This is a genomic window from Clostridium sp. CF012, assembly GCF_018861755.1.
In the GTDB taxonomy this organism is placed as follows: domain Bacteria; phylum Bacillota; class Clostridia; order Clostridiales; family Clostridiaceae; genus Clostridium_AD.
Genome location: NZ_JAHLEF010000011.1, coordinates 1 through 57671 on the forward strand (window position 1 = coordinate 1; position 57671 = coordinate 57671).

57 protein-coding genes, 1 rRNA gene, 1 riboswitch and 2 other annotated features (1 of these 61 running past the window's edge) are annotated in these 57671 nt (G+C 30.6%); of the genes, 45 read left to right on the plus strand and 13 right to left on the minus strand.

Annotated elements, in window-relative coordinates:
- Together KPL50_RS11865 and KPL50_RS11870 are read left to right on the plus strand one after the other, a co-directional pair.
- A 16S ribosomal RNA gene (locus KPL50_RS11865) occupies positions 1 to 176 on the plus strand; the annotation flags it as partial.
- Between the two features lie 276 nt (positions 177 to 452).
- On the plus strand, positions 453 to 812 hold the full coding sequence (locus KPL50_RS11870) for a dihydrofolate reductase (protein WP_309245175.1): 360 nt from the start codon (positions 453 to 455) through the stop codon (positions 810 to 812).
- A gap of 56 nt (positions 813 to 868) precedes the next feature.
- On the opposite strand, the gene KPL50_RS11875 is transcribed toward KPL50_RS11870, so the two are convergent.
- Entirely contained in the window at positions 869 to 1618 is a 750-nt protein-coding gene (locus tag KPL50_RS11875; protein WP_253200586.1) for a LysM peptidoglycan-binding domain-containing protein, read from the minus strand.
- A gap of 30 nt (positions 1619 to 1648) precedes the next feature.
- Positions 1649 to 1776: riboswitch (cyclic di-AMP (ydaO/yuaA leader) on the minus strand.
- A 246-nt stretch (positions 1777 to 2022) separates the two neighbouring features.
- Between KPL50_RS11875 and KPL50_RS11880 the strand changes: the two genes are divergently transcribed.
- The 4 genes from KPL50_RS11880 (at position 2023) to KPL50_RS11895 (ending at position 4691) form a co-directional block, all read left to right on the plus strand.
- Positions 2023 to 3411 (plus strand): NAD(P)/FAD-dependent oxidoreductase, encoded by a 1389-nt coding sequence (locus KPL50_RS11880; RefSeq protein WP_216298688.1) that lies wholly within the window; start codon positions 2023 to 2025, stop codon positions 3409 to 3411.
- 39 nt (positions 3412 to 3450) lie between these two features.
- Positions 3451 to 3900 carry a MarR family winged helix-turn-helix transcriptional regulator gene (locus KPL50_RS11885; protein ID WP_216298689.1) on the plus strand — a complete coding sequence of 150 codons (450 nt, stop codon included), beginning with the start codon at positions 3451 to 3453 and terminating at the stop codon, positions 3898 to 3900.
- Positions 3901 to 3992: 92 nt separating this feature from the next.
- Positions 3993 to 4439, plus strand: coding sequence for a DUF1499 domain-containing protein (locus KPL50_RS11890; RefSeq protein WP_216298690.1), 447 nt, complete (start codon positions 3993 to 3995; stop codon positions 4437 to 4439).
- Positions 4440 to 4550: 111 nt separating this feature from the next.
- Positions 4551 to 4691: a hypothetical protein gene (locus KPL50_RS11895; protein WP_216298691.1), complete on the plus strand. Its 141-nt coding sequence runs from the start codon at positions 4551 to 4553 to the stop codon at positions 4689 to 4691.
- Between the two features lie 91 nt (positions 4692 to 4782).
- Here KPL50_RS11895 and KPL50_RS11900 read toward each other — a convergent pair whose 3' ends face one another.
- Positions 4783 to 5295, minus strand: coding sequence for a tryptophan transporter (locus KPL50_RS11900; RefSeq protein WP_216298692.1), 513 nt, complete (start codon positions 5293 to 5295; stop codon positions 4783 to 4785).
- A 134-nt stretch (positions 5296 to 5429) separates the two neighbouring features.
- Positions 5430 to 5679: a binding site (T-box leader), on the minus strand.
- 49 nt (positions 5680 to 5728) lie between these two features.
- Positions 5729 to 6499 (minus strand): hypothetical protein, encoded by a 771-nt coding sequence (locus KPL50_RS11905; RefSeq protein WP_216298693.1) that lies wholly within the window; start codon positions 6497 to 6499, stop codon positions 5729 to 5731.
- Between the two features lie 319 nt (positions 6500 to 6818).
- Here KPL50_RS11905 and KPL50_RS11910 point away from each other — a divergent pair, with 319 nt between their 5' ends.
- The 12 genes from KPL50_RS11910 to mgrA all read left to right on the plus strand — a co-directional run bounded on the left by KPL50_RS11910 (position 6819) and on the right by mgrA (position 21424).
- Entirely contained in the window at positions 6819 to 7961 is a 1143-nt protein-coding gene (locus tag KPL50_RS11910; protein ID WP_253200594.1) for an alanine dehydrogenase, read from the plus strand.
- Positions 7962 to 8039: 78 nt separating this feature from the next.
- Positions 8040 to 8468, plus strand: a complete 429-nt coding sequence (locus tag KPL50_RS11915) for a hypothetical protein (protein WP_216298695.1) — start codon at positions 8040 to 8042, stop codon at positions 8466 to 8468.
- Between the two features lie 124 nt (positions 8469 to 8592).
- Positions 8593 to 9279, plus strand: a complete 687-nt coding sequence (locus KPL50_RS11920; RefSeq protein ID WP_216298696.1) for a DUF554 domain-containing protein — start codon at positions 8593 to 8595, stop codon at positions 9277 to 9279.
- 99 nt (positions 9280 to 9378) lie between these two features.
- Positions 9379 to 9658: a binding site (T-box leader), on the plus strand.
- A 60-nt stretch (positions 9659 to 9718) separates the two neighbouring features.
- Positions 9719 to 10942 carry a tyrosine--tRNA ligase gene (gene tyrS, locus KPL50_RS11925; RefSeq protein ID WP_216298697.1) on the plus strand — a complete coding sequence of 408 codons (1224 nt, stop codon included), beginning with the start codon at positions 9719 to 9721 and terminating at the stop codon, positions 10940 to 10942.
- Between the two features lie 146 nt (positions 10943 to 11088).
- Complete coding sequence (locus tag KPL50_RS11930; protein WP_216298698.1) at positions 11089 to 12891, plus strand: sensor histidine kinase; 1803 nt, start codon at positions 11089 to 11091, stop codon at positions 12889 to 12891.
- Positions 12878 to 13678, plus strand: coding sequence for a response regulator (locus KPL50_RS11935; RefSeq protein ID WP_216298699.1), 801 nt, complete (start codon positions 12878 to 12880; stop codon positions 13676 to 13678). The genes KPL50_RS11930 and KPL50_RS11935 overlap by 14 nt, the downstream gene beginning before the upstream one ends.
- A 149-nt stretch (positions 13679 to 13827) precedes the next feature.
- Positions 13828 to 15135: an ABC transporter substrate-binding protein gene (locus tag KPL50_RS11940; protein ID WP_216298700.1), complete on the plus strand. Its 1308-nt coding sequence runs from the start codon at positions 13828 to 13830 to the stop codon at positions 15133 to 15135.
- 115 nt (positions 15136 to 15250) lie between these two features.
- Positions 15251 to 16132 (plus strand): carbohydrate ABC transporter permease, encoded by an 882-nt coding sequence (locus KPL50_RS11945; protein WP_253200587.1) that lies wholly within the window; start codon positions 15251 to 15253, stop codon positions 16130 to 16132.
- A 16-nt stretch (positions 16133 to 16148) separates the two neighbouring features.
- A complete protein-coding gene (locus KPL50_RS11950; protein WP_216298702.1) occupies positions 16149 to 16988 on the plus strand; it encodes a carbohydrate ABC transporter permease in 840 nt (279 codons plus the stop codon).
- Positions 16989 to 17033: 45 nt separating this feature from the next.
- The gene (locus KPL50_RS11955) at positions 17034 to 19772 is read left to right on the plus strand and encodes a GH36-type glycosyl hydrolase domain-containing protein (protein WP_216298703.1); all 2739 of its coding nucleotides are present in this window, start codon (positions 17034 to 17036) and stop codon (positions 19770 to 19772) included.
- An 81-nt stretch (positions 19773 to 19853) separates the two neighbouring features.
- Positions 19854 to 20279: a hypothetical protein gene (locus KPL50_RS11960; RefSeq protein ID WP_253200588.1), complete on the plus strand. Its 426-nt coding sequence runs from the start codon at positions 19854 to 19856 to the stop codon at positions 20277 to 20279.
- Between the two features lie 155 nt (positions 20280 to 20434).
- Positions 20435 to 21424, plus strand: a complete 990-nt coding sequence (mgrA, locus tag KPL50_RS11965) for an L-glyceraldehyde 3-phosphate reductase (protein ID WP_216298704.1) — start codon at positions 20435 to 20437, stop codon at positions 21422 to 21424.
- 57 nt (positions 21425 to 21481) lie between these two features.
- On the opposite strand, the gene uvsE is transcribed toward mgrA, so the two are convergent.
- Positions 21482 to 22444: a UV DNA damage repair endonuclease UvsE gene (gene uvsE, locus KPL50_RS11970; protein WP_216298705.1), complete on the minus strand. Its 963-nt coding sequence runs from the start codon at positions 22442 to 22444 to the stop codon at positions 21482 to 21484.
- A 715-nt stretch (positions 22445 to 23159) separates the two neighbouring features.
- Between uvsE and KPL50_RS11975 the strand changes: the two genes are divergently transcribed.
- Both KPL50_RS11975 and adhE read left to right on the plus strand, forming a co-directional pair.
- Positions 23160 to 23381 carry a YdbC family protein gene (locus KPL50_RS11975; protein ID WP_216298706.1) on the plus strand — a complete coding sequence of 74 codons (222 nt, stop codon included), beginning with the start codon at positions 23160 to 23162 and terminating at the stop codon, positions 23379 to 23381.
- Between the two features lie 455 nt (positions 23382 to 23836).
- A complete protein-coding gene (gene adhE / locus KPL50_RS11980; RefSeq protein ID WP_216298707.1) occupies positions 23837 to 26419 on the plus strand; it encodes a bifunctional acetaldehyde-CoA/alcohol dehydrogenase in 2583 nt (860 codons plus the stop codon).
- Between the two features lie 100 nt (positions 26420 to 26519).
- Here adhE and KPL50_RS11985 read toward each other — a convergent pair whose 3' ends face one another.
- From KPL50_RS11985 to KPL50_RS12000, 4 genes are all read right to left on the minus strand, one after another.
- Positions 26520 to 27812, minus strand: coding sequence for a HAMP domain-containing sensor histidine kinase (locus KPL50_RS11985; RefSeq protein WP_253200589.1), 1293 nt, complete (start codon positions 27810 to 27812; stop codon positions 26520 to 26522).
- A gap of 181 nt (positions 27813 to 27993) precedes the next feature.
- Positions 27994 to 28677: a response regulator transcription factor gene (locus KPL50_RS11990; protein ID WP_216298709.1), complete on the minus strand. Its 684-nt coding sequence runs from the start codon at positions 28675 to 28677 to the stop codon at positions 27994 to 27996.
- Between the two features lie 212 nt (positions 28678 to 28889).
- Positions 28890 to 29351: a DUF4342 domain-containing protein gene (locus KPL50_RS11995; RefSeq protein ID WP_216298710.1), complete on the minus strand. Its 462-nt coding sequence runs from the start codon at positions 29349 to 29351 to the stop codon at positions 28890 to 28892.
- Positions 29352 to 29583: 232 nt separating this feature from the next.
- On the minus strand, positions 29584 to 30159 hold the full coding sequence (locus KPL50_RS12000) for a DNA-3-methyladenine glycosylase I (protein WP_216298711.1): 576 nt from the start codon (positions 30157 to 30159) through the stop codon (positions 29584 to 29586).
- Between the two features lie 313 nt (positions 30160 to 30472).
- Between KPL50_RS12000 and KPL50_RS12005 the strand changes: the two genes are divergently transcribed.
- The 8 genes from KPL50_RS12005 to KPL50_RS12040 all read left to right on the plus strand — a co-directional run bounded on the left by KPL50_RS12005 (position 30473) and on the right by KPL50_RS12040 (position 38571).
- Positions 30473 to 30853: a hypothetical protein gene (locus KPL50_RS12005; RefSeq protein WP_216298712.1), complete on the plus strand. Its 381-nt coding sequence runs from the start codon at positions 30473 to 30475 to the stop codon at positions 30851 to 30853.
- Between the two features lie 210 nt (positions 30854 to 31063).
- Positions 31064 to 32509, plus strand: a complete 1446-nt coding sequence (locus KPL50_RS12010) for a DEAD/DEAH box helicase (RefSeq protein WP_216298713.1) — start codon at positions 31064 to 31066, stop codon at positions 32507 to 32509.
- Between the two features lie 228 nt (positions 32510 to 32737).
- Positions 32738 to 33529, plus strand: a complete 792-nt coding sequence (locus KPL50_RS12015; RefSeq protein ID WP_216298714.1) for a methyl-accepting chemotaxis protein — start codon at positions 32738 to 32740, stop codon at positions 33527 to 33529.
- A gap of 156 nt (positions 33530 to 33685) precedes the next feature.
- Positions 33686 to 34675 (plus strand): hypothetical protein, encoded by a 990-nt coding sequence (locus KPL50_RS12020; RefSeq protein WP_216298715.1) that lies wholly within the window; start codon positions 33686 to 33688, stop codon positions 34673 to 34675.
- Positions 34644 to 35315 carry a hypothetical protein gene (locus KPL50_RS12025; protein ID WP_216298716.1) on the plus strand — a complete coding sequence of 224 codons (672 nt, stop codon included), beginning with the start codon at positions 34644 to 34646 and terminating at the stop codon, positions 35313 to 35315. The genes KPL50_RS12020 and KPL50_RS12025 overlap by 32 nt, the downstream gene beginning before the upstream one ends.
- The gene (locus tag KPL50_RS12030; protein WP_216298717.1) at positions 35299 to 36315 is read left to right on the plus strand and encodes a DUF4350 domain-containing protein; all 1017 of its coding nucleotides are present in this window, start codon (positions 35299 to 35301) and stop codon (positions 36313 to 36315) included. The genes KPL50_RS12025 and KPL50_RS12030 overlap by 17 nt, the downstream gene beginning before the upstream one ends.
- A complete protein-coding gene (locus tag KPL50_RS12035) occupies positions 36276 to 37241 on the plus strand; it encodes a MoxR family ATPase (RefSeq protein ID WP_216298718.1) in 966 nt (321 codons plus the stop codon). Before KPL50_RS12030 ends, KPL50_RS12035 begins: the two co-directional genes overlap by 40 nt.
- 16 nt (positions 37242 to 37257) lie before the next feature.
- The gene (locus KPL50_RS12040; RefSeq protein WP_216298719.1) at positions 37258 to 38571 is read left to right on the plus strand and encodes a DUF58 domain-containing protein; all 1314 of its coding nucleotides are present in this window, start codon (positions 37258 to 37260) and stop codon (positions 38569 to 38571) included.
- 35 nt (positions 38572 to 38606) lie between these two features.
- Here the strand turns inward: KPL50_RS12040 and KPL50_RS12045 are convergent, their stop codons facing one another.
- The gene (locus tag KPL50_RS12045; RefSeq protein WP_216298720.1) at positions 38607 to 39560 is read right to left on the minus strand and encodes a stage II sporulation protein M; all 954 of its coding nucleotides are present in this window, start codon (positions 39558 to 39560) and stop codon (positions 38607 to 38609) included.
- Positions 39561 to 39652: 92 nt separating this feature from the next.
- Here KPL50_RS12045 and KPL50_RS12050 point away from each other — a divergent pair, with 92 nt between their 5' ends.
- The gene (locus KPL50_RS12050) at positions 39653 to 40345 is read left to right on the plus strand and encodes an RDD family protein (protein ID WP_216298721.1); all 693 of its coding nucleotides are present in this window, start codon (positions 39653 to 39655) and stop codon (positions 40343 to 40345) included.
- Between the two features lie 119 nt (positions 40346 to 40464).
- On the opposite strand, the gene KPL50_RS12055 is transcribed toward KPL50_RS12050, so the two are convergent.
- Positions 40465 to 41094, minus strand: coding sequence for a DUF975 family protein (locus KPL50_RS12055; RefSeq protein WP_216298722.1), 630 nt, complete (start codon positions 41092 to 41094; stop codon positions 40465 to 40467).
- Positions 41095 to 41487: 393 nt separating this feature from the next.
- Here KPL50_RS12055 and KPL50_RS12060 point away from each other — a divergent pair, with 393 nt between their 5' ends.
- A complete protein-coding gene (locus KPL50_RS12060; RefSeq protein WP_216298723.1) occupies positions 41488 to 41814 on the plus strand; it encodes a hypothetical protein in 327 nt (108 codons plus the stop codon).
- A 74-nt stretch (positions 41815 to 41888) separates the two neighbouring features.
- On the opposite strand, the gene KPL50_RS12065 is transcribed toward KPL50_RS12060, so the two are convergent.
- On the minus strand, positions 41889 to 42587 hold the full coding sequence (locus tag KPL50_RS12065; RefSeq protein ID WP_216298724.1) for a cyclic nucleotide-binding domain-containing protein: 699 nt from the start codon (positions 42585 to 42587) through the stop codon (positions 41889 to 41891).
- Between the two features lie 194 nt (positions 42588 to 42781).
- Between KPL50_RS12065 and KPL50_RS12070 the strand changes: the two genes are divergently transcribed.
- Both KPL50_RS12070 and KPL50_RS12075 read left to right on the plus strand, forming a co-directional pair.
- Positions 42782 to 43204 carry a DMT family transporter gene (locus KPL50_RS12070; RefSeq protein ID WP_216298725.1) on the plus strand — a complete coding sequence of 141 codons (423 nt, stop codon included), beginning with the start codon at positions 42782 to 42784 and terminating at the stop codon, positions 43202 to 43204.
- Between the two features lie 16 nt (positions 43205 to 43220).
- Positions 43221 to 43667 (plus strand): DMT family transporter, encoded by a 447-nt coding sequence (locus KPL50_RS12075; protein WP_216298726.1) that lies wholly within the window; start codon positions 43221 to 43223, stop codon positions 43665 to 43667.
- A gap of 33 nt (positions 43668 to 43700) precedes the next feature.
- Here KPL50_RS12075 and KPL50_RS12080 read toward each other — a convergent pair whose 3' ends face one another.
- Positions 43701 to 45170, minus strand: coding sequence for a UDP-N-acetylmuramoyl-L-alanyl-D-glutamate--2,6-diaminopimelate ligase (locus KPL50_RS12080; protein ID WP_216298727.1), 1470 nt, complete (start codon positions 45168 to 45170; stop codon positions 43701 to 43703).
- Positions 45171 to 45370: 200 nt separating this feature from the next.
- Between KPL50_RS12080 and KPL50_RS12085 the strand changes: the two genes are divergently transcribed.
- From KPL50_RS12085 to KPL50_RS12125, 9 genes are all read left to right on the plus strand, one after another.
- Entirely contained in the window at positions 45371 to 46252 is an 882-nt protein-coding gene (locus tag KPL50_RS12085; RefSeq protein WP_253200590.1) for an AraC family transcriptional regulator, read from the plus strand.
- 111 nt (positions 46253 to 46363) lie between these two features.
- Positions 46364 to 47566, plus strand: a complete 1203-nt coding sequence (locus tag KPL50_RS12090) for a methyltransferase domain-containing protein (RefSeq protein ID WP_375372921.1) — start codon at positions 46364 to 46366, stop codon at positions 47564 to 47566.
- Between the two features lie 128 nt (positions 47567 to 47694).
- Positions 47695 to 48873: a DegT/DnrJ/EryC1/StrS aminotransferase family protein gene (locus tag KPL50_RS12095; RefSeq protein WP_216298805.1), complete on the plus strand. Its 1179-nt coding sequence runs from the start codon at positions 47695 to 47697 to the stop codon at positions 48871 to 48873.
- A gap of 32 nt (positions 48874 to 48905) precedes the next feature.
- On the plus strand, positions 48906 to 50027 hold the full coding sequence (locus KPL50_RS12100; RefSeq protein WP_216298729.1) for a DegT/DnrJ/EryC1/StrS aminotransferase family protein: 1122 nt from the start codon (positions 48906 to 48908) through the stop codon (positions 50025 to 50027).
- A 320-nt stretch (positions 50028 to 50347) separates the two neighbouring features.
- Entirely contained in the window at positions 50348 to 51577 is a 1230-nt protein-coding gene (gene wecB, locus KPL50_RS12105; RefSeq protein WP_309245173.1) for a non-hydrolyzing UDP-N-acetylglucosamine 2-epimerase, read from the plus strand.
- An 88-nt stretch (positions 51578 to 51665) separates the two neighbouring features.
- Positions 51666 to 52370, plus strand: a complete 705-nt coding sequence (locus KPL50_RS12110; protein WP_216298730.1) for a 4Fe-4S double cluster binding domain-containing protein — start codon at positions 51666 to 51668, stop codon at positions 52368 to 52370.
- Between the two features lie 116 nt (positions 52371 to 52486).
- Positions 52487 to 52693, plus strand: a complete 207-nt coding sequence (locus KPL50_RS12115; RefSeq protein ID WP_164946396.1) for a hypothetical protein — start codon at positions 52487 to 52489, stop codon at positions 52691 to 52693.
- A 345-nt stretch (positions 52694 to 53038) separates the two neighbouring features.
- The gene (locus tag KPL50_RS12120; protein ID WP_216298731.1) at positions 53039 to 53317 is read left to right on the plus strand and encodes a CD3324 family protein; all 279 of its coding nucleotides are present in this window, start codon (positions 53039 to 53041) and stop codon (positions 53315 to 53317) included.
- 293 nt (positions 53318 to 53610) lie between these two features.
- Positions 53611 to 54846 carry an alpha/beta hydrolase-fold protein gene (locus tag KPL50_RS12125; RefSeq protein ID WP_216298732.1) on the plus strand — a complete coding sequence of 412 codons (1236 nt, stop codon included), beginning with the start codon at positions 53611 to 53613 and terminating at the stop codon, positions 54844 to 54846.
- Positions 54847 to 54892: 46 nt separating this feature from the next.
- Here the strand turns inward: KPL50_RS12125 and KPL50_RS12130 are convergent, their stop codons facing one another.
- Positions 54893 to 55066 (minus strand): hypothetical protein, encoded by a 174-nt coding sequence (locus KPL50_RS12130; protein WP_216298733.1) that lies wholly within the window; start codon positions 55064 to 55066, stop codon positions 54893 to 54895.
- 343 nt (positions 55067 to 55409) lie between these two features.
- On the opposite strand from KPL50_RS12130, the gene KPL50_RS12135 reads away from it, so the two are divergent.
- The 4 genes from KPL50_RS12135 to KPL50_RS12150 all read left to right on the plus strand — a co-directional run.
- Entirely contained in the window at positions 55410 to 55721 is a 312-nt protein-coding gene (locus tag KPL50_RS12135; RefSeq protein ID WP_216298734.1) for a PadR family transcriptional regulator, read from the plus strand.
- 16 nt (positions 55722 to 55737) lie between these two features.
- Complete coding sequence (locus KPL50_RS12140; RefSeq protein WP_216298735.1) at positions 55738 to 56331, plus strand: HAAS domain-containing protein; 594 nt, start codon at positions 55738 to 55740, stop codon at positions 56329 to 56331.
- Positions 56318 to 57274 carry a DUF4097 family beta strand repeat-containing protein gene (locus KPL50_RS12145; protein WP_216298736.1) on the plus strand — a complete coding sequence of 319 codons (957 nt, stop codon included), beginning with the start codon at positions 56318 to 56320 and terminating at the stop codon, positions 57272 to 57274. Before KPL50_RS12140 ends, KPL50_RS12145 begins: the two co-directional genes overlap by 14 nt.
- Before the next feature lie 154 nt (positions 57275 to 57428).
- Positions 57429 to 57671: the 5' portion of a hypothetical protein gene (locus KPL50_RS12150; protein ID WP_216298737.1), read on the plus strand. It continues 1278 nt past the right edge of the window; 243 of the gene's 1521 nt are visible here — the first part of the coding sequence; the start codon lies at positions 57429 to 57431; the stop codon falls past the right edge of the window.

Sequence of the window (57671 nt, forward strand, 5' to 3'; positions counted from 1 at the left end):
CGCGGTGAATACGTTCCCGGGCCTTGTACACACCGCCCGTCACACCATGAGAGTTGGTAACACCCGAAGTCCGTGAGGTAACCGTAAGGAGCCAGCGGCCGAAGGTGGGATTGATGATTGGGGTGAAGTCGTAACAAGGTAGCCGTAGGAGAACCTGCGGCTGGATCACCTCCTTTCTAGGGAGTAGATGCAAAGACTTCGGTCAATGCAAAACATCTACTGTAATTACTCGTAACCTATTCTCTGTTTAATTTTGAGAGACTAATAGTCTGAAAATGTAACAAGCAATTTTAAGCACTACTTAGTGTTTAAAGTTGTTTGTTTTATTTTTTTTGGAATTTTTATGATAATTTGATATAATAATTATAAATTATAGGTAAATTGTAAAGGCCACATCGCCTCCGCAAGTGTTTTTTTAGGGATTTTAAATATAGGAAAGTAATAAAAAAAATATTAATAAAAAACCGTTAAATCAAAGAATTAATATAGTGCTTACCGGAAACAAAAATTATAAATGTGAAGGTGTGATTTTATGCTATTCATTGGAGGAACTTTTTAAACAACTAAAAAAATATAAGGATGAAGACATATTCGTAATAGGCGGTGGATCAATTTATTCTCAACTAATGTCACGATGTAATAAGGCATACATAACTAAAATATACAAAGAGTATGTGCATGATAGTGTATTAGTGAATTTAGAGAATAATAAGCAATGGGAAAAAGTTTCAACTAGTGAAAAGCGAGAATTTAAACAGGAAATATACTACTCCTTTAATATTTATATAAAAAAAGAGAGTATAACAATATAAAAAACTTCCACTATACTGTGGAAGTTTTTTATATTGCTATATTCAAAATTCATGCATTAATAAGCGAATGTATGGTTGCCTATAATAACAGCTACCTTCTTTGAAGTTAACCATTTGTTTGTTATAGTATTTTCAAAAAAGTACGAAGCGCCATTAGTTGGGTCTGTTCCTTTTAAAGATTCGTATGCTGCTTTAGTTGCCTCTGTACTTGCAACTTTATTAATATTACCATCCAATACTGGTGAAAATTGATAGTAGCCATTGCTTTTTTCGTTAATTACTTTGTTAATATTATCTGGAAACAGTGAGCTTTGAACTCTGTTCACTACCACAGCTCCTACAGCGAGCATACCAGTATAGCTTTCGCCACCGGCCTCAGCAGTTATTAATCTAGCTAATAAATCTACGTCACTATTGGAGTAGGAAATAACTTTAGATGTTGTCAGTGGAGTAGCTTGTTTATTTGTGGTTGTAGTTGTGACAACTGGAATTTTAAAGACATCTCCAGGGTAAATAGTATCACTCCACTTATCATTAGCAGCTCTTAACTTATCCAAAGGCATATTATACTTTTTAGCTATGAAATATAAGGTGTCACCGCTAACTACATTATAAGTATTAGTTGGAACATCTAGTACTTGTCCAGAATATATGTTGTAGTTTGATAATCCATTGTTTTTCATTAAATAATTAGTAGTTGTGTTATAAGCTTTGCTGATACCACCTAATGTATCACCTGATTTAACTTTATATGTGGCAGCATATACAGAGCTGCTACTAACTAAAGCTAAGGTTAATGCTAACAAAGTAGTTTTTAAATTTAATTTAATAATAACGAGTCCTCCTTTATAAGCCTGCGAGGTTAGTTGACGGATTCGGGTTAAAGGAACCCTACTCTAGATAAGAGATTCACCCCATAAGATATCCCCCGTTCTCCATTTAAGAGATTCGGCAATGCAATGTGTATATTATAACATAAATCGACAAATTAATCTATGCTAAAAAATAGTATTATTGGAAATATATGAATAGAAATTTAGTAAAAGCATATTTTAAAAAGACTAAGACCTATTTAATAAGGAAAATTGGATTTAATAATTATAATTGACAAATATATTATATATTATATAATAATCTTATAAAATTAATCGGATACGATTTACTTTTTATAGTAAATTAACATAAATAGATTATTTAATGGAGGCGTAGAATGAAAGCATATGATGTTGCTATAATAGGAGCAGGTTCGGGAGGATTAACTGCTGCGTATACTGCAAAAGGATTTTCAAAAAAAGTTATTTTAATTGATAAGAATAAACCTGGTGGAGAATGCACTTGGAGTGGATGTATCCCCAGCAAGGCCTTAATAAATATTGCAAATGAAATACATGTAGCAAGGAAATATTCGGATTTTTCGGTTGATACTGGTGAGGTTTTAGAAAAAGTTAGAAAAGTAATTAATAATGTTTATAAAGAAGAAAGCCCCGAAGTTTTGAAAAGAGATGGTATCGATTATGTTAATGGATTTGCAAAATTTATTGATAAAAACACGTTAAGTGTCAATGGAGAAGAAATTAAAGCTAAGAAAATATTCATTTCTACAGGTTCTTCACCAATGGTTCCACCTATTGATGGTTTAAAGGATATAAATTATCTTACAAATGAAAATATTTTTTCAGAGGAAAAACTTCCAGAGAGTATAATTGTTTTAGGTGGAGGTGCTATAGGTGTAGAATTATCTCAGGCTATGAATAGATTAGGTGTTAAAGTATCATTAGTAGAAATGATGGATACTATTTTAAGTAGAGAAGAACCAAAATTGGTATCTATATTAGAGAGGAAACTCAGGTCGGAAGGAGTTAAAATATATACTTCCTGCACAGCAGAAAAGGCTTCAGAAGAAAAGGGTAAGGTAGCATTCTCTATAGTTAAAGATGGAATTGCGGAAATTATAACTGCAGACAAAATATTAGTTGCCCTTGGTAGAGTTCCGAATATAAAGGGTTTAGACTTAGATAAAATTAGTGTTAAATATAACAAAAAAGCAATAGAGGTTAACGAGCATTTAGAAACCACTACAAAAGGTATATTTGCAATAGGCGATGTGACCGGTCCTTATCTTTTCTCACATATGGCAAATGTGCAGGGAATTACAGCTGTGAAAAATGCCTTGTTACCTATAAAGAAAAAGATTGATTACTCCCATGTAGCTTGGTGCACATTTTCACAGCCGGAACTTGCAAGAGCTGGATTTACAGAGCAGGAAGCTAGAGAAAAGTATGGCGATTCAATTAGGGTGTATGAGCAGGATTATAAAAGTTTGGATAGAGCAAAAACAAAAGAAAATGATGAGGGTATTGTTAAAATAATATGTGATAAAAAAGGGAAAGTATTAGGAACTAGTGTTTTGGGAGATAGAGCGGGGGAGATGATTTCTGAAATACAAGTAGTGAAGACCTTGGGAATAAATTTCGCTAAATTAACAAAGGTTATACATCCATACCCTACATATGGAGAGATACTGCTTAAGATAAGTAAGAAGGTTTACCTAGATAACATTTTAAATAATTCAGTTGTAAAATTATTCAGAAAAAAATAATTATAAACTACAATATTAAGATGTGAAGGACGGATATAAATGGAGAAGGATGATTTAAAATTAAGTAATCAGCTTTGTTTTAAAATTTACTCTGCGTCCAAGGCTATGACTAGATTATATAAACCAATACTCCAGAGTTTAAATTTAACTTATCCACAATATTTAGTTATGCTGATTTTATGGGAGCATGAAAGGATATCATTTAAGGATATGAGCAATAATTTAAAAATGAAAACTGGAACTTTGACACCAATACTTAATAACTTAGAAAGTCAGGGTCGGTTATGCAGAATGAAGGATGAAAAGGATGATAGGAGGGTTTATATTCATATTACATCAAAAGGTAAGATACTTAAGGAAGAAGCTTCTAAGATTCCTAGTGAAATAGGTTGTACAGTAAAGCTTTCAACTGATGAGTATTTAAAGTATATGGAGGAATTTGATGGGTTGCTAAAAAGAATAGATAAAATTGAGAACTATAAATACTAGTTAGGTAATGAAGTTGGAAATCATTAAATTTAGTATAAGGCATTTGAAATAAATATCGAATTAAAAATACTTAATATAAAGGGGATGTTAATATGAAGATTTTAACTGGAGTACTTGGCGTAATGGGAGCCATTGTAATTTATATGTTGGTAAAAAACAATTTAACTCCAAATAATTTAGGGGTTAATAATGGAAAGTTAGCCAAAATGCCAAACAAACCCAATGCAGTATCATCACAAACAGAAGAAAAAGATAAGAAAGTTGAAGCACTAGAGTTTAAGGGAAATTTAAAAAATTCCAAGGAGCAGGTAATTAAAGCAATTGAAGACTATGGTAATGATAAAATAATTAAAAATGAGGCGAATTATATATATGTAGTTTTTACAACTGGAATAATGAAATATCATGACGATGTAGAATTTTACTTTGATGAAAGCAAAAGGCTTATCCAAATTAGAGCAGCTTCAAGGATTGGATATTCTGATATGGGATTAAATAGAGAAAGATATAATAAGTTAAGAGAAGTTTATTATAAATAAAATTTCAAGAAGTATCTATATCTTTTCTATTATTGGAAATACTATTAGAGTAATAAGTTAAAGCATAGTATAGCTCCTTTGTAACAAGAGAAATTAATTGGAGGCGTTATTGTGGTTAATTATAATAATAGAGAAGTAAGGAAGGAAAAACAAAAGGTAGAGAAAAAAACTTTTATAAGTGAAGTTCAAGAATTTCAAAAGCCAGAAGGTTATGAAGATGCTTTTAAAAAATATTATCCACAGCAAAAATAAAGTAAGAATATTTAAGGTATAATAGAACAAGAAAATATTTTAAGTTAAAGAACCAATCTCTAAATGAGCTTGGTTCTTTAATATTTTTTTATTAATAATTTATAAAATTACGCTTAATAGCTGGGTTAGTTATGATGAGTTTATGCAGGAAAAACCCCAAAAGTGAATTAAGCACTGAAGTAGGAAGCACTATAGATACAAAGAGAATAAAAAATGGTGCTGGAAGTCCAAATAGAAGAAGGGCTGAACCTAGAAAAATGCTTCCACTTATTATAGTTCCTAAAAAATAAATACCGGTTAATTTAAGAGGAGAATCTGCATTTGAGTTTTTATATATGACATATACAATCATTGAGGTTATTATCTTATCTATAATATTAGGTAATTGCCCACCAGGAAATGAGGTTGATAAGGCACATAGAACACCTGCCACGATTCCTGTAATAAAGGCGATTTTAAAATCTTTGGTTAATATTATGGATAAAATCATAAATACTAATAAAAAATCTGGTTTTATTCCAAGAAATATACCTGGTGTAATTTGATGCAATATAAGACCTATTGCAAGGAATAGAGAAGTTATTACTATTTTATTTGTTTTCATAAAAATTAGCTCCTTTTCAATATAATTTAGATTGTTTTGTTTTGTTATTTTCCTAAGTGCATATATCTTTCAGCACATCAAATTCACCACCACCTTTCAATTTATCTTTTAAAATAAAAAAAACCCCCGCCCTGTATTAGGGCGAAGGATATTCGCTGTACCACCTAAATTATGCTACAAAAAAACCGTGCATATTTAATTTTCAAGCACTAAAATGCTCTAGCCCTTTTAACAGTGGGCGTCCGGTAACTACTACTCTCAGAATCTGATTTCGGGTTACTTCTAGCAGGTCCATTCACTAAAGTTATCAATACTGAGATCACACTATCCTCAGCTCTCTGAAATTGCATTGCTTTAACTACTCTTCCTGTTCTACGAATTTATAATATAAGAATGATTGTAGCATTAAAATAATTAAATGTAAATACTATTTTTATTTATATTTATTAATAATGTCAATTAAAATACTCATTCTCTCATGAATATCTAGCTTTATGTTATCACGTTTATAATGAAAGTCATTTGAATCTAATAAGTAACTATGGGTTATCCCAAAGAGTTTTTTATTTTCCAAAATTCCTTTTGTGAGCATTTCAGAAAGCTTTTCAATATTAAAATATTCCAATCTTAACTCCTCATTTTCATTTTTTGCGTAAACTGGTAAAGAAGTTAATACATTTTTGGTTACTTTGTACTGAGGTCTGTAAATATTATGAGATTCATACTTTATGGGAGTTAACCCTGCTAATATCTTTTCTGTATTATCGTCTATTGAAAAATATCCCCCTCGGAAGGCTTGAATTGGATCAATTCCTAATTTTGAAATATATTCGTAGCTGTGCTTTATTATAATTTTTTGTTCATCATAAGAGTAATTAGCTATTAGATCTTCATTTTTTTCTATGAATGGGCAAAGTTTTTCTATAGATTCTGGTAAATTATTTGGATGAATATGAAGCCCAAATATAACTTTATAATTTCTCTTTATCTTTTCTATTAAATTTAACTCCTTCATCATTTCGGCAAAATAAGGGGTAATAAATAAAAGAGTATATATATTGTTTTCGGAATTCAATTTTAGTAGTTTTTCTAAGTTTAGTACATTGCTTTTTAAGTTCTTATCAAAATTATATCCTTCACAATCAATAGTTAACATAAAATCAAAACTTGGTTTTTTAATATAATTATCTAAAAAATATTCCATAAATAACTCAACTCCTAATATAACATTGCTAATTTACAATTTGCATTGTATAATTAAATTGTAGTAAGTAACAACTTAATTATACAATGCAAATTGTTACTTGTCAAAAGTTGCTAATAATCAGTGTTTCGCTGATTCATAATAGAGTTTAAAGATAAATAATTTCAAGTTTTTAAGCACTTCAAAAAAATTCTTTTATTTTTACATCTAATTTTCAAACATTTAGAAAGCTTAAAATTAAATAACTTAAAGTAGTTATCAAGTTGATAACTATTTTGTACACGAAAAAAATATGGGGAGGATGATATTATTGAAAACTATGGGTTTTCCAAGAATGCACAAAGAAGTAAACGAGAGAAGAGATTTTTTGCCGTCTTTTTTTGATATGTTTAAAAATGAAAGAGTTCAAATATTTCTTGAACAAGGATATGGTTCTGCTTTAGGATATACAAAAGAAGATTATCTAAAAAATAATAATAAAATAATATTTGTAGCTAACAGAGAATGCTATGAAAAAGATATAGTTGTTGTTTTAAGGTCACCAGAGTTTGAAGAAATTGAATATATGAAAGAAGGCAGTACACTACTTAGTATGCTTCATTATGCAACTAGAGCCACTAGAGTTGAAAAGCTTAAAGAAAAAGGTATATTTGCTGTTTCTATGGATTCTATTAGAAATGATTTTCTTGAAAGAATGGTTGTAAATTATGAGGGAACTTCAGAAAATGGAATTAATGTAGCATTTACTGAGCTGACTAAAAATTATGAGAATATCTGTATTGAAGAAAGAAAACCTGTAATTGTGAGTATAATGGGGATGGGACGAGTTGGTTTAACAGCAGCAAGAATGGCAGGCAAATACGGCAATAACAAAGTAAATGAAGATATACTTCAAGAGAAAACTAGTGGGGTAATTGTTAAGATGCTACCCAGAAATATAACCCATGATAAAAAACAGATGATAAAAATTCTGAAAAAGACAGACATTTTAGTAGATGCAACTACTAGAGGTGATGCAACAAAATATGTTGTCAGCAATGAATTATTAGGATATTTAAAAGAGCATTCTATAATTTTAGATTTAACAGCAGATCCATATTTAATTGGTGAAGATTCTGATCAAATAAAGGCAATAGAGGGTATACCACATGGAACATTAGATAAAAAGGTTATATACCCAGGTGATGATGAATATAGCACTGTACCAAAGTGTTTAAATTCAAACAATCAAAGAACAGTAGTAAGTTGTAATGCTTGGCCGGGAGTTAAACCAGAGGCTTGCATGGATTTATACGGCAAACAACTTATATATATTGTACAAAACCTTATAGGATATTCTGCTGGAGATTTTGATTTATGTAATAGTGATTATTTTAATAGAGCAATATACCGAGGTACAATTGAATGTTTTGAAAAAATTACAGATGACTATGGTAATGAAATGGTAAATGTGGTAATCTAAGATAGAATAGTGAATGCGTGTTAGCAATATAAGGAAAAAATGTATACGTGTATTCCATCTTTTAAAAGAGGTGTTTCTATGTTAAAATTCACAATTATAATAATTTTAGGAATAATTCTAGCAATAATAAGTGCTATATTTGTTATTAAAAACTTTTTAGTAAGCTATAAGGGAAGCGAAAGTGGATTTAAAAATGTATGCGATATACTTTTAATAGTTGTTTCCTTATTTTCTTCACTAATAAGCGTGTGGGGAGGCTTTAGTTTAAGAGAACTATCTCTTAGATTACAAAATCCATCTGATTTATCAAATTTATCAGAAGTGATGATACAAGTGTTGAAAAAAACATTAGTGCAACAATCAAGAGAAGTTACTATAGCAATTATACTGGGATATTCTTGTTTTATATTGGCATATTTAATATTTAAAACTATTGAAAAAGAAATACAACGAGAAATTGATAGGCCAAAAAGAAAATGGGATTGGAATAAAATCGATAAAAATTAAAAACATAAAATACTATACACTAGTTTATTAGAAATTTTTCGATAAACTGGTGTTTTTTAGTGTAAAAGAATAATTTTTACGTTTATAATTAAATAAATGTTATGGAATTAAGGGGGGGATATTTATGTTGGGTACAATTGTGAACTCGTTATCAATATTAATTGGGGGACTAGTAGGATCACTATTTAAGAATAAAATTTCCAATGCATATAATGAGACAATTATGAAGGCGTTAGGGCTGTCTGTAATTCTTATTGGATTAAAAAGTGCACTTCAAGTGAATAACATTCTTCTATTAATTATTTGCCTTACATTAGGAACTCTAATAGGAGAAATAGTGAAAATTGAAAAGGGTATAGAAAATATTGGAGCCTTTTTAGAGGGAAAATTTCCAAAGCAAAAGGGTTTAGCAAATGGATTCGTAACAGCTAGCCTGGTTTATTGTGTAGGAGCAATGGCCATAATGGGTTCCTTAGAAAGTGGTCTTACTAATAATCATAGTATACTTTACGCAAAATCACTACTAGATGGTATATCTGCAATTATTTTTTCATCTTCTTTAGGAATAGGAGTATGTTTTTCGGCTATTTCAGTTTTTATATACCAAGGTATAATAACGTTAACAGCTTCTCTTATGAAACAATTTTTAATAGCCTCTGTAGTAAATGAAATGTCTGCTATTGGGGGATTACTTATTGTAGCAATTGGTGCAAATATGCTGGATATCAAAAGAATAAAGGTTGGCAACATGCTTCCGGCTATTTTCATGCCTCTTTTATATTACATAGTTAAAACCATTATTGGATTTTAGTAAAATACTAAAAACGATTGCTTTTTATGGAAATTAGTATTATACTTTTTATTAACATTAGAATGATAGGATCATATCCTGTACTAAACAATTAAAATAATAAAAGCTGTGATGAGAACCAGTAGTAAAACAGTTTCTTTTACAGAGAGCTCCCCTAGCTGAGAAGGAGCAAAGAAAAGCATTATGAATACATCTCTGAGCTGCACACCAAATCCACTGAAGATATATCTTTATGTTGGTAGTAGGCTGTTGCCGGAATCCTTGCATCCGTTAAAATGCTACAGTATAAGCGCATAGTTGTGCCGTACTTTATGAGGTTAATATGGCAACATATTAATAAATTGGGGTGGTAACACGGGATTTTACTCTCGTCCTCTAGATTTTCTAGAGGATGAGAGTTTTTTGTTTTTTGAAATTATAAAAAATAGGAGGAATTAAAATGATTAATATTGATGAGCAAATTAAAATTATATCTAAAGGCACAACTGAAATAATTGACCAGGAGGAGTTAAGGCAAAAACTTATTAAAGCAGAGGAAAATAATAAACAGCTTATAGTTAAGCTAGGACTAGACCCCACAGCACCAGATATTCATTTAGGGCATACGGTAGTTTTAAGAAAAGCGAGACAAATACAGGATTTAGGTCATAAGGTTATTATAATCATTGGAGATTTTACTGGAATGATAGGAGATCCTTCAGGAAGATCAAAAACAAGAAAAGAGTTAACCCGCGAAGAAGTATTGATAAATGCGGAAACTTATAAAAAACAAATGTTTAAAATACTTGACCCAGATAAAACAGAGGTTAAATTTAATAGTGAGTGGCTTTCAGAATTGAATTTTAAAGAAGTTATTGAGCTAGCTTCAAAATACACAGTAACCAGGATGTTAGAAAGGGAGGATTTTAAAAATCGATTCAAAGCACAGCAGTCAATTGCAATTCATGAGTTTATGTACCCCTTGATGCAAGGATATGATTCCATAGCAATAAAAGCAGATATTGAACTTGGTGGAACAGACCAACGGTTTAATATTTTAATGGGAAGGACCCTTCAAAAGGAATATGGTGAAGATAAGCAAATTTCAATATTCATGCCTCTTTTAGAAGGGACAGATGGGATAGACAAGATGAGTAAAAGTCTTGGAAACTATATTGGAATAGATGAGAACTACAATGATATGTATAGCAAAGTTATGTCCATTCCAGATGAATTGATTATAAAATACTACAATTTAGTAACTGATATTCATCCAGATGAAATACAAGAAATTGTGAGGCAACTAGAAGGTGGAAAAATCAATCCAAGGGATATAAAGATGAAACTTTCTAAGGAGATTGTTAAATTATATCATGGAAAAGTAGCGTCTGAGGAGGCAGAGGAATATTTTAAAACAGTTTTTCAAAAGAAGGATATTCCAAATTATATTAAAGAAATAGAGATTATTAAGAACTCTGTGATGAATGAACAATCTACTATTTTCAAAATAATAACTGATATGAAATTTGCTAAAAGCAATAGGGAAGCAAGACGTCTAGTTGAGCAAGGAGCAGTTAAAATAAATGGAGAAAAAATACTCATAGATAATTTATTTAATTTAAAAGATGGAGACGTAATTCAATGTGGTAAAAGAAAATTTGTGAAAATTATTATAGTGAAGTAAGGGCCGCCAATGATGGTGGCCCTTACCTTTTAAGAAGTATAAATTTTAAACATTCTCTATTCTACAAAAAATATTAATTTGACGAAATGCTATTTTATCATATACTAAAACTAGGGATTATTTTACAGTAAGGGGTGGTATGGATTTTGAATATAATTAGAAAGTTAGCAACTAGGGTACATAAACGTTTTCTAAAGTTCAAAATAAGAACAAAGATAAATACGATATATCTGGTAATTCTGCTATTTTCTCTTTCAATAAGCTATGTATTGTATAATGCAATAAATAATAGAATTGTGGAAAATAATATTAGCAGAACTTCATTACAGACCTTAAACGCATTGGATAAGAATCTAGAGTTTATATTAGGAAACGTTTCTCAATTTTCAAATTTAATATTTTTTGATAAAGGTGTTCAAGACGCCTTAAGGCGCTCAAAATCTGAGGGTATAGAGTATAATATCCAAAGCATTTTAAACAAATATCTTGCAAATATGCTGTTGTCCGGAGAGTATATATCATCTGTATATGTTTTTGATAATTACGATAATAAATATTCCATGGGTAAATATGTGCTAAAGCCTATGGTTGTTGACAAAATCGAAAATGCACCTTGGTACAATGAGATCATAAATTTACAAGGAGATATGAAATGGATTGTAAATGCTGGTGGAGCATTAGCCACGGATCCTAATCATAATTATATATCTTTAATTAGAGTCATAAATGACATTAATACTATGAAGAAATTAGCTACATTAATAGTTAATGTAGATGAGGACACTATTCAAAAGAGCTTTGAGGACATAGGGAATAAATATAAATCTCAATTTTTTATAATGGATGAAAAAGGACAGTATATTACTACCCCACCCATTGAGGATAAGTCTTTTGAGAAAGAGTTAATTCCAAAGCTTGTGGAAAAACAAGGCTACACTGTTGAAAAATTAGGAGACAGCAAAAATATAATATGTTTTACCACATCAAAATTCTCTAATTGGAAAATTGTTGGTATCATGCCTATAAGTGAATTATCTAAGGATATTAGTACAATGAGAATTATTTCAATAATTATACTTATTGTTAATAGTTTGTTTATCTCACTTGGAGCTGTATACATTACAAAGCTTGTTACGAGGCCTCTTATTAAAATGCAACACTATATGGGAAAGGCTCAGCAAGGTGATTTTACAACTATGGTAATAGATATAGATAGAGAGGATGAAATAGTTCAATTAAAAAGGGGCTTTAATACCATGATTATTGAGATAGAGGAATTAATAAATAAAGTTAAATTGGAACAGATAGTAATAAGAAAAAATGAATTGAATTTAATTAGAGCTCAAGTTAATCCTCATTTTTTATATAATACATTAGATGCAATTAGTGCTCTATCATTATTAAAAGATAATGAAAGTGCTTTTAAAATAACTCAATCTTTAGGCGAATTCTACCGTATAAGTTTAAGCAGTGGTAAAGAAATCATAAGGGTGGAAGAAGAAATAAATTGTATAAAAAATTATCTTACAATACTTGATATAAGATATAAAGGGAAATTTTCTGTCACCTATGAAATAGAAGAAGAAATGTATAACCTTAAAATACTTAAGCTTATTTTACAACCCTTTGTAGAGAATGCAATACATCATGGATTAAGAAATAAACATGGAAAGGGCAAACTAGAAATTAAAGCATACATAGAAGAGGGAATGCTAGTTTTTATAGTGAAAGATGATGGTATTGGTATGAGTTCTGATAAGATATTGGAAATATTAAGTCGAAGATCACAAGTTAATAAAAATGGATTTGGTATTTACAGTTCTGTACAGAGAATTTCCATTTTTTATAATGTAGAAAACCCTTTGAGTATAACTAGCGTAATAAATGAAAGGACGGAGATAACCATAAAAGTTCCTATGGTAGAGGAGGAAACAAATGGAGACTATTAAAGTGTTAATAGTAGATGATGAATATTTAGAGAGAACCTTAATAAAACTTAGCGTAGATTGGGTAACTAATGATTTCGAAATAATTGGAGAAGCTAATTCAGGTGAAGCAGCCTTAAGGCTTATGGAAAAAAATCCACCAGATATTTTAATAACAGATATTTGTATGCCCTTTATGGATGGGCTTCAGCTATGCAAAAAAGTACGTGAAAAATATGAGCATATAAAAATTATAATTATTACAGGACATAGAGAATTTGAATATGCAAAAACAGCTATAAAGCTAGGCGTTACGGATTTTCTTTTAAAACCAATTAATAGTGAGGAAGTACTTAAAATTGCATTGAAATTAAAAGGTGAAATTAAAGATCAACGTAAATATTTCAATGAATATAATGCCATGAAAAAACAATTAAGTGGCGGGTTAGACTTTATAAAAATAAATAACAACAAAAAAATTAGTGAGCCAGTGGAAAAAATCATAGCATATATTGAAGAAAATTTTACTAACAGTGAATTGTCATTAAGTATAATATCCAATAGTTTATTTATGAATTATAGTTATCTAAGTAGAGTATTTAAACAGGAAATGGAAGAAAGTATTACAGAGTATATAACAAAACTCAGGATAAACAAGAGCATCTTATATATTAATAATACAAATTTAAAGGCCTACGAAATAGCAGGAAAAGTAGGAATTAATGATGCCCATTATTTTAGTATTTGTTTTAAAAAACACACAGGAAAATCAATCAATGAATATAAAAATACAAATCAAAAAGTAAAATAATTAACTGTTTATATAGAAATTTTGAATTTAACAGAAGGTTAATATATTATATAATTTAATTAAGGAGTCCCATAAGATGCTTTTATAAGTTTACTGAAAACGTTTTTACGGGATACCAATTTGTGAACGAATTAAAAGGGGGACTATTAATGAATAAGCTACTTAAAAGAACTCTTACGGGATTATTAACAGCTTCATTACTTGTGACTTTAGTAGGATGTGGGAAATCAAATTCAAAACCAACTAAGGATGCCACTGTGGCAAAGGATTCACAGATAACACTAAATGTATGGCACCAATGGAGCAATGATTCAAATGACTTAAAGAAAATATACGATGCAGCAGTTTTGAAATATCAGGCGGAACATAAAAATGTAACTATAAAAACAGATACTTTAGATACAGAGGCATATAAAACTAAGATAAATACAGCATTTGCAGGCAATACATCAGCAGTAGATGTTTTTTATTACTGGGGTGGAGGAAAAGCAAGAAAATTAGCAGAATCAGGTAAATTACTACCACTAGATGAATATGTAAAAGATGGAACATTAGATAAAATTATCCCAGGTTCAACAACAGCATTTCAATATAATCAAAAGACTTATTCACTACCAATGTTTTCATGGAACATGGTTTTATATTGTAACAAAGAATTGTTTGATAAAAATGGCGTAAAAATTCCTACAACTTACGATGAGCTACTAGATGCAAGTAAAAAATTATCAGCAAAGGGAGTGCTTCCTTTTGTAGTTGGTGCTAAAGATGGATGGAATGCTGCGTTTGTTTACGAAGCGTTAGCATTAAGAGAAGTAGGAGCTGAAAAGATAAATGCAGTTTTAAGTGGTAGTGCAGCTTTCGATGATCCAGGCTTTGCAGAAGCAGCTAGAAAATTAAGTGCATTAAGTGCAGCTGGAGCTTTTGGGAAAAGCCCACTGGCTACATCACACGATGAAGCAGATGCTACCTTTATTGCAGGTAAAGCAGCTATGAGACTCATGGGAAGTTGGCTTGCAGGTAATGTGTATACTAATAAAGATACTGCTGTTAAAGATAAGATTGTTGCAGCTAAAATTCCTATGTCAACAGGAAAAGGTAATACAGATGAATTTGCAGGTGGATTTATAGAATCCTTCTGGGTAAATGCAAACACAAAATATAAAGATGAGTCAGTACAGTTTACAAAATATATAAATGAAGCTATGGGTAAAGGTGCTGCAGAAAATAGTCTTGGTTTCTCAGGATGGAAAGGTGAAACGGACAACAGTAAATTAAATCCTCTAACAATCCAAATAGCTGAGCAAGTTAAAACTTCAAAGGCAAGTGTTCTAGCTTGGGATACTTCACTTGATGAAGCGCCAACTACTGCTCACTTAGAAGCAGTTCAAGCGCTATTTAATAGTAAGATCACTCCTGAAGAGTTCATGAAAATTCATCAAGAGGCATTACAGAAATAAAATAGTATATTAATCTACAATTTTAATTTAGGCTGCCACCTTAAAATACATAAAATAGGGGGCAGCCTATATTAATAAAAATTTTATGGGTTGAGGTGATATTTTGAATAAGCTAATGTATAATAAAAAAGCTATAGCAGTATTTTTAGTTCCAACATTTATCATATATTTTTTAGTAGTGCTATTACCTATAGTTATAACTGCCTATTATGGTTTGTTTAAATATAATGGTATGGGTAGCATGGAATTTATAGGACTTCAAAATTATAGTAAATTAGTTTTATCTGATCCAGTATTTCTAAAATCCATTATTAATTCATTAAAACTTGTAGCTGCATCACTATTTATTCAGCTACCAATTGCGTTGATACTGGCAATGATACTTGCAAGGGGAGTAAAATTTGAAGAGTTTTTTAGAACAGTTTATTTTATTCCCGTAGTTATTTCTAGTATGGTTATTGGACAATTATGGATGAAGATTTTCAACGGGGACCATGGATTACTAAATGAATTTCTAAGGTCAATTGGTCTTGGAAAGTATGCTTTAGCTTGGCTAGGAAGAGAGGATACTTCATTTTTAGCAACCGTGATTCCAGGAGTATGGCAATATATAGGATATCACATGCTAATATTATATGCAGGCATAAAATCCATTTCAGAGGATGTTTATGAGGCTGCGAGGATTGATGGAGCAAATGCAATACAGACTGCCTTTAAAATAACTTTGCCATTGCTTATGCCTATAATAAAGGTTTGTGTAACCTTTTCAGCCATAGGTTCGCTTAAAGCTTTTGATTTAGTTTATATTATGACTGGTGGAGGACCATTCCATTCAAGTGAAGTGCCAAGCACAGTTATGTATGCAAACTTATTTAAAAAAGGTGCCTATGGATATGGTAGTGCACAAGCATTTTTTATTATACTTGAGTGTTTGATTATGAGTCTTGTGGTGCAAGCTATATTTAAAAAGTCAGAAGATTCAGCGTCAGTACTATAAGGTAGGAGGTTTGAAAATGAAGCAGAAAATAAAGTGGAAATTATCTACAATTATTTTGATGATTATATTGTTTGGAATTGCGATTATTCAACTATATCCACTATTATGGATGATTATGTTTTCGCTAAAGGACAATACTGAAATTTTTTATACTAATATAGCGGGGATTCCAAAAATATTTAGATGGGAAAATTATAGCGGTGCTCTTATTAATGGGGGACTATTGAAATACTTTTTAAATAGTGTGTTCTATACTGTAGTTACTGTAGTGGTTTCAGGACTTTTAAGCTCCATGGCGGCCTATGCTATAGCTAGAATGAAGTGGAAATATAATAATATAGTAATGTCCCTTTTTCTTTTAGGAATTATGGTGCCTATTCATGCAGCTCTACTACCACTATTTATAGTGCTTACTAAGTTAAATATTTTAGATTCATATTTAGCATTACTAATTCCATATATTGCATTCGCACTACCAATGAGTATTTTAATATTGGTAAGTTTCTATAAATCAATACCAAAGGAATTAGAAGAGGCAGCATACATTGATGGGTGCAATGTTTATATGGCATTCTTTAGAGTTATTTTCCCTGTAGTAAAACCTGCTCTTGCCACTATTTCAATATTCACCTTTTTAGGTACTTGGAATGAATTAATGTTCGCAAATACCTTTGTTAACAGTGGCAAATATAGAACCTTAACAGTTGGAATAATGTCTTTAGCTGGTCAATATGCCACAGATTGGGGGGTGATTGGCGCAGGTATGGTAATTGCAACTCTTCCAACAGTTATAATATATATACTTTTAAGTAGACAAGTTCAGGAAAGTCTTATATCTGGTGCTATAAAGGGTTAATATTACAGCACCTAAGGGAATTATCTAAGGAAGGGGCGGATAGGTATGTGGAATAGTAATAGGAGTGACTTTCAATTTACTTCAGAAGAAGGAGAATTCAAATTAGTAAAGGCGGATAACACAAGTTATTTGTATTTCCCATTAACTAATGAGGGGGGCATGATGTCCTCAATTACTCCACTATTACAGGGAGATATTAAAACAAACCAAAATACTTTTTTAATGACTCCAGTTTCTTCAGAGGACCTTCATAATTCAAGATCCGGTAGAAACTTTTGGATATTTATAGAGCGATATGGACCCTGGTCATTAATGGGTAGTTCACCAAATCAGATCTCAAAGCACTTCCAAGATGAAAGTGAAGAAACTGTTATTGTAGAAGCTGGATTTTTATGGCATAGAGTTATAAGAGAAAATTCGAAGATTGGTATAAAGGCAGAAATAACTAGTTTTGTGCCACAAGGGCTAGATAAAGTGGAGCTAATGAAAGTAACAATTACAAATACCGGAGATAAAACTGTAGAATTTACTCCTACAGTAGCAATGCCTATATTTGGACGTTCAGCGGATAATATAAGGGATCATAGACATGTGACTTCCCTTTTACAGCGAACTTATACTAGCGATTATGGGGTTACGGTAAGGCCAACTTTGTCCTTTGATGAAAGAGGTCATAAATTAAACAATGTTGTATATTCGGTACAAGGAGTAGAGGATTATGGAGATGCACCAATAGGCTTTTTTCCGGAAATCGAAGGATATATTGGTGAGGGTGGTAACTTAGAATGGCCTGAGGCTATTGTGAGGAACAGTGAGAATTATTACAAGGCTAATGAAATATTAGAGGGATACGAGGCTATAGGGGGGTTACGATTTAAGAATATAATACTTCAAAAAGGTCATTCAAAGACATATATAATGTCAATGTCTATTAGTGAAGATGAAGTTGAGGCACTAAATTACAGAAAGAAATATTGTAATTTATCTGCTTTTGATTTGGCTTCCCATGAAAATAAGAAACATTGGCAAGATAAAATAAATAAACTTTGCTTCAAATCTGGAGATGATATTTTTGATATCTGGATGAAATGGGTTGCGCTTCAACCTATCTTAAGGCGGATTTATGGATGCTCATTTTTACCTCACCACGATTACGGAAGGGGAGGAAGAGGCTGGAGAGATCTTTGGCAAGATTGTCTTGCACTATTAATTATGGAACCAGAAGGAGTAAGATCTGTGCTACTTAACAACTATGCAGGGGTTAGAATAGATGGTAGCAATGCTACTATTATTGGTGCGGGTCCTGGAGAATTTATTGCTGATAGGAATAATATTGCAAGGATTTGGATGGATCATGGAGCATGGCCTTTCCTAACCACAAAGCTTTATATAGATCAAAGTGGAGATCTGGAATTCTTGCTTCAAGATCAAGTGTATTTTAAGGATAAACAAATTAAAAGATGCACTGATATTGATGAAAATTGGAATGATGAATATGGAAATAAACTTAAGAATATAAAGGGTGATATTTATAAAGGTACCATTCTAGAACATATATTAATTGAAAATTTAACCCCGTTTTTTAATGTAGGAATACATAACAATATTAAATTAGAGGGAGCAGATTGGAATGATGGATTAGATATGGCATCTGATAAGGGGGAAAGTGTTGCTTTTACAGCTTTTTATGGAAGTAATTTAATGGAGATAAGCAATGTACTAGAATCCTTAAAAAATAAAGCCTTAGTTTATTATATAGAAATAGCTTCTGAAATGGTAGAACTTTTCGATTCATTAGGTGAAAAGATAGATTATGAAGTTGTTCCTCAAAAGCTGGAGGTATTAAATAAATATTACAATAAATGCACTAATAATATCTCAGGAGATAAAACAAACCTTCATATAGATAATGTTATACGTGACCTACGACGAAAAGGAAATTGGATAATAAATCATGTAAGAAAAAATGAATGGATAAAAAATATAGAAGGTTATGCTTGGTTTAATGGATACTATGATAATGAAGGTGACAGAGTAGAGGGAGATAACGAACTAGGAGTAAGAATGATTTTAACTGGTCAAGTATTTACTATTATGGGTAATGTGGCTACAGATGAGCAGATAGATAAAATTATTGAAGCCAGTAATAGATATTTAAGAGATGAAGCGGTTGGAGGATATAGACTTAATACTAATTTTAATGAGGTTAAGTTAAATATGGGAAGACTTTTTGGATTCGCGTACGGTCACAAAGAAAATGGTGCAATGTTTAGCCATATGGCAATTATGTATGGTAATGCTCTTTATAAAAGGGGATACGTTAAGAGTGGATTTGAAGTTATAAAGTCTATATACAAGCATTGTGTAGATTTCGATAAAAGTAGGATATATCCTGGAGTACCTGAATATATAAACCAAAAGGGAAGAGGTATGTACAATTATTTAACGGGATCTGCTAGTTGGTTACTTTTAACCATGCTTAACGAAGTATATGGAGTAAAAGGCAGTATGGGAGACTTAGTAATCCAGCCTAAAATATTGAAGGAGCAGTTTAATAAAGCAGGTGAAGTTGAGGTTTTAACGACTTTTGCAGGAATTACATTAAATATTTGTTATAAAAACATTAATAATGTGGAATTCGGTGAATATAAAATAAGTAGGGTAAAAATTAATGACGAAAAGGTACAATGTGTAATTGAGGAGGGTAAAGCTATAATAAATAGAGCATTAATAAAAGCCTTGCCTAGTGACAAAACTCATAAGCTGACAGTTGAGTTATTATAGGGATTAAATCAAGATCTAGTTACTTCTTTTATATGAGGTAACATTTCTTTTATAGTGGATTAATAATTTGGAGGTGCTACCTTGGAGATAAATGAAAGACTTTTAGAAATAGTGGAGTATGTTGGTGATGGCTATATGCCTGTCATTGACTATGAAAATTGGAGAGTGGCTATCTTAAAATATTGCGATGAGCTGCTTCCAGAGAACATTACTAAGATGCAAAAGCATAACGAAACAGACGAAGTATTCGTAATTTTAAGGGGTAAATTCATACTTTATATTGGGGAAGGTGGTGATGTCATAGAAAATATATACGCCAAAGAACTAGAGCCTTTGAAAATATATAATGTAAAAAAAGCTACTTGGCACACACACAGTTTAAGTGAGGATGCAGTAGTACTAATTATAGAAAACCAAAATACAGAATTTAGTAATTCTCCAGAGATTGGATTAACCTTAGCACAAAGGGGACAAATAATAGAACTAAGTAATGTGAAAGAACAATAGAGAACCTTTTTCTATGGATGGTATAGATGGAAAGGTTAAAATAATTGACATCAAAAATTCAAAAAATATAAATATTATGAATACAGGATTTAAAGAGGTATAATATTATGAATAACATTTTATAATTAAAATTTAATGCAGAGGAGAGATAAGTTATGGGCTATGTGGCTTCAAACAGTAGATACGATAAAATGATATATAATAGATGTGGAAGCAGTGGGCTTAAATTACCTTCCATTTCACTGGGACTTTGGCATAATTTTGGTGATAACGACTCTTTTGAAAACAGTCGTCTTTTAGTTCAAAAGGCATTTGATTTAGGTATAACGCATTTTGACCTAGCTAATAATTATGGTCCTCCTGAGGGGGCAGCTGAAGAAAATTTCGGAAGAATTTTAAAAATGGATTTTGCACCATATAGAGATGAGATAATAGTCTCCACAAAAGCAGGCTACTATATGTGGCCAGGTCCTTATGGTGACTGGGGATCTAAAAAATATTTAACTGCTAGTTTAGATAAGAGTCTACAGCGCATGGGACTTGATTATGTAGACGTATTTTACCACCATAGACCGGATCCTAATACACCACTAGAAGAAACAATGAATACACTAGATTTAATGGTTAGACAAGGAAAGGCATTATATATTGGCTTATCTAATTATAAAGCAGAAGATACACAAAGGGCAGTGAGTATATTAAAAAGACTTGGAACTCCTTTTGTAATAAGTCAGGTATCTTATTCCTTACTTAATAGATGGATTGAAGAAAAACTTCAACAAGTACTAGATGCTGCAGGTATAGGCACCATTGCATTCGTTCCCTTAGCACAGGGATTACTTACAAATAAATATTTGAAAGGAATACCTTTAGACTCTAGAGCAGCTGGAAATTCTAAATTCCTTAGCTCAAAGGACATTACAGAAGAAAAGCTAAAAAAAATATATACTCTTAATGACATAGCAAAAGAAAGAGGACAAAGCTTAGCTCAAATGGGTTTATCTTGGGTATTAAGAGATGGGAAAGTTACATCTGCACTTATCGGTGCTAGTAAAGTAAGTCAACTTGAAGAAAATATTGCAGCCCTTGATAATATAGAATTTACAGTAGAAGAGCTTAAGAAAATAGAAGAGGCGTTAATATAAAGAAAAGGCTCCAAGAATTTTCATATTCTTGGAGCCTTTTCTTTATATTAATAAATTTTATTTAAATTCTAAAGTACTAGTATCAAGCCAGTTCCATTCAGGTTTAAAAGCTTTTATATCATCTACAAGTTGGAATAATGCCAAATCAGCTAGTTTTGCCTCTAGCATTATATCTAAGTCAACTCCTAGTGGAATACATTTTTCGATAAACTCGATGAAGGCAGCTGGATCGATGTTATCAGCATGTTTTTTATCTTTTTCACCAGTTTTAGGGCTGGAAAAATGTATTTTTACTGGTAGAAGTTCGTTTTCCCAAGTGGAAAATATTTCTGTTAACATAGGTTCTAGTTCATCTCCACCGTTGTTGCAGTTATGATGATGTACATCTAGTACCATAGGCACATTTATTTCTTTGCATATGTTTAATACTTCTTTTGTAGTAAAGCTTTTATCATCATTTTCAAATACTAATAATTTTGTTATTTCTTTTGGTAAGTTATTATAATTCTTAAAGAATCTTTCTGTAGCAGCTAGTTTACCGCCTTCTTTACCTCCAATGTGTAATATCATTTTTCCTAAGGGGTAACTAATATCCTGGAAAAGATTTGCATGGAACATAAGATTCTTTTCAGTAGCTTTTATTACTTCCTCTTTAGAACTATTTATAACATTAGATTCATCAGGATGCATATCAACCCTTAAACCATTATTGTTTATATAATTTCCAAGCCAATCAAAATCCATTTTTAATATTCTTCTGAACTCCCAATCTGTAACTTCAGGATGAGTTGCTAAAGGTATTAGTGCAGAAGTAATTCTATAAAAGTGAACATTGTTTTTTACAGTATATTCTAGAATTTTATACAAATCATTTACGTTTGATACTGCTACCTTTTGTAGTTTTTCAAGCTTATCTCTATCCGTGGATTGTTTAGTATATGTAGAAAAAGTTACTGTGCTAGCAGAAGTTATTTTTGCTGCTTTTAAAGCAGTAGCCACGTAGCCTAATCTTATTTTCATAATATCACTCCTCATATAATATAGTTATACCATTATAAAATAAATCATTACCTTCGCAGCTGTTTTTCATTTTCTAAGCTGCAATATTAACGACTTCAGAAGGGATAATATACTCCACCTGAAGTTTTCTCTTTGTTAGAGTTAGCTATCACTGGTTGAAGACAGGGGAGAAGCCCTTCTGAAATGTCGTTAAAACATTTCTACTAACTGATATTCTTTAATATATTCTAATTATTACTCAATCATATGGAAATCTATTCTGGAAATTAAAATATCCTTTTATATGTATATTTTATAATACTACCCATAATGGGGGTAACTTATAATATTGTAAAAAATATTTTAAGTCAGGGTATAAAATATACTAATAAAAGAGTTGCCTATAAATGCCCATATGATAAAAGCTATAACAATATTTAAAATGTTTGTTAAAAACATCTTATTAAATAAATATAATATTTGAATAGATGTTAGAATAAACCCTTGTTTAATCATATCACATAACTATAGTGTGTGTAAAATAATATACAAATAATCAAATAAATATTTGCATATTTTGAAGAGATTCATTATATAGAGATGAAAAATATAAATATAAAAGTCTTTATTACTATAAAATATCTAACTTATAGCTTTTTATGTGAAAATCATATAATATTAATTTGTCAGTAAAAATTATTAATATGTGGGTAAAATTATTAGTGGAGGTAAAAAGATGGCAGATATTAAATATGAAATAAAAGAAACACTAGGAGAACTATCAGAATCCGGTAAAACATGGAGAAAAGAGTTAAATCTTATAAGTTGGAATGATAAGGAAGCTAAATACGATATTAGAGATTGGTCTCCAGAACATGAGAAAATGGGAAAAGGGGTTACACTATCTAAAGAAGAACTTATAAAGCTTAAGGCATTGCTTAATGGGATAAATCTGTAACAAGTATATAAGGTACATAGAAACAAGGTGTGGTAATTTTACCATCCCTTGTTTTTTTTATATAGAAAATTGGAAGACCTAATTTGCAAATTAAATATGTGGATAAATAATTACATTGTTTAATAAATAACATACTTTTTTCCTTGTTTTATATTAAAAATGAAAAAAAGTAAATTTAAAAAATTGCACGAATAAGTCTGTGTTCGCCTTTATGAAAAGGTTTGCAAGTGTTTGGTGATTGCAAATGAATAATAAAATATGTTGAAATTCATTAAAAAACCCTTTGCAAATATAAATACATTGTGATATTATTAACACATAAGAAGGAGCAAATATCTAAAATGAAAACCTAATTTAAAGTAATTAATAAAAAATCACTTTAAATCAATAAATAAATTTTTTTTATGTAGAATAGACCATTAATGTAATCTATTATTTTGAAAGAGGTGTAGCATATGAAAGTAACAAACGTAGAAGAATTAATGATTAGAATAAAAGAAGTTAGAAGTGCTCAAAAGGAATTTTCTACTTTTACTCAAGAACAGGTAGATGAAATATTTAGACAATCTGCAATGGCTGCAAATAATTCGAGAATTGATCTAGCTAAGATGGCAGTGGAAGAAACCGGTATGGGAATTGTAGAAGATAAGGTTATAAAAAATCATTTTGCTTCAGAATATATATATAATCAATATAAAGATGAAAAAACCTGTGGAGTTATAGATGTTGATAAATCCTTTGGTATTACAAAGATTGCAGAGCCAATAGGAGTTGTAGCAGCAATTGTGCCAACTACAAATCCAACATCCACAGCTATATTTAAAGCGCTTATATCATTAAAAACTAGGAATGGTATTATTTTCTCCCCACATCCAAGGAGTAAAAAATCTACTATTGCAGCAGCTAAAATAATACTAGATGCAGCAGTTAAAGCAGGCGCACCAAAAGGAATAATAGCTTGGATAGATGAGCCTTCAGTAGAACTTTCACAGATTGTTATGAGAGAATCAGATATAATACTTGCAACAGGTGGACCAGGAATGGTTAAAGCAGCTTATTCTTCAGGAAAACCAGCTATTGGAGTTGGCGCAGGAAATACACCAGCAATTATTGATGAGACGGCTGAAATTAAAATGGCCGTAAACTCAATTCTTCTTTCTAAGAGTTTTGATAACGGAGTAATATGTGCTTCAGAACAATCAGTATTAGTTATGGAAGAAATATATGACGAAGTTAGGAAAGAGTTTTCTGAAAGGGGAGCCTATATTCTGAAAAAAGCGGAAATAGACAAAGTAAGAAAAATAATATTAACTAACGGATCATTAAATGCAAATATAGTAGGTCAATCTGCTTATAAAATAGCAGAAATGGCAGGAGTGAAAGTGCCTGAAGAAACAAAGATTATTATAGGCGAAGTTGAATCTGTAGAACTTGAAGAAGCATTTTCACATGAAAAATTATCTCCTGTACTAGCTATGTATAAGGTTAAAACCTTTGACGAAGCACTAAAAAAGGCAGAGAGACTTGTTGAACTTGGAGGCTTTGGTCATACATCATCATTGTATACTCACAGAACTAAGTCTGCAGATAGAATAGCTAAGTTTGGCGCAACAATGAAAACAGGAAGAGTTATAGTAAACATGCCAGCAGCTCAAGGCGCTATAGGTGATTTATACAACTTTAAGCTAGCTCCTTCATTAACACTAGGTTGTGGTTCATGGGGTGGAAACTCTGTATCAGAAAACGTTGGAGTTAAACATTTATTAAATGTGAAGAGTGTAGCAGAGAGGAGAGAAAATATGCTTTGGTTTAGAGTTCCAGAAAAAGTTTATTTCAAATACGGTAGCCTAGGGGTGGCTTTAAAAGAATTAAAGGATATGAACAAGAAGAAAGCATTTATAGTAACTGATAAGGTTCTTTATGATCTAGGATATGTAGATAAAGTTACGCGTGTTTTAGAAGAAATTGGAGTTGAGTTTAAGATATTCTATGACGTAGAACCAGACCCAACTCTTGCAATAGCAAAAAAAGGTGCTAGTGAAATGGAAATATTTAAGCCAGATACAATTATCGCACTTGGTGGTGGATCCCCAATGGATGCAGCTAAAATCATGTGGGTAATGTATGAGCATCCAGAAGTAAGATTTGAGGATTTAGCTATGAGATTTATGGATATTAGAAAGAGAGTTTATCCATTCCCTAAAATGGGAGAAAAAGCTATGATGGTTTCAATACCAACTTCAGCAGGTACAGGCTCAGAAGTCACTCCATTTGCAGTAATCACTGATGAAAAAACAGGAATTAAATATCCTTTAGCGGATTACGAGTTAACTCCAAATATGGCAATAGTAGATGCAGAACTTATGATGGGTATGCCAAAGGGATTAACCGCAGCTTCGGGTATAGATGCTTTAACTCATGCTATAGAGGCTTATGTGTCTGTTCTTGCTTCAGAATATACTAATGGACTTGCTTTAGAATCAATGAGATTAATATTCAAGTATTTACCACAAGCTTACAATGAGGGTATAACTAATATAAAAGCAAGAGAAAAAATGGCTAGTGCGTCAACAATGGCCGGTATGGCTTTTGCTAATGCTTTCCTAGGAGTATGTCATTCAATGGCACACAAATTAGGATCAGAGCATCATGTGCCACATGGCATTGCTAACGCATTATTAATAAATGAAGTTATAAGATTCAATGCGGTAGATAATCCAACAAAACAAGCAGCATTTCCACAATATAAATATCCAAATGCTAAGTGGAGGTATACAAGGATTGCTGACTATTTACAATTAGGTGGAACTACAGAAGATGAAAAGATAGAATTATTAATTAAGGCTATTGATGAATTAAAAGCTAAAATTAATATTCCTATGACAATAAGTGAAGCAGGAGTGTCTAAAGAAAAATTTTATGCTACCTTAGATCATATGAGTGAGCAGGCTTTTGATGACCAATGTACAGGTGCGAATCCAAGATATCCATTAATCAGTGAACTTAAGCAAATGTATATAAATGTCTTCGAAAAATAAATTTACTAATTTGATAAACTTTAAAAATTAATCTTCAAAGTTTATTCAGCTTATATACAAAAAAGCAGCACTGCATGAAACGGCAGTGCTGCTTTTTCAATTATCCGGTGTTTTTCATAGGAAGCCCAATTGTTATCTTTGTGCCAATTTCTGGTCTGCTTTCAACTATAATGGAGCCGTTATGCTTGCCAATAATCCATTTTGCTATAGATAAACCAAGTCCTGTTCCACCACTTTCTTTTGTTCTTGACTTATCACATCTATAAAATCTATTAAAAATATAGGGAAGATCTTCTTTAGAAATACCTATTCCTGTATCTGTAATTTCAATCATTAGATTCTTCTTTTTAATATAACTATTTAACACAATACTTCCACCCTTAGGCGTATACTTTATGCTATTATCTATGAAAACTCTCAGTGCTTGCTTAAGAAGTTTTTTATCAGCATAAATAGAAGCTTGCTGATTTAGAACAGTTTTAATTTCATGGGAAGTATCAATTAGTTTTGTTTCCTTTATAATTTCAGCTACTAGGTCATTAATATAAAAACTTGTTTTTTCGATTTTTTGTGTATTCTTATCACTTCTTGCAAGAAATAAAAGCTTTTCTACTAACTGTTGCATATCGCCCGCTTCGCTCTTAATAGCAGTTATAGATTCCTCTAATACTTCTTTATCATCTTTTCCCCAGCGGTACAACATATTTGCATAGCCTTGAATTACAGCTATTGGGGTTCGAAGCTCATGAGAAGCATCCGATACAAATTGGTTTTGCTGTTCATAGGAAGTTTGAATACCATCCAGCATTTTATTAATAGTTTCAGCTAAATCCTTTAGTTCATCATGGGAAATACTAACATTTAATCTAGTATCTAAGGCATTAATTGAAATAGCTTTTGTGATTTTTGTCATGTCTTTAATAGGTAGAAGCATTTTTTTACTGGCTTTAGATCCAGCACCTAATGTAACCATTAAAGAGAATATGTTTACAAAGAAAATAATTAAAGCAAAAATACCCCAATATTCATTTTCTTTTTTTAGGCTTTTAGAAAATTGAAGGAAAAAGGTTTTATTATTTTGGGTAAGCTTAGTACTAACAAAAATAAATTGCTGGTTTATTTCATTAATAACAGGATAAGTTGAGGTATCTTTATTAAAAGATACCTTTGTTTTATCCTTTTGGGTAGAATAAACTAGATTTTCACTTTTATCAAAAACACTTAAGGTCACATATTCTAAATTGGAAAAAATATTCACATTAAAATTCTGAATATCACCGTCTAATTTAGCATAATTAATAGCTACTGAACTATATCTAGTAAGTTCACCCCGAGCGTCGTTTAGTAGGAAAAAACGAAAACCTATAATTAAACCAACACTTAATAAAAACATTATAATAGAAAAAATCAGTGTATATACTGCAGTCATTTTAAAACTAATTGAAAATCTTAACCCTTTATGAATTGTGTTAGTTAGTTTCTTTAATAACTTTGGTATAAAAATAAGTGCTATTCTTATTGACCTTAAGAGAAATCGCAAATATTGCCATATAAGCTTAGAGATAAATTTAGAATTATTCATCTTTTAAAAGATATCCCACCCCTCGCAGCGTATAAATAAATTTCCTGTTGAATCTATCATCTATTTTACTTCTTAAATATCTAATGTAAACATCTACTACATTAGTATCACCCATATATTCATAGCCCCATACTACATCTATAATTTTATTTCTAGTAAGAACAATATTTTTATTTTCAATTAGGTATTTAAGTAGATCAAATTCTGTTTTAGTTAGTTCTATAGAGTTAGTTTTAAAGGTAACCATATGTCCATCTAAGTCTAAGGACAATTCTCCTACAGATAATATATTAGTGATTTCTTTAAATACAGGTGCTTTTTTTAAGGCTGTTCTTATTCTTGCTAGTAATTCCTCAATAGCAAAAGGCTTAGTCATATAGTCATCTGCACCTATGTCAAGACCCATAACTTTATCCATTATCTCATCTTTCGCGGTAAGCATTATAACTGGAACGGCAGACACTTGTCTTAGTCTTCTTAATACTTCGAGACCGTTTAGTGAAGGTAGCATAACATCAAGAATTATTATATCAAAAATCTCGTTAATGGCTCTATATAAACCCTCACGTCCGTCATGAGATTGATAAACGCTATACCCCTCATAGGTTAATTCCAATTCAAGAAATCGTGCTATTTTTATTTCATCCTCAATTATTAAAATTTTTTGTCCACTCATATATACATTAACCCCCAAAATATATTTTATCAACCACCCAACTCTCGCACATGATTTTTCTAAGCAGTACATAGGAAAAGTATGTGCGAAAGTTGGGTTAATAACCATAGGTTTATTATATATTATTTTATATATAATTGCAGACAATCCGCTTTATATTGTTACTGTTATAAAAAAACAACCTACATAGTTAAAATGTAGGTTACTAGGCATTATTCAGTTTTCATTTCTTCTGTAATTTTTGTAGTTACCTTATTTATAGCAACGGACATTTTATCGAAAATTTTGTTTACTTCTAGATCTTCACTATTTTTCTTTTGAATTCTTATTTTATGGTTAGTTGCTAGTGCAAGTATTATGGCTACAATTGCTAAGGGAGTAGCTGCTATAGATATTATAACACCTAGCGTTACAGAAATATTTAATACAACATTATCATCCTTTTTAACTATTAATTTTGTTTCGTTGCCTTTTTTAATAAGTTTTTTTACACTCTTAAAGAATTTACTCTCGCTAGAAGATAACTCCTCTGGTTTAATCTTGTTTTGTTTTTCAAGATATACTAGTGCTTCTATAAGGTTTCCTGCATTTTGTTCTAAGGCGTTTTTAGCATCCTCATAGCTTACATTAGCTCTTTTTCTTAACTCATCAATTTGTTCTAAATTTATTGACATTTAAATTCCTCCTAATTTTTATTTGGGTTGTATAAGAATTATTTGTTTTCTATGTTTTTATTATATAATGCACGTATTAAAGCATTATTAGTAGGAGATTAGAATTGCATTAGAAATTTCTTTACTCAAGTAATATAAACAAAAGAAAATAGTTCTTAATTTGATTTAATATCTCATTAAGAACTATTTTACTATTTTTGTTGAATGAAAGGGTTACTCATTTTCACCACAATTATTCACTCTTAACTGTCAAGTCATCAGTGTATCTAAAGCAGCTTGTAATATGGTCATTTATTATGCCTATAGCTTGGAGATGGGCGTACGTTATGGTTGAACCCAAGAACTTAAAACCACGTTTTTTTAAATCCTTGCTAACCTTATCCGACAATTCAGAGGTTGCGGGCACATTTGTAATACTATCCCAATGGTTAATTATAGGACTATTATTCACGAAACCCCATATGTAAGCGTCAAAGCTACCAAATTCCTCTTGAATTTTAATAAACCTTACAGCATTATTTATAGAAGCGGCTATTTTAAGTTTATTCCTAATAATGCCTTCATTTTGTAAAAGCTCTATTATTTTTTCACTATCGTATTGTGCTACTTTATTAAAATCAAAATCATCATAGGCTTTTCTATAGTTTTCTCTTTTTCTAAGTATGGTAATCCAGCTAAGTCCTGCCTGAGCAGATTCAAGGATAAGAAATTCAAAATGTTTTCTATCTTGATGAACGGGTACCCCCCATTCCTCATCATGGTATTTCATATAAAGTGGGTCAATTCCACACCAATCGCATCTATTCATTTTCTACACCCCTTTCAAATGTTTTTAAATTATTTACAATTATTATTAACAAATACCCTTACTATATAATATTATAATATATAATATAGATTATATTATATATTATAACCCATTTGTAAAACTAATTGTAAATTTATAATAAACACCATCTTAATTATGAATCTGATTTATTAGTACATATATCAACGTATAAACTTATATTCGCAATATATTCAAGTGATATATGTATCCTTAAAAGTCATAAATAACTTATAAATCAGTATTAGTGTGTATTGTTATGTTGTAAATTTATACAAAAAAGGAGTTTTATAAAATGAGTAAAGATGAAAAAGATAATAAACTAAATTGTTCAAGAAATAATAACAATGAATGTGATTGTGATTTATGCTCTACTGTTAATGTAGATCCAGTAGATATAGAAAAACATGGTGCCAAATTATTGACCACAAGAATACAAGTAAATAACGTATGTTTTGGAAAAACCGTATCAGTTGCATGCATTATATATGATAATTCTCATAGAATACTTGCTTTTAGAGGTTTTACTACCAGGCTATGCAAAGAAGATGCATGTGCTAATAATGCATGTGGTACTATTACTCGTAAACTAGTGTTTGTGCTACCGGCTGATATTGAAGACCCAGAAGATTTAGATATTCGTTGTGCTGCAAATTATATATATCCTTGTGAGTAAAATAAGTATTTACCTATAGAAAGGGATAATGAAGACATTCATTATTCCTTTCTTATTTAAATTAGGCACATGCAAATAAATAAATTTGTCCTATATTAAAATTTATAATAGAAATTATGTAATTAATCATGGTATAATATAAACTTATGAATTGAAAATATATTTAAGTTATGCTTAAAAATTATATATGAAACAAGAGAGGAAGTTAAAATGAGTAACGTAAAATTTGAGGAATTTAATATTAGTGAAGAGATAATAAAAGCAATTGTTAATTTAGGGTATATAAACCCTTCAGAGGTGCAAGCTGCAGTAATACCTATAGCTCTAAAAGGTAAAGATATCATAGTAAAATCACAAACAGGTAGTGGAAAAACAGCAGCTTTTGCTATTCCACTTTGTGAAAGTGCAGATATAGAGGAAACAGAGCCTCAAGCACTAATATTAACTCCTACTAGAGAACTTGCCCTTCAAGTAAGTCAGGATATAACACAAATCGGTAGGTATAAAAAGATTAGAGCTATAGCTGTTTTTGGAAAACAACCTATAGCAATGCAAGTAAAACAGTTAAAGCAAAGGGTGCACGTAGTAGTTGGTACGCCTGGAAGAACCTTAGATCATATCGAAAGAGGTACTATTAATCTAGCTAAGGTGAAATATTTAATATTAGACGAAGCAGATGAAATGCTTAGCATGGGATTTATAGAACAAGTAGAAGAGGTTATTAAGGCTGTTCCTAAAAATAGAGTTACTATGTTATTCTCAGCCACAATACCAGAATCTATTGAAGCAATTTGTATTAAATACATGGTGAATCCCGTTAAAATAGAAATAAACCCTGAGAATTTAACCGTTGATAAAATTGATCAAGTTTGCTATGAAGTAGAGGAAGATAAGAAATTCAGTGCGCTTAAAAGAATACTTTATATTGAAAGTCCAGATTCTTGCATAGTATTTTGTAGAACAAAAGAAAATGTTGATGCAATAACTGCTCAAATGAAAAATCGTTATTATTCATGTATTAAGATACATGGAGGAATGCTTCAAAATGATAGATTAGATGCAATGGAAAGATTTAAAAAAGGTGAATTTAGATTCTTAGTGGCTACAGATGTTGCTGCTAGAGGAATTGATGTGGAAAACATAACTCATATTATAAATTATGATTTACCACTAGAAATAGGTAATTACGTGCATAGAATCGGTAGAACAGGACGTGCCGGAAAAAAAGGAAAAGCTATAACCTTTGCCACTCATTATGAAAATAAATTTTTAAAAGCAATACAGCAGTATATTGGTATGGAGATACCTAAAGCGGTAGTTCCATCTAAGGAAGAATCAGAGCCGTACAGACAGGCATTTTACGAAAAACATGATACTAAGCCTATTCTTAAAAAGACTAAAGCATCTAATTTTAGCAGTGATATAATGAAATTGTATCTCAGTGCAGGTAAAAAGAAAAAGATAAGAACTGTAGATATTGTAGGAACTATTTGCAATATTGAGGGAGTAAGTGCTGAGGATATAGGAATTATAGATATTCAAGATAATTTCTCTCATGTAGATATTATGGGAGGAAAGGGCACGCTAGTATTAGAAACCCTTAAAAATGGGACAATAAAGGGAAAAGCTATTAGGGTAGAAAAAGCAAATAAATAGTAATTACTATCTACCTTTAGTGGATACATGTAATGAACGATAAGGCAGATAGGTATATTATCTGCCTTATCTATTGAAGAAAAATAACTAATGATTATTTGAAAAAATTAATATGGTTTATATTGAGAATAAAATGTTTACATGTTACAATAATATAAGATTTTACTAAAATTATATATAAAAAATTATGTTATTTTGTAAAAATTCGTTGAGAAAAGAGGGGTTCTTTTGAATATTGTAATCGTTGGCGCTGGCACAGGTGGGTGTGAAATATTAAGTTCACTAATTCATTTAGAAGATATAAAAATTGAAATGATTATTGACAAAAATTTAAATGCTCCAGGAGTGGAATTGGCTAAGACTTTGAAAATTGCTTTTTCGCAAAATGTAGAAGATATTAATGCAAACAAAACAGATATTATTATTGAAGTTACTGGTAATGAGAATTTAAGAAACATTTTAAAAGAAAAGTTCGAAAATAAATGCACAATAATTGATTCAAAATCAGCGCTTTTGTTGAGTATGCTAGTTAAAAAGGATGCACAGAGAGTTGAAAAAATAAATAAAGACATAAACATTATTAAAGGCACTTCAGAAATAATTCAAAGTGAATTAAATGATATATCTTCCTCGGTAAATAGTATTCACGATGTTAGTACTAATTTAATGAACTCAATAAATTTATCTAAACAACATATAGCAGAAAGCGATAAGATTATTAAGTATTTTAACGATATATCCAAACAAACAAAAATTTTAGGAATTAACGCATCTATTGAGTCAGCGAGAGCCGGAGAACATGGTAAAGGTTTCTCTGTGGTTGCTATGGAAGTCCAAAAATTAGCAAACAACAGTGGAGAATTTGCAAAAGAAATAAACGTTATATTGACAAAATTATCAAAGGAAATAACAAATATAAATAGTGAAATTAACAATATTGATAAGCAATCTGGTATCCAAATAGCAGCATCAAAAAAAGTTAATATTGCTGTGAATAAATTAGTAGATGAAACTGCTTAATGATAATCTATCTTCTAGTATATGGATACTAATAAATAGTAGGTCAAACCAAGTTGGACATGCTGAAAGGACAACTTGGTTTTTATTTTATGAATTAGAGGCTAATATTTCTAGTTTATCAAATTTGTAGTAAATATTTTTGAAAGGAGATGTGGCATGAGCACAATGAGTCTTACAGAAATAATGGATAAAGCTATAGAAGCTTTAAAAAAATACATAAAAACAATAATTACTTTTAATCTTGCCTACGGGGTGCTGTGTTTTATTGGAATCATTGGGGCAATTATTGTAGGAGGCGTTTTAGTAGCAATAGCTCTAGGACTTAATTTAAGCCCTGCACTACTTGTAATTCTTTCTTCAATAATAGGTATAGGAATTTTTACTTTTATAATGAGTTTTAAGATAGGATTAATTAAGATATCTAGTCAAGAATTCTTGGAGGTTAGAATTTATGCAAGTCAGGCTGTTGGTGCCTCTTTTAAAAATTTTTTTGCGGTTTTAGGAGTTATATTAATGGAAATGGTATTATTTCTTCCTATTCTTGGCGTTTTTGCTGCTATAGGCTACGTATTTTATAATAGATTACAGCAACCATTGCTATGGTTTGGAATGTATGATAACTATGGAATAAGTACAATAATTCTAATGATTATATTTGCATTACTTCTGATTATATCTGTTCTAGCTTATATCACTATATTCTCTTTTTCATTTCATGCAGTGGCTTTAGAAAACAAAGGAGTCTTTGCTGCATTAAAACGTAGTTATAATCTTATCAAAGGAGATTACTTTAAAATACTAGGATGTACTATCTTATTCAACTTAAGTGTATATGCAATTATATATTCCCTTCAAAGTTTTTTTGGAGTAGTGGCTAGCGTAGTTTTTATGATTTTAGAGTTCTTAAATATTCAACAGGATTTTATGAGCTTTGCTACTATGGCATATAATTATTCCTCATGGCCTATTAGCATTTTATCATGGCTAGTTATATCTCCCATAGGGACAATCATGTTAACCTACTTATATTATAACCAGAGATTTAAAAAAGAAGGCTATGATATTACACTAAGGCTTAATAAAATACAAAAGTGTGAAGAAAAGGAGCAGTTGTGTGAAAGTACTCAGTATAATGACTCCATCTAACAAAGAGTTTGATACAACCATTAATAATATACTTCAAGGCTCTGAATATAAACATTTAAAAAATAATTTATTAGATTTTATTACAAAAATTAAGGAGAGTGTAAGTCAGTGGATAGTTAAAATGATAAAAAAAACTATTTCAAACATATCATCTCCAGATTCTGTATCAAATAATTTAGCTAATATATTAACAATTATTGGATTATTATTGATTTTTATAATAGTGGTGATAATAATTGTAAAAGCATGCAAAACCTTTGAAAGAAAATCAAGAATTAAAGAGATTTTAGGAGAAAAAATCAGTAACAAAACCACTCCAAGCAGTTTAAGAAGTACAGCAAAGGAATTTGGAGAAAAGGGAGATTTTAGAGGAGCTATTAGATATGATTTTATTGCTATTCTGCTGCTCATGCATGAAAAGAATATTATCTACCTTGATGAAACTAAAACCAATGAAGAAATTTATCAATATTTAAAGAAAAATAAATTTACTATGTCCTTAATATTTGAGTATATAATAAATGACTTTAATTCATCCTGGTATGGGCATCAGGTTTATAATAGGGAAACTTATGATAAGGCTTTCCAAAACATTAATCTGATTTGGAATGAGGTGATAGCTTATGAAGAAAAAAACTAATAAGGATTTAATATTATTTATTTTAATTGTTCCTGTATTCCTTTTTTTAGCCTTTTATATCTCTTATAGAATGGAAAAAAGCCAGCCCTCATATTCTGTAGTAAATAAGTCTAAAATGGGATATAGTGTGTTTTATGAAGCCTTAAAGCAACTTGATTATCCAGTGGAAAAAGCATTAGTGACCCTGAATGAGTACCAAAACAATAGTATACAGATAATACCACCTGGAGGAAAATTTAATATAAATAACCAGGAGGTAAAGCAATGGGTAGAAAAGGGTGGAATATTGATTTATCTTACCCCAGAGAGCGAGCCAAACATTGGATACGCAGCGCCAGTAGAGACAAAAGGGAATATAAAACAATATATATATCATAAGGGTAGAATAATAAATGTTGATGCAGATTTTATGACAAATAAAACACTTATTAAAGATACTACTCCTGCATATGAACTACTTAAAGAAATAAGCAAATTATCCTATGAAAAAATATACTTTAACGAATCCTATTTGTTTTCAGCAGCTAGTACCAAATCACTGTGGGATGCAGCGCCTATAGAAATAAAATATATAATGTATCAAATAATTATAGCTTTAGCAGCATTCTTTTATTATAAGGGAAAAGGGTTTGGAAAAAACATACCACTATATGAAGAGGTAGAAAGAAGTGAAAATGAGTACCTGTATTCAGCTGCTTCTGTTTATAGGCAAGCTAAATGTTATGATTTAATAGTGGATAACTATTATAAGAACTTTTTAAAAGGATTTGCGGGTGTGGGGAGTAGTGAAGACTGGTTAGAGTATTGGGAAAAAGAGAAGATACCATCTCTAAATCAAGCTAGAAGTGTTTATGAATTTATGAAATATAAAAAAAACAAAATTAGGCCAAAAGAATACATTAAAATAGTAACTATGATAGAACATCTTAATAATATTTTGGATAAAAGGAGCGATACGAATTGGAAAACCTTGAAAAAGACACTACACGAAAACTTGTAGAAAAGATAAATTTAGAATTAAAGAAAGTTATAGTAGAGCAGGATGAACTAATTGAATACTCATTAATAAGCTTATTTTCTGGGGGCCATGTGCTACTAGAAGGATTTCCAGGTGTTGCAAAGACTTTGATGGTAAGAGCACTATCTAAGACACTCTCAGTGGATTTTAAAAGGATTCAGTTTACACCAGATTTAATGCCATCAGACGTAACAGGTACAAAGGTATTTAACATGCAAACAAGGGAATTTGAACTTAAAAAAGGTCCTATTTTTACAAACTTTATTTTAGCAGACGAAATTAATCGTACTCCTCCGAAAACACAGGCAGGATTACTTGAAGCAATGTCTGAGAGCACTGTTTCAATTGATGGAGAGATGTTTGCCCTAAAGGCACCTTTTATGATATTCGCAACGCAAAATCCACTAGAGTATGAAGGCACTTATTCACTGCCAGAAGCACTTGTAGATAGGTTTATGATGAAAATCATAATTGATTATCCTTCAACTGTTGCAGAAAAAGAAATTCTAAGGCGCCACAATGATGGATTTTCAAATATAGATTTAGATAAGTGTAATTTACAAAGGGTTTGTAATGCAGAAGATATATTAAAATGCAAAGACGAAATTCAAAAGGTTAAAGTAGATGAAGCTCTTATGGAATACATAGTGAATATTGTCTATGAAACTAGAAATAATCCTATTATTGAAATCGGAAGTTCCCCTAGAGGAAGTATTGCACTTCTTCAGTGTTCTAAAGCTTGTGCTGCTATTTGTGGTCGTGATTACGTAATTCCTGAGGATATAAAAAAAATGGCAATACCAACACTAATGCACCGTATAACTTTAAAGCCAGAATTAGAGCTTGAGGGGATTATGCCAAAACAGGTACTTATAGATATACTGTCTAAAGTAAAAGTACCTAGATAGAGAGTGGGGGATAGCATTGGGTATTACTAAGCAATTTGTATATTTGTTATGTGGTGGGATTGTGCTTCTTATATTAGCACTATTTTTAAAAAATTCCTTTACAATGCTAATAATTTATAATCTAATATGTGCGGCACTGCTAATAATTGATTACTTTATTTCCATAGATGAAAGGGATATAACACTTTTGCGGAACGGTGATGATAAGTTGTCAATATATGAAAGTGGAGCTATAAGTATTCAAGTTTTTAATAAGAGTAATTATGCACTTTATTTGGAGATTAAGGATGAAATTCCAGATTTTCATTTTGAAACTGAAACTGCTACAATGAAAGGTAGGGTTATGCCTAGGGAAAAGACTGATTTTAAATACATGGTATATCCTACTAAGCGTGGAGCCTTTACTTTTGAAAATATTCATGTTAAATGTGAAGGAAGATTGAAGCTTTGTACAAAGATTTTCAAGGTAGTGATCCCTGGGGATTATAAGGTTTACCCCAACATGGAAAACCTTCGCAAATACAGGCTTAACATGTGTAACAACAGATCCTTTAAGCAGGGTCAAAAGACATTAAAAACTATTGGGAAGGGTACATCCTTTGAAAGTTTAAGAGAATATGTAGCAGGTGATGAGTATAGAAAAATCAACTGGAAGGCAACGGCTAGAGGGGATAAACCAATATTAAATCAATATGAACCTGAAAAAGATCAGCATGTTCATATATTAATTGATACCGGGCGGGCTATGAGTTATAGCGTTAGAGGTTTTAGAAAGCTTGATTTAGTTGTTAATACAGCGCTAGTACTCTCAGATATAGTTAATCAAAATGGTGATAAGTCAGGACTCATGGTATTTAATACCAAAGTAGACAATATGATAATCCCTGGTAAAGGACCTGGACATAGAGGCAAAATCATGGAGGCTCTTTACCACATTGATAATACTAATCAAACTTCTAACTATGAGGTCGCTTTTTATTACTTAAAAAAGAAGGAGCGTCATAGAAGTATTGTATTCTTTTTTACAGATTTTAATACAGTAGAGGAAACAGAAAGTATACTTAAAGTTCTACCAGCTATTTCAAAGAATAATCTAGTGGTAATTATTCTTATAAAAAATGAAAGCATAGAATTAATAAGTTCATTAAAAATAAAAAACAAAGAGGATTTATTCAATAAAGGTGTTGCTCTAGAAATTATTGATGAAAGACGTAAGATAATAAACCTTTTAAATAGAAAAGGAATCCTTTGTATTGAATGTGCACCGGAAAAATTAGAATACACTGTGGTAAATAAATATATTCAAGTTAAAAACCGCACTTATTTATAAAAAATAGAGAAGTTTGTCCATAAATACAAACTTCTCTAGATATTATTTTTTATCAAGTAAGGAATAGAAAAATATAATATTAATAGTACACCAGATATAGCTGCAAAAATCAGTTTTGATATTTCAGAAATATTCAGTGGCGTAAAGAAACCTTCTATAATTCCTGCAATTACAAGCATAAAGATTACACCAATTATTAGAGAAATAGATTCTTTTGCACCCTTTATAAGTGAATGCCTTCTAGAATAATCGCCAGGAAGTAATATGCTTTTAGCAATTATAAGTCCTGCAGCACCTGAAATAAAGATAGCCGTGAGCTCAATTATTCCATGAGGAAGAATAAGAGACCAATAGTTCATAGGATTACCATAAGTATAAACTAAGGCTGTTAGGGCTCCAAGTAATGCACCGTTAAAAAACAGAACATAGATTGTTCCTATTCCAAGACTTATACCCATAACGAAAGCTTTTAAGGAAACTGAAATATTATTTACCATAATATAACTAGACATTAAGGGATAGTTCCACTGGCCACCTCCGGATTTTCCGCTTTTTATAGTTGCAATTAGATTTTCAGGAAGAAACATACTGGCATTATCAACGTTTACTAGAACTAATAGCATACTGAGTAGAAAACCAACAGCAAAGAAAGAAAAGGAACATATTATAAACCATCTATACTCCTTTAAAAGTCTTGGAAAATCTCGAGCAATGTATTTTAATAAAATGCCTGGGGGTATTTTTTTTACTGGATAAACATGGCTGTGGCATTTATTAATTAGTGAATTTAAATATGACACCACACTGCTACTCGGGTAATGGGTTCTAGCATAAGCTAAATGATGACTGCTTTGCCTAAAAATACTTAGAAATTTTTTTACATCTTTAGAGGGTAGAATTTTAAGGCCCTTTTTATTTATTATTGTGGAGAGTGTTTCAAGCTCTCTCCAAGTATCAGAATTTAATTTAATGAATTGTTCTTCTTTCAATATTTTCACCTCATACTTATTTTATCATATATTGTAAAAGGTGTAGATAATATTTTTTAAAAAGATAATAAAACAAAGGATTGGAGGGTACTATGCAAATAATTAAAATTACAACTCCAGAAAACATAGAAGTTGAATATACACTAGCGGGACTAGGTTCACGAACAGGCGCTGCACTTATTGATATGCTAGTTCAGGGCGGAATGCTGTTGATGCTGGGAATTGCACTACTACTCATAGGAAACTTCTCTCCAAATTTTTGGGAAGAATACTATGGCTGGATTATCGGTGGAACACTACTAGTTTTTGCATTAATAAGTTATGGCTATTTTATAGCAATGGAGCTAAGTATGAATGGCATGACACTGGGTAAAAAAGTTTTTAGAATAAGAACCATAAGAAACAATGGGCAACCTATAACACTTAAGCACTCTGCACTGAGAAATTTATTTAGAGTGTTCCTCGATATTTTTGGTGTAGGTGTGGTATTAATATTTTTTACAAAACAGCATAAGAGAGTTGGCGACTTTGTTGCATCCACTATTGTAGTTGTTGAGGAAAATAAAGCTCGCCCAATTACCTTAGAGGGTCTAAAGGTTATTAATGAGCAATACAGATATCTAATGTCCGCAGAAGAATATGAAATTCTAAGGGATTATGCTGCTCGTAAGAGTAGTATTGGAGATTGTGATTATTTGAAGGAAGAAATAAAAAAATATTTTATGAAAAAATTTGAAACTCAAGTAAGTTTAAATGAATTAGATACTTTTATTGACGGATTGTAAAACCTTCAAAGCTACCAAAAGAGACTTGATGTAGATTAGTATAAAATATTAATCTACATCAAGTCTTTTTTTATTATTGTGCAGGAAAGTATAAATTTATGATTGTATTAGATAAATTGTTAATACATTTCCTTTTGCTGAGTAGTTTTTAAGTTTTCATAGAAGTTTGCAGTAGCACCGTAGACATATGGTGTTAACCACAAATAACCTATTCCAAGTGTTAGTATTCCAAGTAATGCCCAACCTAGGAAAGTTAAATGTAGGCAAAATAGCTTCCATTTAAAGCCTAGCATCATTTCTTTGCTTTTGTTTAAAGCTTCCATTGCGCCTATTTGTGGGTTGTCACTTAATACATAAAATACCATAGAATACCTATAAGCTGCTATTATTCCTGGTATTAAAAGAAGTAATGACCAAAGTAAAACAAATATTGTTATTAATAATTGCGCAATAACAGAAGAAGAAAAGTTTTTGAAACCGTCAAATAAATTTTCAAACATAAAAGATTCATGTCTAACAAGCTTTAAGAAACATGTGTTAAGACCTAATGCTAGTGGGCCACCAATTATTATACCAAAAATCTGGCCAGCGTAAGGATTAAATTTAGAAAAGATAAGACCAGGAGAGCCACATATTATAGAGAATATAAGGCATAATAAAATAGCGGTACCCCAGTTTCCCTTAAGTTGTTCTCTTGCAGAGCGCCTAAGTTCAGAGTTTGTTTTGATAGTTACATTTTCGAATTGCATATGTTGCCCCCTTAAAATAGTAAGTAGTTATTCATTGTTTATTCTGTTAATAAGTAATTAAGACTATATTAAAAAAATAAAAATATATAAAATTTTACAATAAATAATACTTCAACAGATTCATTTTACCACATACAGTTCATATAAACCAGTGAAGTCCCATTATTGTAAGTATAAAACAATGGAATATTTGAATATATTTTACTGATTGTGAAATTATAAAATTTGTTTATAAACCTAATTTAAATATTCTTTAATATGTGTTAGAATATAAAAGTTGTAGGAAAGATTTATTTAAGAGTGACTTTCTTAAAACAAACAACTGGGCAATATTAAGTTATCAATGATAATATAATCAAACCATAATATTACCTGTTAAAAAGGAGAGCTAAAATGAAAACATTTCAGGATTTAGTTAATGAGACTTTAGAGGTCCAAGATTTAGAGGAATTAGAATCAGCAGCAGATTTATTTCAGTTTGGCATTGAAAAAGGACATTATAACAAACGTCAAGCAGATCAATTTAACATTACTTATTGGAAAATGAAAAATAAGTATTTAGCTTATGAAGTTGCCAAAGAAATAAAAGGAAACAAATTAGATATAATTAGCATGGTTACTAGCGCTCCAAACGAGATAAAAGGGAACCCAAAAGAACTTATCAATTATGTGAATGGGCGAGTTAAGGCACTAAAGGGTAAAATGAATGGTATGAAATAGCATTGCTATTTTAGAATAATAAAAAAATGGGTGCATATTGTTATAAGCGATAAGCTTATAACAATATGCACCCATTATTCATATAAATCACCTGCAAGCTCTTCCAAGGCAATTATATTTAGGATGACAATAGAATTTTTTTCTTTTCTTATTATGTTTTCATGGCATAGCTTATTTATGGTTCTAATTAAATGTCTATAGCTTGTTCCAAGCAAATCTGCCATTTCAGTAAATTTATCTGTTATAATGCCTCCATCTAAATTTGAATGTTGACTATTTTCAGGGGCTATTGCAAGAAGATAACTTGATAATCTATTTTCTAGAGGATAAAGGATATTTATCGATGAGGCGATGGAGGAGCTAATAAATTTCTTACCAAGGCTTGTGCACATACATTTTAGAAAAGTTGGGTCATTAATAGCGTATTTTCTTAGATTTTTCATTGATATTCCAATACACAAACATTCGCTAATTGCTTCAATGTTTGAATTAGCTGTGTCACAATTTATAAACTCAACATCTCCAATTATGTTTAGAGGTTTATATAATCTGAAAAGCAAAGATTTTCCGTTTTTCAGAACAGTATAAACCTTTACTTTTCCTTCAACAAAAAAATAAAGATAATCTATGGGTTCGTTAGTTTTTACAATGTGACTACCTTTATCAAAAATATGTAACTCCATATATTTTTTCATGTTTACTCCGAAGAAATCTTCAATATTATATTTTTCTATGTAATTCTCTAATTTAGATTGATCGTATATCCTTTTCATTTGTGGTTCCCCCTTGTTGTTTTCTGTGAAGATAAAAATTATTTCACAATGTACCTAAGTCTTATTATAATTGTTTATTTTATTTTTGTATAATAAATTTGAATAAAATATGACATGTGTCATATAGAAGAATAAGCCTTTATGCTACTCTTATCAAAGAGGCATATGAACAATCAAAGAATGGAGGAAACTAAATGTATAAAGCAGCTGCGGTATTAATAGGAATATTAATTGCTATAATGGTTACTTTTAATGGGGTTTTAGCAAATTATACAGACCAATATAAATCAATATTAATAATTCATGTAGTGGGACTTATTGTTTTAATTATTATTTTATTATTAAAAAAGGAGAAACTCAAGTTTAAAAAAGACATTCCAATTTACTTGTTTAGTGGTGGGTTAATAGGAGTTTTTGTGGTTTTTTTAAATAATGTATGTTTTAATTCCCTTGGAGCTTCCTTAACACTATCCCTTGGGATTTTTGGACAATTAGTATTAGCATGTTTTATAGATCATTATGGTCTATTCGGCTTGAACATTTATAAATTTAATAAGAAAAAGGTTATTGGATTTATTATAATATTATCTGGGCTAATTACAATGATAAGATATTAGAAAGGGGAGGGAAAATATGTTATATATAATTTTAGCGGTTTTCTGTGGCTGTATTACTATAATATCAATGATTATAAATTCACATCTAGCTAAAAAAATAGGGACGCTTCAAGGAACGCTTATAAACTATATTGTAGGATTAAGTACTACTATATTACTTATGATTATAGTAAAAAGTAATTTCAACTTGCCTTATAGTAGTTTTACTAAAATACCATGGTGGGCACTTCTAGGTGGACTACTTGGAGTAGTGGTGGTTGCAAGTTCTAACATTGTACTTCCTAAAATTCCTACAATATATACCACTTTGCTTATATTTATAGGGCAACTATTTACAGGGATACTCATTGATTATTTTAGAGTGGGTTTTATTTCAAAAGGTAAAATTATTGGTGGGTTATTAATTCTTTTAGGATTATTATATAATTCTAATGTTGATAAGAAAGAATTAATTGTACAATAGAATTTAAACCTTCATAATTTAATATTAATAGGGTTAAGATTGAAGAGAGAAATACTCCTTTACCACTTCTACATCATCAAAGTGTATAACTTTGTCTTTTAATATCTGATAGTTTTCATGACCTTTTCCAGCAATAATAACTACATCTGAAGGATTAGCTTTTTTTAGTGCAGTATGAATTGCAACTTTTCTATCTTCTATTTTTTCATAGGAGCAGGTAGTTCTTGCTACTCCTTCTTCAATCTCTTCAATTATTCTAATAGGATATTCTTTTCTTGGGTTATCGCAGGTAAGAACACAGTAGTCTGCAAATGTACCTGCTACTTCGCCCATGATAGGGCGTTTTGTACTATCTCTTTCACCACCACAGCCAAACACAACAATGAGTTTGTTCTGTGTTAGCACTTTTCCATGCCGAAATGTCGTTAAGATATTTTTAAGACTATCTGGAGTGTGTGCATAATCTACAATAACTAGATATCCACTATCATTTGGAACTACTTCAAATCTTCCTTTAACTCCATTAATATTGGTTAATGCTGCAATAATTATGTGTAACGGAAATCCTAAAAAATAACAAGAGGCAATAGCACTCAAGGCATTATAAACATTAAATTTACCTGGGACATTAAGGTTAACTTTTTTATGATTATCACAAAAATTCAAGGTGAAAGATACCCCTTCTTGTGAATACTTAATATCTTTTGCCATGAAATCAGCAGTGGTATTAATACCGTAGGTGATAATTTCACAAGTAGAATTTTGGATTATATCTTGTGATACTGGATCATCAGCATTAATAATTCCAAATCTACACATTTTAAATAACTTCATTTTTGCCTTCTTATAATTCTCCATTGTGCCATGCTCATCTAAATGATCTTGCGTTAAATTAGTAAATATACCTATATCAAAATCACACGTATAAGTTCTAAGCTGTTCTAGGGCTACAGAAGTTACTTCCATAACAGCATCAGTAACATCATTTTCCACCATTTCAGCAAAGGAGGATTGAAGTTCAATGGAATCAGGAGTTGTAGGATTTAATTTTGCTGTTTTTAAGGGGGCATTTCCAATGCGGTTTTCAATAGTACTAATAATGCCAACCTTACGTCCAAGGCATTCTAATATTTTTGTTATAAAGAACGTTACAGTTGTTTTACCATTAGTTCCAGTAATTCCAATAAGATTCAGTTTCTTTGATGGTTCACCATAAAAGCAATTTGCAATAATAGCCATAGCTAGCTTTGTATTTTTAACTTTTATTACGGTAATACCTTTAGGTATATTATCGACTTTATGTTCTATTAATAATGCAGTAGCACCAGCTTCAATAGCCTCAAGTGCATAATTATGCCTATCAATATTTTTATTTTTAACACAAATGAACAATGAATTTGGTTTTAACCTTCTTGAATCCCATGAAATATTAGGAATATTAATTTCATCCGTGCCTTGAATAACCTCATAGGGAAATCCTTTTAATAGATATTTTATTTTCAAAATTAGTCCTCCCTTTTACAAAATTATGTCTATATACTTATTATATTCATAATTTTTGCTATGTTAATTGCTAGAAATGCTTGAAACATTGCAAAAAGTGCTCTAATATTAAATTATCACATAAAAAGAAACTATTAATTACTTGAATTACTGAAGAATTATCAATTGTTATTACAGAAGAGAGCTAGCAGGAGGAGATAATGAAAATCGAAAAGGATATGCTTAATAATAAAAGTGGTTATTTAAATAGTGATTTTGAACTATTCCATTTAAAAGATCAGAGAAATATGGAATTTGAATTTCATCACCATGAGTTTAATAAAGTAATAATTTTTATATCAGGCAATGTTACCTATCTAATTGAAGGAAAGGCTTATAAATTGAAGCCTTGGGATATACTTCTAGTAAGTAGTAGTGAGGTACATAAACCTGTAATAGATTATTCTAAGCCCTATGAACGTATAGTTATTTGGGTAAATTCTAGATTTTTAGAGAAATATAATACTGATGACTGTAATTTACTAGCCAGCTTTGAACTGGCTGTAAAATTAAAATTTAATATGCTTAGGCTTAACAGTGAAACACTCTATAACATAAAACGTATATTATCTAATCTTGAGGATGAATGTAAAAGCAGTGATTTTGGAAGTAATATATTAAAAAAATCACTAATCTTACAACTTTTAGTTTTTGTAAATAGATTGTATATGGGAATGGGAAACAATAAAGAAACAAATGATATTGAATATGATGAGAATATCGGTGCTATTTTAGACTATATAAATGAGAACATTAGAGATGAACTATCTATTGATAATCTAGCCATTAGGTTTTATATGAGTAAATATTATCTAATGCATGAATTTAAAAGACAAACAGGATATACAATTCATAATTACATAATTCAAAAAAGACTAATCATGTCAAATGCACTGATAAATAAAGGTAAGTCAATAACAGAAGTATGCGATGAATGTGGATTTGGAGATTATTCTAGTTTTTTTAGAGCCTTTAAGAAGATGTTCGGATCATCTCCAAAGAAGCATTACAAGGAATTAAATGGGATTAAAAAAAATCTTTAAATTTTTTTTTCAAAAAACTATTGCACATGACGTAACGTAATGTGTTAATATACCTATAGAAGGGTAATTCATATGATATTTACCATCCAAGTTGCATAAGGGGTGATGACATTGAAAAGTAATGAATCACATTTTTTCACAATTGGTGAATTTGCAGATAAAGCAGGTGTTACCTTAAGAACTCTTAGGTATTATGATAAAATTAGTTTAATGAAACCCAGTTCCTACAACGCATCAGGGCACAGATTGTATAGTAGTCAGGACTTTGCAAGGCTTCAGCAAATTTTAACCTTGAAATTCATTGGATTTTCTCTTCTTGAAATCAAGAAAATAACTGAAAATGAGGTCACAGATGAAAACTTCGTAAAATCCTTAGAAATACAAAAGAAAATTATGAAACAAAGAGCTTCGCATACTTTTAAAGTAATAAAGGCCATTGATGAAGCTATTGATATGGAAAATAAACAGAATGTAAGTTGGGATAAGTTTACAAACATTATTAATGTAATTAATTCGGATAAAAGGCTAATTGAGCAGTATGAAAATGCATCAAATTTAAGAGCTAGGATAAACATTCATGAGATGTTTAGTGTAAATAAGTATGGATGGATGAGATGGTATTTTGATCAAATAAATCTACCTAAAAAATGTACTATTCTTGAACTTGGATGTGGAGATGCCAATTTGTGGGAGAAAAACAAAGATAGAATCCCCAGTGACTTAGATATTACATTAAGTGAATTTTCAAGAGGGATGCTAAGTGATGCTAAGATAAACTTAGGAAAACAATCACAAGGTTTTAAGTTTCAAATTATAGATGCGGAGGATATACCTTATGATGAGGGTAGCTTTGATGTTGTAATAGCAAACCATATGCTTTATCATGTGAATAACATTCAAAAGGCGCTGTCAGAAATATATAGAGTATTAAAGCCCGATGGATATCTTTACTGCTCTACTGTCGGACAAAATCATATGATGGAAATTAGAGATATTATGTATAAGTTTAATTCAGAAACAATGGATATTAAAAGCTCAGATATTACTTCAAGGTTTAAACTAGAAAACGGTGCTGAAAAGTTAAAAAAATGGTTTGATAATATAGAAATGAAAAGATATGAGGATAATTTAATTGTTACAGAGAAAGCGTCTATTATTGATTATATGTTTTCAATGCCAGGAAATGTACGTGAAAGTTTTAATAGTGAAAGACTCCAAGATCTTAACAAATATTTAAAAGATAAAATTGATACAGAAGGTGGAATTTACATAACTAAGGATACAGGCTTTTTTAAGGCACAAAAGAGTCTATAACTCTAAATTTCATTTATACTATAATTTTTAGCTGTTGTTTGTTAATTATAAGGTTTAAGTAAAAAATAAAATAAAAATAGTCTGAATTAAAAATAAAATTAAATTTGAAAGGTAGGATATATATGAAAATTAAGAATATTCCTTTTTCACCACCAGACATAACAGAAGAAGAGAAAAAGCTTGTAATGGAGGTTTTAGATTCAGGCTGGATTACAACTGGACCTAAAACTATGGAGTTTGAAGATGAAATTGCAAAATACTGTAATGCCAATAATGCAGTAGCGCTGTCAAGTGCTACTGCGGGTTTAGAACTTATATTAAAGATTTATAATATTGCGCAGGGTGATGAAGTTATTACAACTCCTTATACCTATACAGCTACAGCAAGTGTAATAGTTCATAGAGGAATTAAACCAACTTTTGTAGATGTTAAAGAAGGTAGCTTTTCAATAGATGAGCAAAAAATAGCTTTGGCAATTACACCTAAAACAAAAGCAATAATAACTGTAGATTTTGCAGGGGTTCCTGTAGATTATGATGCTATAAAAGCAGTGCTTAAGGAAAAAAACAGAGAAGATATTATATTTATATCAGATTCAGCTCATTCCTTTGGAGCAACATACAAAGGAAACAAAGTTGGAACGCAGGCTGATTTTCATGTCTACTCCTTCCATGCAGTTAAGAATTTAATAACAGCAGAAGGTGGAGCAATCACTTTTAATGATAATAATTTTAAGGGTAAGGAAGATTTATTAAGAGAGTTTAAAATAACTTCTCTTCATGGTCAGTCAAAGGATGCATTGTCTAAGATGAAGGCAGGAGCTTGGAAATATGATATTATTACAGATGGATTTAAATGTAATATGACAGATATTAACGCAGCTATAGGGCTCGCACAAATTAGAAGATATGAAGGAATGCTTACAAAAAGAAGAGCTATTTTTGATATATATACCACGGCTCTTGGGACTAAACCTTGGGCCATAATCCCTTTTACAAAAGATGGAAATACCGAGACTTCCTATCATCTATATCCTCTAAGATTAAAGGGATTTAGTGAGACACAGAGGGATGAACTAATACAAAAAGTTGCAGATTTAGGCATAGCTACTAACGTTCATTTCACACCACTACCAATGTTTACACTTTATAAAAACCTTGGATATTCTATAGAGGATTATCCGAATGCATATAATCAGTATGCAAATGAAATAACCCTTCCAGTATACTCAACACTTAAATTAGAAGATGCAGAATATGTGGTTAAAGAAGTAATAAGATGCGCTGACGAGATAATTTGTAAATAATAAATATTTTTATAATAAACGGAGGTTAAATAATGAAAGTTAATTTTTACACATCTACAAGAGAATACAATGAGAAAAAATCTGAATTTGACAATGCAGTTCTAGGAGTTATGGGAAGAGGAATATCAATGCTTGGCAAAGAAGTAACCGCCTTTGAAAGTGCAGTTCAAGAATTTACTGGAGCTAAATATGCAATTGGTGTTGCATCAGGTACAGATGGTTTAGTAATGGCTGCTGACATACTTGGGTTTAAAGATGGAAAAGAAGTAATAACATCACCCTTTACTTTTCTAGCATCTACATCTTGTATTGCAAAGCATAGAGCGAAACCAGTATTTGTGGATATTGATGAAGAAACTTTTAGCATAGATGCCAATAAAATAGAAGAAAAAATAACAGCAAATACTGCAGGAATTATTCCAATTCATTTATTTTCACAAATGGGCGATATGGATAAAATCATGGATATATCTAGTAGGAATAATCTAAGGGTTTTAGAAGATTCTGCAGAATCCTTCGGTATGAGATACAAAGGCAATGGATCAGAATACAAACATGCAGGTACTATAGGAGACTTTGGTGTATTTTCATTCTTCCCTACAAAGACTTTAGGGGCTTATGGCGATGCAGGTATGATTGTAACTAATGATGAAAACTTAGCTCGTATTACTAAGATGTACAGGGTTCACGGAGCATCTAGAAAGTATCATTATGATTTTATTGGGTACAATTCAAGACTGGATTCAATTCAAGCTGCTATATTACAAGTTAAAATAAAATATATAAATGAAGCAATTCAAAAAAGAGATCAGATTGCAAAATTATATATAGATAGATTACAAGATTGTGAGTTTATAAAAATACCTAAAATTCAATTAAATCAAAAATCGGTTTATTATGTATTCAACGTATTAGCTGAAAGAAGAGATGAGCTATCAGAATACTTAAAATCAAATGAAATAGGAACTAGCATTTATTATCCAATTCCACTTCATCTTCAAAAATGCTTTGAATATTTAGGATACAAAAAAGGTGATTTCCCAATAGCTGAAAGAACCGCAGATAATATTATTGCACTTCCTATATATCCAGAGATAACTGTGGAAGAAGTAGAATTTGTTTGTGAAACTATAAGGAAATTCTATAAAAAATAAGATAACCCGGAGTGCCTTGCAAACGAAGAATTTCTAAATCAAATTTCAATTGTTTTTTCTTTCTTATTGCAAGTCACTCCGGGGAGTTTTCTAGTCTTTTAGCAGGCCTCATGGGTACATAATAACTATTAAGGGTATCAGTCCTGGGATGCTTATTGAATTTTATTACATAAAAAAAGAACATTTCCTAATTAGTCCCACTAATTAGGAAATGTTCTTTTTTTGAAACGAATACAATTATGAATATCTAAGTTATTGAAATCCGAAACTTGGATAATTAGGTTGATATTAGGCGTTTATGTAAGTATAATGGAATTATTGTGATTAATGAAACATTAATCAATTCAAATAGTAATTACTTAATTGAAAGAAAGGTTAGTGGTATAGTAATGAAAGAAGAAATTAAAAAGAAAATATTGGTTGTTTTTGGGACTAGACCAGAGGCGACAAAGATGGGAATGGTAATTCGAGAACTTAAAAAACATTCACATTGGTTTGAAACAATAGTTATTTCAACTGGTCAGCATAAAGAGCAGTTGTTAAAAGCCCTAAATGCTTTTAATTTAGAGCCAGATATAGACCTTGATATTATGAAAGTACAGCAAACACTTTCTTATGTCACATCTACTGTTATAACAGGACTAGATGAAATATTTGCTAAGGAAAAGCCGGATTTAGTTTTAGTTCATGGTGACACTCAAACTACTGTAAGTGCTGCACTTGCAGCTACCTATAGTAAAATTCCCGTAGCACATGTTGAGGCAGGGTTACGATCATTTAACAAAACTTCACCTTGGCCAGAAGAAATTAACCGTTGTGTTATTGATGTTATATCAAGTGTTTATTTAGCTCCGACTTCAGCAAATCGAGAGAATTTGTTAAGAGAGGGAATTAACTCAGATTACATATATGTTACTGGTCAAACACAGATTGACTCAGCCATGGCAATGTATGAATCAGACTATTGTTTTCAAGAACCAAGACTGAGCAGTATTGATTATTCAAAGAGAATAGTACTTGTAACGGCACATCGTCGTGAGAATTATGGTGAGCCAATGAAACAGATGTTTAGAGCAATGCGCCGCATAGTTAACGATCATCCAGATATTACTATGATTTATCCTGTGCATTTAAGTCCAATAGTTCAAGAAACAGCTAAATCTATATTATCAAATCATGAGAGGATAATTTTATTAGATCCAATAGATTATCGTGATATGATTAACTTAATATCAAGAGCATACCTAGTTATGAGTGATTCTGGTGGACTTCAAGAGGAATGTCCTGTTTTTCATAAACCATTAGTGCTAATGCGTGATACAACAGAAAGACCTGAAGGCGTAGAGGCAGGGGTTACTATATTATGCGGAACCACTGAGGAGGCTATATACGAGGAAACACATAAGTTATTGATAGATGATGATGAATATACTAGGATAGCAAACGCAATTAATCCATTTGGTGATGGTAAGGCTTCAGAACGCATAGTTAATGCACTTGCACACTATTTTGGTTTTGTACAGGAGCCACCAATAGAGTTTTTACCTTAATTCTGAACCGTAGCAGTAAATATAAATAAATGGGGCACAGCAATTGATAGTTGTTGTGTGTAAATAATATGGGAGGAATGAAAAATATATGGAGGATATAAGTTTTAGAATCAAAAATGAATTATTGAATAAAGGCGCTTCACTTGTTGGATTTGGGGATTTAAAGGATATACCATCCCATAAGCGGAGTGATATGAGATATGGGATATCCATAGCAGTAGCATTGAATCCTTCTATAATTGATAAAATTAAAAATGGTCCTACCCAAGAATATTATGAAGAATATAAAAGAGTTAATACCCATTTAGATAGTTTAGTGGAATATGCGGGAAAACTATTAAAGGATTTTGGATATGAAGCAATTTTGAAAACAACATCTGAAGTATCTGTAGAAACTGATTCGTATAGTACAATTTTACCACATAAAACAGTTGCTACGAGAGCAGGGTTAGGGTGGATTGGAAAAAGTGCATTGCTAGTTACAGAAGAATTCGGATCGGCTATTAGAATTTCATCTTTGCTAACAAATGCACCTTTAAATGTAGGTATACCAATAAATGAATCAAGATGTGGTGAATGTTGTATTTGCAAGTTAGCATGTCCTGCAAAAGCGCCACTAGGCGAGAATTGGAACGTAAACAAGCAGAGGGGTTCATTTTTTAACGCTTTTGAATGTCGGAGCGTAGCAAAAGAGAGAGCTGCCATGGTAGGAATAGATGCTACAATATGTGGAAAATGTATTGAAGTGTGTCCTTGGACTAGAGGATATTTAAAGAAACAGGGATTTAGGTAAGGTTATATTGAAAATGAAAATCATTACTTTATATTTATGACACTATTATGCCATATGTATAAAGTAAGGTATAATAGATTTAGCTATAATATATAAAAGCTCAAAAGGAGATAATCATGGATAATGAAATAAAAGAAATGTTAATACAAATGCAAAAGGATATCAAGGATATTAGTTTAAGGCTGGAGAACGTTGAAAAGAATCAAAGCAATGTGGCAAATGCTGAACATAAGAATTGGCATATGTTAGCGGATAAGTTAGGGCAATATGATTCTATACTACATAAACTTTATGGAAAAAAGGGTTCTGACAAAGAAAAGTAGTAAGTCGAAAAAATACTATGTGCTTTTGTAATAATTTACAATCAAAACTAAATATGTTAAAATGTGAAAAAGAATATAAAATATAAGTTTGTTATAAGGGGAGGTGTTATTATGAGTCTCTATATGTTTCATACATTTTTTAACTCTAGTGCAAATGCTCCAAGCAAAGACTACTAAAATTAGGTTATGTTTTGCTTGGAGCTTAATTTAAAAAACAACATGAATTAAGCTAAATAAAATTTATTAACCTAAAAAAATAGACATAACTAACACATTGTGGCATTTTAAAGTGCCTAGGTAGTCTTTGCTTTTTTCCAAGTATTAAAATATAAGGAGGAGCAAAGAATGAGATATTCTAAAGCACAAAATGTGTTGCCAGAGGAGATAATAAAAATAATTCAAGAATATGTAGATGGGGAATACTTATATATCCCTAGAAAAAATGGAAATGAAAAAGCTTGGGGCGAGAAAAATGGAACAAGAAAGAGCCTTAAACATAGAAATGTTGAAATTTTCAATAAACACATTGAGGGAGCTAGTGTTATAGAATTAGCTAATCAATATTATCTTTCAGAAAAAAGTATAAGAAGAATAATAAGTCAAGAAAAAATATTATGTGCATAATAATATTATTATGCAATAAGATAAATGTAATTACAAGAAAGGATTTTATCATTTAGATAAAGTTCTTTTTTTATATGCTTAAGTTTAATACAGAACTGTTTATGGGCTTTGGATATGAAGATGTAAGGGATATAATATGTGTATGTAAAAGAATTTTTTTAAAATAGCATAAATGAAAATAAAACAATTAATTTAAGTAACTTATTGGAGATAATTATAAACATTGTTTTAATATGAGTTTAGGTAACAATTCTTTAGCAAGCAGTGAATGAAGGCAAGGGGGCGGGATTAGTATGAAAAAATCTTTATTAAAAAGTAGGATTATCTTTCAATTAGAAGAGAAAATTAAACAGTATGGGGAAAGGGAGATAGAAGAATTTTTATGTGATTTAAAGCAGAAGGGTACTCCAATGATAGAAGAGCTAGAAAATGATACTAAAAACAATTTAGTTACTTTTATATACCAAGGGGATAAGGAATGTAAAAGTGTTTTGTTTCTTCCTGATATAGGAACAGAGCGATTTAAAGATAATTATAAAGATTTTCAAATGCAAAGAATAATGGAAACAGACCTATGGTATATTAGTTATGAAGTGAGAAATGATATGCGGTTAATGTACTATTTTATACCAAATGATCCATTGGATGATGATTGGCATGACAGATTTTATAATAGAGTTGTATATGATAAACTTAGTAAAAAAGTAGTGATTTTTAAAGATGAAAATGGAGAAGAGGATAGTAAAGGTTCTTATGTAATAATGCCAAAAGCAGCAGAAGATATTTGGGCTAAAAAAATAGAAGGTGTACCAAGAGGCAATGTAGAAGAATATAAATTTGAAAGTAGGAACTTAGAGGACAAGCGCAGAATTAGAGTTTATACACCTTATGGATATGATAAGAAAGAAAAACCATATGGCTTTATGGTTTTGAATGATGGTGATGATTACATATATCTTCTCTCTGCCATAGAAACTTTGAATAACCTTATAACTTCTAAAAAAATACCTCCTATAGTTGCAATATTCATTGATTCAAAAGAAACAAGAAGGGCAAAAGAATTGAATTGTAGTGATTCGTTCTGTGAAATTATCACAAAGGAATTAATTCCATGGGTTAGGAAAAATTATAATATTTCTAAAAGTCCAGAAGAAGCCATAATTTGTGGGCTTAGTTTAGGAGGTTTAACAGCAGCTTACTTAGGGTTAAACTATCCAGAAGTTTTTGGCAATGTTCTTTCTCAATCAGGTTATTATTATTACAAGCCAGAATGGATTAGTACTACTAATGAGGATTGTTGGATGAGTACTAAGTTTAAGGGAATAAATAAGCTACCTCTTAAGTTTTATTTAGATGTAGGAGTTTTTGAAACTAAGGATATAATGATTGATACAAATATAAATTTAAGAGATACCTTAATAGCTAAAGGCTACCATGTTGATTTTCAATGCTTCAATAGTGCTCATGATTATTTATTCTGGGGAGAAACCTTGGCATATGGATTGATTTCTCTTATCGGAATAAAATAGTACAATAAGAGAATAAATATAGAGAAAGAAAAAACGACAAGTTTCATTACTTGTCGTTTTTTCTTGTAATTAATTTTAAATTCTTCATGTAGATTTTTATAGAAGACCTTACCTTGTAAATTTCGACTGCTGTAAGTAATGTTGGTGCTCCTAGTATAGATATAATTTCTGTACCTTCATGTGTAACACCCTTAGCATATACGTAATTCTGGTTTAACAATATGCCGCCCACTATACAACCTATTATGGTTGAGGTTTTGTTAAATTTAATATCTTTTACTTTTGATTTAAAGATAGAATTATTAATAATATTTATTACGGCTTTTCTGGGGTGACTTAAATTTATTGTTTTTAATATAATAAAGACCCCCTAAAAATCTATACTAATTATATTATATGAAATTCAGTGTTAAGTGACATAGATATAGTAAAAAAATAAAAGGAATATAATAAAAAGATGTACTAAGTATAAAAGGCTAATAAACTTTAATCAGTACCTTGCAATGAACAATAGCTTGTGTTATTATTTATTTAAGGAAAATAATTCAAAAGAAGGTGAATTAATGAATATACAATTTAAAAAGGGCGTTCTTGAATTATGTGTATTATCTGTACTTGAAGGTAGAGATTGCTACGGATATGAGCTTGTAAATGAAATTTCACAAGATATAGATATATCAGAAGGAACCATATATCCTTTGCTTAGGCGATTAAAAAGTGATGGGTTTGTAACTACTTATCTTAAGGAATCACAAGAAGGACCACCAAGGAAGTATTACAGCATTACGCAGCTGGGTAAAAATACAAAAGAAGCGTTAAAAGATGAGTGGTTAGATTTTGTAATCACAGTTAGTAAAGTTTTAAAAATAGAATAATAATGGGGGCGAGAATATGAATAAAAATGAATTTATGAAAGAACTTTCAAGGAATTTAAGTAATCTTCCAGAAGAGGAAAAACAAGATATTTCAACGGATTATGATGAATATTTTGCAATAGGTATAGAACAAGGGAGAAGTGAAGAAAACATAGCATTATCGCTTGGAGAACCTAAAACTATTGCAAAACAGTTAAGAGCTAACTATATGATTGAGAAAGCACAAAGCACAAAATCTTCAAGAAATATTGGTAGAGCTGTTATTGCAGCAGTTGGCTTAGGATTTTTTAATATAATATTATTAGGACCCTTTATAGCTATTGTTGGAATACTTATAGGATTGTATGCAACAGCTTTTGGATTCACAATAGGGGGAATAGGGATAGTTTTAGGGACATTTCTTAAACCCATATTTCCACAGTATATATCCATGGGTGTAAATTGGATAATAAGTATTGCCATTGGTATAGGTCTTAGTGCTTTAGGTTCTTTAATGTTTATAGGCTGTAAGCATCTAAGTAAATGGCTATATAAAGAGACTATTAAATATCTAAAGACAAATATCAAAATAATTAATGGTAAAGAGGAGCAAAACTATGAAAGAATTTAATGAGAAAAAGATTATGAAGGGATTAATAATTATAGTAATATGTTCAATACTACTAGGGGGAGTAGGGTATATACTTGGGTATAAATTTGGAATTATGAAATCTGGCGATGAAATAGCACAAAATAATAATAATTCATCTAATGATAAATTTAATATTAATATTACAAAGGAATTTAGTAAAGAAAATATTAAAACTATAAATGTAGAAACAGTAAGCACAGATGTGAATATTATCACTACCAAAGGAGATAAAATAAAAATTAATTTTTATAGTAATACAAATTCAAAAAAAACAGCACCATATTTAAAAGCCAATATAAATGGAGGAAATTTAGATGTATTAATAAAATATCCTGTTGTTATTTCGATTGTAAGCGGAAATGTAAAAGCAAAGTTAGATATATATATTCCGGAAAGCTATAAAAACAATTTAGAAATAGATACAACCTCAGGGGATGCTATTATAGGAAACCTGCAGTTAGATAAATTTAAATTTGATACAACATCAGGAGATGCTAAGATAAACGTATTAACAACTAATGAAACAATATTTGACAGCATTTCTGGTGAAGTAAATGTAAAATCTCTATTAAGTAAAAAAAATGAATTTGATACAACTTCAGGAGATATAAAAATAGAAAATATTACAGGAGATATATTAGGCGGATCAGTTTCAGGCTCATTTAAGTTTAATTATAAAGACTTTGGAAATGAGATTAATATAGACACTACTTCTGGAGATGTGGAATTAAAACTTCCTAAAAAATCAGAGTTTAAATTAGATTTTGATAGTGCATCAGGTAATCTTAAAAATGACTTTCCTATAAAAATAACAGAAGAAACGGATAAGCATGAAATTAAAGGAACTGTTGGTAATGGAAATAAAACAATAAAAATAGATACAACCTCAGGTAATGCTATTCTTAATGCTTTTGGTGAGTAAAGGAACGGTGTAACAAAGTTAATTTTATTACAATATACATTATAAAAACTGTTGCTATTTTGTAACTGAATTATACCTAATTTGTAAACATTCATAAAAGCACATGAGATATAATTAATTTATAAACTAATTTATCTTAATGGAGGAATATATTATGAAAAATAAAAAATTAACCCTATCAACCATAATATTAGGTTCACTTATTCTTGCAGGATCTACAATAAGCGCTCAAGGTATTACATCGACGAAACAACCAACCTATAAAATAGGTTCACATATATCAATACCTGAACTAAAATTAATTAAAAATACTTATGTTTCAGATTATAAATATATTGATATAACTTCCGATAAAATAAAAGACAATGTGATTTTAATAGGAACAAAAACAAATAAG

Coding starts and splice junctions, on each gene's coding strand:
- KPL50_RS12005 (WP_216298712.1), top strand. CDS start 30,473: ATGAGTAAAGATGAAAAAGATAATAAACTAAATTGTTCAAGAAATAAT.
- KPL50_RS11880 (WP_216298688.1), top strand. CDS start 2,023: ATGAAAGCATATGATGTTGCTATAATAGGAGCAGGTTCGGGAGGATTA.
- KPL50_RS12135 (WP_216298734.1), top strand. CDS start 55,410: ATGAATATACAATTTAAAAAGGGCGTTCTTGAATTATGTGTATTATCT.
- KPL50_RS11885 (WP_216298689.1), top strand. CDS start 3,451: ATGGAGAAGGATGATTTAAAATTAAGTAATCAGCTTTGTTTTAAAATT.
- KPL50_RS11915 (WP_216298695.1), top strand. CDS start 8,040: ATGTTAAAATTCACAATTATAATAATTTTAGGAATAATTCTAGCAATA.
- KPL50_RS11945 (WP_253200587.1), top strand. CDS start 15,251: ATGTATAATAAAAAAGCTATAGCAGTATTTTTAGTTCCAACATTTATC.
- uvsE (WP_216298705.1), bottom strand. CDS start 22,444: ATGAAAATAAGATTAGGCTACGTGGCTACTGCTTTAAAAGCAGCAAAA.
- KPL50_RS12140 (WP_216298735.1), top strand. CDS start 55,738: ATGAATAAAAATGAATTTATGAAAGAACTTTCAAGGAATTTAAGTAAT.
- KPL50_RS12100 (WP_216298729.1), top strand. CDS start 48,906: ATGAAAGTTAATTTTTACACATCTACAAGAGAATACAATGAGAAAAAA.
- KPL50_RS12010 (WP_216298713.1), top strand. CDS start 31,064: ATGAGTAACGTAAAATTTGAGGAATTTAATATTAGTGAAGAGATAATA.
- KPL50_RS12085 (WP_253200590.1), top strand. CDS start 45,371: ATGAAAATCGAAAAGGATATGCTTAATAATAAAAGTGGTTATTTAAAT.
- KPL50_RS12145 (WP_216298736.1), top strand. CDS start 56,318: ATGAAAGAATTTAATGAGAAAAAGATTATGAAGGGATTAATAATTATA.
- KPL50_RS11975 (WP_216298706.1), top strand. CDS start 23,160: ATGGCAGATATTAAATATGAAATAAAAGAAACACTAGGAGAACTATCA.
- KPL50_RS12020 (WP_216298715.1), top strand. CDS start 33,686: ATGAGCACAATGAGTCTTACAGAAATAATGGATAAAGCTATAGAAGCT.
- KPL50_RS11940 (WP_216298700.1), top strand. CDS start 13,828: ATGAATAAGCTACTTAAAAGAACTCTTACGGGATTATTAACAGCTTCA.
- KPL50_RS12115 (WP_164946396.1), top strand. CDS start 52,487: ATGGATAATGAAATAAAAGAAATGTTAATACAAATGCAAAAGGATATC.
- KPL50_RS12120 (WP_216298731.1), top strand. CDS start 53,039: ATGAGATATTCTAAAGCACAAAATGTGTTGCCAGAGGAGATAATAAAA.
- KPL50_RS12125 (WP_216298732.1), top strand. CDS start 53,611: ATGAAAAAATCTTTATTAAAAAGTAGGATTATCTTTCAATTAGAAGAG.
- KPL50_RS11910 (WP_253200594.1), top strand. CDS start 6,819: ATGGGTTTTCCAAGAATGCACAAAGAAGTAAACGAGAGAAGAGATTTT.
- KPL50_RS12075 (WP_216298726.1), top strand. CDS start 43,221: ATGTTATATATAATTTTAGCGGTTTTCTGTGGCTGTATTACTATAATA.
- KPL50_RS11950 (WP_216298702.1), top strand. CDS start 16,149: ATGAAGCAGAAAATAAAGTGGAAATTATCTACAATTATTTTGATGATT.
- KPL50_RS11995 (WP_216298710.1), bottom strand. CDS start 29,351: ATGTCAATAAATTTAGAACAAATTGATGAGTTAAGAAAAAGAGCTAAT.
- KPL50_RS12030 (WP_216298717.1), top strand. CDS start 35,299: ATGAAGAAAAAAACTAATAAGGATTTAATATTATTTATTTTAATTGTT.
- KPL50_RS12000 (WP_216298711.1), bottom strand. CDS start 30,159: ATGAATAGATGCGATTGGTGTGGAATTGACCCACTTTATATGAAATAC.
- KPL50_RS11990 (WP_216298709.1), bottom strand. CDS start 28,677: ATGAGTGGACAAAAAATTTTAATAATTGAGGATGAAATAAAAATAGCA.
- KPL50_RS11890 (WP_216298690.1), top strand. CDS start 3,993: ATGAAGATTTTAACTGGAGTACTTGGCGTAATGGGAGCCATTGTAATT.
- KPL50_RS11955 (WP_216298703.1), top strand. CDS start 17,034: ATGTGGAATAGTAATAGGAGTGACTTTCAATTTACTTCAGAAGAAGGA.
- KPL50_RS11905 (WP_216298693.1), bottom strand. CDS start 6,499: ATGGAATATTTTTTAGATAATTATATTAAAAAACCAAGTTTTGATTTT.
- KPL50_RS11920 (WP_216298696.1), top strand. CDS start 8,593: ATGTTGGGTACAATTGTGAACTCGTTATCAATATTAATTGGGGGACTA.
- KPL50_RS12065 (WP_216298724.1), bottom strand. CDS start 42,587: ATGAAAAGGATATACGATCAATCTAAATTAGAGAATTACATAGAAAAA.
- KPL50_RS12050 (WP_216298721.1), top strand. CDS start 39,653: ATGCAAATAATTAAAATTACAACTCCAGAAAACATAGAAGTTGAATAT.
- KPL50_RS12070 (WP_216298725.1), top strand. CDS start 42,782: ATGTATAAAGCAGCTGCGGTATTAATAGGAATATTAATTGCTATAATG.
- KPL50_RS12110 (WP_216298730.1), top strand. CDS start 51,666: ATGGAGGATATAAGTTTTAGAATCAAAAATGAATTATTGAATAAAGGC.
- adhE (WP_216298707.1), top strand. CDS start 23,837: ATGAAAGTAACAAACGTAGAAGAATTAATGATTAGAATAAAAGAAGTT.
- KPL50_RS11935 (WP_216298699.1), top strand. CDS start 12,878: ATGGAGACTATTAAAGTGTTAATAGTAGATGATGAATATTTAGAGAGA.
- KPL50_RS11900 (WP_216298692.1), bottom strand. CDS start 5,295: ATGAAAACAAATAAAATAGTAATAACTTCTCTATTCCTTGCAATAGGT.
- mgrA (WP_216298704.1), top strand. CDS start 20,435: ATGGGCTATGTGGCTTCAAACAGTAGATACGATAAAATGATATATAAT.
- KPL50_RS12055 (WP_216298722.1), bottom strand. CDS start 41,094: ATGCAATTCGAAAATGTAACTATCAAAACAAACTCTGAACTTAGGCGC.
- tyrS (WP_216298697.1), top strand. CDS start 9,719: ATGATTAATATTGATGAGCAAATTAAAATTATATCTAAAGGCACAACT.
- KPL50_RS12060 (WP_216298723.1), top strand. CDS start 41,488: ATGAAAACATTTCAGGATTTAGTTAATGAGACTTTAGAGGTCCAAGAT.
- KPL50_RS11985 (WP_253200589.1), bottom strand. CDS start 27,812: ATGTTTTTATTAAGTGTTGGTTTAATTATAGGTTTTCGTTTTTTCCTA.